The organism is Pseudomonas fluorescens (assembly GCF_000802965.1).
In the GTDB taxonomy this organism is placed as follows: Bacteria; Pseudomonadota; Gammaproteobacteria; order Pseudomonadales; family Pseudomonadaceae; genus Aquipseudomonas; species Aquipseudomonas fluorescens_A.
In genome coordinates, this window is record NZ_JSAK01000015.1 from 1 (window position 1) to 56,422 (window position 56,422).

At 59.6% G+C, this 56,422-nt stretch carries 53 protein-coding genes and 1 tRNA gene (1 of these 54 cut by a window edge); 37 read left to right on the plus strand and 17 right to left on the minus strand.

From position 1 onward, the window contains the following. Window positions 1-114: 114 nt before the first annotated feature. The gene (locus NL64_RS12505) at window positions 115-480 is read right to left on the minus strand and encodes a hypothetical protein (protein WP_034148385.1); all 366 of its coding nucleotides are present in this window, start codon (window positions 478-480) and stop codon (window positions 115-117) included. A gap of 226 nt (window positions 481-706) precedes the next feature. Between NL64_RS12505 and NL64_RS12510 the strand changes: the two genes are divergently transcribed. From NL64_RS12510 to NL64_RS12525, 4 genes are read left to right on the plus strand one after another with little or no spacing between them, the layout of a single operon-like run. Further along, the gene (locus NL64_RS12510) at window positions 707-1,594 is read left to right on the plus strand and encodes a TauD/TfdA dioxygenase family protein (RefSeq protein ID WP_034148386.1); all 888 of its coding nucleotides are present in this window, start codon (window positions 707-709) and stop codon (window positions 1,592-1,594) included. 17 nt (window positions 1,595-1,611) lie between these two features. Beyond that, the gene (locus NL64_RS12515; RefSeq protein ID WP_034148387.1) at window positions 1,612-2,637 is read left to right on the plus strand and encodes an ABC transporter substrate-binding protein; all 1,026 of its coding nucleotides are present in this window, start codon (window positions 1,612-1,614) and stop codon (window positions 2,635-2,637) included. A 5-nt stretch (window positions 2,638-2,642) separates the two neighbouring features. Further along, window positions 2,643-3,503: an ABC transporter ATP-binding protein gene (locus NL64_RS12520; RefSeq protein ID WP_034148388.1), complete on the plus strand. Its 861-nt coding sequence runs from the start codon at window positions 2,643-2,645 to the stop codon at window positions 3,501-3,503. Between the two features lie 22 nt (window positions 3,504-3,525). Then, window positions 3,526-4,392, plus strand: a complete 867-nt coding sequence (locus NL64_RS12525; RefSeq protein ID WP_034148389.1) for an ABC transporter permease — start codon at window positions 3,526-3,528, stop codon at window positions 4,390-4,392. Between the two features lie 30 nt (window positions 4,393-4,422). Here NL64_RS12525 and NL64_RS29580 read toward each other — a convergent pair whose 3' ends face one another. Further along, the gene (locus tag NL64_RS29580) at window positions 4,423-5,226 is read right to left on the minus strand and encodes an RHS repeat-associated core domain-containing protein (protein WP_080757958.1); all 804 of its coding nucleotides are present in this window, start codon (window positions 5,224-5,226) and stop codon (window positions 4,423-4,425) included. Window positions 5,227-5,474: 248 nt separating this feature from the next. Between NL64_RS29580 and NL64_RS12530 the strand changes: the two genes are divergently transcribed. The 4 genes from NL64_RS12530 (at window position 5,475) to NL64_RS12545 (ending at window position 10,779) form a co-directional block, all read left to right on the plus strand. Further along, window positions 5,475-6,395 carry a LysR family transcriptional regulator gene (locus NL64_RS12530; protein ID WP_034148390.1) on the plus strand — a complete coding sequence of 307 codons (921 nt, stop codon included), beginning with the start codon at window positions 5,475-5,477 and terminating at the stop codon, window positions 6,393-6,395. 189 nt (window positions 6,396-6,584) lie between these two features. After that, entirely contained in the window at window positions 6,585-8,120 is a 1,536-nt protein-coding gene (locus NL64_RS12535) for an MFS transporter (RefSeq protein ID WP_034148391.1), read from the plus strand. Between the two features lie 26 nt (window positions 8,121-8,146). Next, on the plus strand, window positions 8,147-9,214 hold the full coding sequence (locus NL64_RS12540) for an HlyD family secretion protein (RefSeq protein ID WP_034148392.1): 1,068 nt from the start codon (window positions 8,147-8,149) through the stop codon (window positions 9,212-9,214). Between the two features lie 143 nt (window positions 9,215-9,357). Continuing rightward, window positions 9,358-10,779 carry an efflux transporter outer membrane subunit gene (locus tag NL64_RS12545; RefSeq protein WP_437176915.1) on the plus strand — a complete coding sequence of 474 codons (1,422 nt, stop codon included), beginning with the start codon at window positions 9,358-9,360 and terminating at the stop codon, window positions 10,777-10,779. Between the two features lie 10 nt (window positions 10,780-10,789). Here the strand turns inward: NL64_RS12545 and NL64_RS12550 are convergent, their stop codons facing one another. Further along, window positions 10,790-11,548, minus strand: coding sequence for a slipin family protein (locus tag NL64_RS12550; RefSeq protein WP_034148394.1), 759 nt, complete (start codon window positions 11,546-11,548; stop codon window positions 10,790-10,792). A gap of 2 nt (window positions 11,549-11,550) precedes the next feature. After that, window positions 11,551-12,084, minus strand: a complete 534-nt coding sequence (locus tag NL64_RS12555; RefSeq protein ID WP_034148395.1) for an NfeD family protein — start codon at window positions 12,082-12,084, stop codon at window positions 11,551-11,553. 197 nt (window positions 12,085-12,281) lie between these two features. Between NL64_RS12555 and NL64_RS12560 the strand changes: the two genes are divergently transcribed. Both NL64_RS12560 and NL64_RS12565 read left to right on the plus strand, forming a co-directional pair. Beyond that, entirely contained in the window at window positions 12,282-12,743 is a 462-nt protein-coding gene (locus NL64_RS12560; protein WP_034148396.1) for an aminoacyl-tRNA deacylase, read from the plus strand. Between the two features lie 153 nt (window positions 12,744-12,896). Next, entirely contained in the window at window positions 12,897-13,142 is a 246-nt protein-coding gene (locus tag NL64_RS12565) for a DUF2789 domain-containing protein (RefSeq protein ID WP_034148397.1), read from the plus strand. A gap of 4 nt (window positions 13,143-13,146) precedes the next feature. Here the strand turns inward: NL64_RS12565 and NL64_RS12570 are convergent, their stop codons facing one another. Together NL64_RS12570 and NL64_RS12575 are read right to left on the minus strand one after the other, a co-directional pair. Beyond that, window positions 13,147-13,431, minus strand: coding sequence for a type II toxin-antitoxin system RelE/ParE family toxin (locus NL64_RS12570; protein WP_034148398.1), 285 nt, complete (start codon window positions 13,429-13,431; stop codon window positions 13,147-13,149). Then, the gene (locus NL64_RS12575; protein WP_034148399.1) at window positions 13,428-13,706 is read right to left on the minus strand and encodes a hypothetical protein; all 279 of its coding nucleotides are present in this window, start codon (window positions 13,704-13,706) and stop codon (window positions 13,428-13,430) included. Before NL64_RS12575 ends, NL64_RS12570 begins: the two co-directional genes overlap by 4 nt. A 196-nt stretch (window positions 13,707-13,902) precedes the next feature. Here NL64_RS12575 and NL64_RS12580 point away from each other — a divergent pair, with 196 nt between their 5' ends. From NL64_RS12580 to NL64_RS12620, 9 genes are all read left to right on the plus strand, one after another. Next, complete coding sequence (locus tag NL64_RS12580; RefSeq protein ID WP_034148400.1) at window positions 13,903-14,331, plus strand: MarR family winged helix-turn-helix transcriptional regulator; 429 nt, start codon at window positions 13,903-13,905, stop codon at window positions 14,329-14,331. Beyond that, window positions 14,328-16,400: an FUSC family protein gene (locus NL64_RS12585; protein ID WP_034148401.1), complete on the plus strand. Its 2,073-nt coding sequence runs from the start codon at window positions 14,328-14,330 to the stop codon at window positions 16,398-16,400. The genes NL64_RS12580 and NL64_RS12585 overlap by 4 nt, the downstream gene beginning before the upstream one ends. Beyond that, window positions 16,397-16,606: a DUF1656 domain-containing protein gene (locus NL64_RS12590; RefSeq protein ID WP_034148402.1), complete on the plus strand. Its 210-nt coding sequence runs from the start codon at window positions 16,397-16,399 to the stop codon at window positions 16,604-16,606. The genes NL64_RS12585 and NL64_RS12590 overlap by 4 nt, the downstream gene beginning before the upstream one ends. Continuing rightward, on the plus strand, window positions 16,603-17,490 hold the full coding sequence (locus tag NL64_RS12595; RefSeq protein ID WP_034148403.1) for an efflux RND transporter periplasmic adaptor subunit: 888 nt from the start codon (window positions 16,603-16,605) through the stop codon (window positions 17,488-17,490). The genes NL64_RS12590 and NL64_RS12595 overlap by 4 nt, the downstream gene beginning before the upstream one ends. Next, window positions 17,487-18,935, plus strand: a complete 1,449-nt coding sequence (locus NL64_RS12600; RefSeq protein WP_034148404.1) for an efflux transporter outer membrane subunit — start codon at window positions 17,487-17,489, stop codon at window positions 18,933-18,935. The genes NL64_RS12595 and NL64_RS12600 overlap by 4 nt, the downstream gene beginning before the upstream one ends. A 92-nt stretch (window positions 18,936-19,027) precedes the next feature. Next, the gene (locus NL64_RS12605; protein ID WP_034148405.1) at window positions 19,028-19,663 is read left to right on the plus strand and encodes a hypothetical protein; all 636 of its coding nucleotides are present in this window, start codon (window positions 19,028-19,030) and stop codon (window positions 19,661-19,663) included. Between the two features lie 284 nt (window positions 19,664-19,947). After that, window positions 19,948-21,453, plus strand: coding sequence for a YdgA family protein (locus tag NL64_RS12610; RefSeq protein ID WP_034148406.1), 1,506 nt, complete (start codon window positions 19,948-19,950; stop codon window positions 21,451-21,453). A gap of 196 nt (window positions 21,454-21,649) precedes the next feature. Next, a complete protein-coding gene (locus NL64_RS12615; protein WP_034148407.1) occupies window positions 21,650-22,213 on the plus strand; it encodes a YbhB/YbcL family Raf kinase inhibitor-like protein in 564 nt (187 codons plus the stop codon). 35 nt (window positions 22,214-22,248) lie between these two features. Next, window positions 22,249-22,515, plus strand: a complete 267-nt coding sequence (locus tag NL64_RS12620; RefSeq protein ID WP_034148408.1) for a hypothetical protein — start codon at window positions 22,249-22,251, stop codon at window positions 22,513-22,515. Window positions 22,516-22,596: 81 nt separating this feature from the next. Here NL64_RS12620 and NL64_RS12625 read toward each other — a convergent pair. After that, window positions 22,597-22,673: transfer RNA gene (locus NL64_RS12625), tRNA-Arg, on the minus strand. A 347-nt stretch (window positions 22,674-23,020) separates the two neighbouring features. Here NL64_RS12625 and gabD point away from each other — a divergent pair. From gabD to NL64_RS12640, 3 genes are all read left to right on the plus strand, one after another. Further along, the gene (gene gabD, locus NL64_RS12630) at window positions 23,021-24,463 is read left to right on the plus strand and encodes an NADP-dependent succinate-semialdehyde dehydrogenase (RefSeq protein WP_034148409.1); all 1,443 of its coding nucleotides are present in this window, start codon (window positions 23,021-23,023) and stop codon (window positions 24,461-24,463) included. Between the two features lie 184 nt (window positions 24,464-24,647). Next, the gene (gene gabT, locus NL64_RS12635; RefSeq protein ID WP_034148410.1) at window positions 24,648-25,925 is read left to right on the plus strand and encodes a 4-aminobutyrate--2-oxoglutarate transaminase; all 1,278 of its coding nucleotides are present in this window, start codon (window positions 24,648-24,650) and stop codon (window positions 25,923-25,925) included. Between the two features lie 137 nt (window positions 25,926-26,062). Continuing rightward, window positions 26,063-27,277 (plus strand): response regulator, encoded by a 1,215-nt coding sequence (locus NL64_RS12640; protein WP_034148411.1) that lies wholly within the window; start codon window positions 26,063-26,065, stop codon window positions 27,275-27,277. Window positions 27,278-27,383: 106 nt separating this feature from the next. Here NL64_RS12640 and NL64_RS12645 read toward each other — a convergent pair whose 3' ends face one another. Together NL64_RS12645 and desA are read right to left on the minus strand one after the other, a co-directional pair. After that, a complete protein-coding gene (locus NL64_RS12645) occupies window positions 27,384-28,373 on the minus strand; it encodes a GGDEF domain-containing protein (RefSeq protein ID WP_034148412.1) in 990 nt (329 codons plus the stop codon). A gap of 254 nt (window positions 28,374-28,627) precedes the next feature. Then, the gene (gene desA / locus NL64_RS12650; protein WP_034148413.1) at window positions 28,628-29,809 is read right to left on the minus strand and encodes a delta-9 fatty acid desaturase DesA; all 1,182 of its coding nucleotides are present in this window, start codon (window positions 29,807-29,809) and stop codon (window positions 28,628-28,630) included. A gap of 147 nt (window positions 29,810-29,956) precedes the next feature. Here desA and dibA point away from each other — a divergent pair, with 147 nt between their 5' ends. The 6 genes from dibA (at window position 29,957) to NL64_RS12680 (ending at window position 36,262) form a co-directional block, all read left to right on the plus strand. Beyond that, window positions 29,957-31,876: a phosphodiesterase DibA gene (dibA, locus tag NL64_RS12655; protein WP_034148414.1), complete on the plus strand. Its 1,920-nt coding sequence runs from the start codon at window positions 29,957-29,959 to the stop codon at window positions 31,874-31,876. Window positions 31,877-32,177: 301 nt separating this feature from the next. Further along, window positions 32,178-32,360, plus strand: coding sequence for a sulfur starvation response protein OscA (gene oscA, locus NL64_RS12660; protein ID WP_007941032.1), 183 nt, complete (start codon window positions 32,178-32,180; stop codon window positions 32,358-32,360). A gap of 124 nt (window positions 32,361-32,484) precedes the next feature. Further along, window positions 32,485-33,498 carry a sulfate ABC transporter substrate-binding protein gene (locus NL64_RS12665; protein WP_034148415.1) on the plus strand — a complete coding sequence of 338 codons (1,014 nt, stop codon included), beginning with the start codon at window positions 32,485-32,487 and terminating at the stop codon, window positions 33,496-33,498. A gap of 69 nt (window positions 33,499-33,567) precedes the next feature. Further along, window positions 33,568-34,386, plus strand: a complete 819-nt coding sequence (gene cysT, locus NL64_RS12670) for a sulfate ABC transporter permease subunit CysT (protein ID WP_034148416.1) — start codon at window positions 33,568-33,570, stop codon at window positions 34,384-34,386. 12 nt (window positions 34,387-34,398) lie between these two features. Continuing rightward, window positions 34,399-35,268, plus strand: a complete 870-nt coding sequence (gene cysW, locus NL64_RS12675; protein ID WP_034148417.1) for a sulfate ABC transporter permease subunit CysW — start codon at window positions 34,399-34,401, stop codon at window positions 35,266-35,268. A gap of 4 nt (window positions 35,269-35,272) precedes the next feature. Further along, on the plus strand, window positions 35,273-36,262 hold the full coding sequence (locus tag NL64_RS12680) for a sulfate/molybdate ABC transporter ATP-binding protein (RefSeq protein WP_034148418.1): 990 nt from the start codon (window positions 35,273-35,275) through the stop codon (window positions 36,260-36,262). Window positions 36,263-36,389: 127 nt separating this feature from the next. On the opposite strand, the gene NL64_RS12685 is transcribed toward NL64_RS12680, so the two are convergent. Beyond that, window positions 36,390-36,911 (minus strand): DUF962 domain-containing protein, encoded by a 522-nt coding sequence (locus NL64_RS12685; RefSeq protein ID WP_034148419.1) that lies wholly within the window; start codon window positions 36,909-36,911, stop codon window positions 36,390-36,392. Window positions 36,912-36,995: 84 nt separating this feature from the next. Between NL64_RS12685 and NL64_RS12690 the strand changes: the two genes are divergently transcribed. Next, window positions 36,996-37,682: a Crp/Fnr family transcriptional regulator gene (locus NL64_RS12690; protein WP_034148420.1), complete on the plus strand. Its 687-nt coding sequence runs from the start codon at window positions 36,996-36,998 to the stop codon at window positions 37,680-37,682. Between the two features lie 157 nt (window positions 37,683-37,839). Further along, the gene (locus tag NL64_RS12695; protein ID WP_034148421.1) at window positions 37,840-38,205 is read left to right on the plus strand and encodes a response regulator; all 366 of its coding nucleotides are present in this window, start codon (window positions 37,840-37,842) and stop codon (window positions 38,203-38,205) included. A 140-nt stretch (window positions 38,206-38,345) separates the two neighbouring features. On the opposite strand, the gene NL64_RS12700 is transcribed toward NL64_RS12695, so the two are convergent. Next, entirely contained in the window at window positions 38,346-39,350 is a 1,005-nt protein-coding gene (locus tag NL64_RS12700; protein ID WP_034148422.1) for an AraC family transcriptional regulator, read from the minus strand. Window positions 39,351-39,450: 100 nt separating this feature from the next. On the opposite strand from NL64_RS12700, the gene NL64_RS12705 reads away from it, so the two are divergent. Next, window positions 39,451-40,524 (plus strand): fatty acid desaturase, encoded by a 1,074-nt coding sequence (locus NL64_RS12705; protein ID WP_034148423.1) that lies wholly within the window; start codon window positions 39,451-39,453, stop codon window positions 40,522-40,524. A gap of 89 nt (window positions 40,525-40,613) precedes the next feature. Here NL64_RS12705 and NL64_RS12710 read toward each other — a convergent pair whose 3' ends face one another. The 3 genes from NL64_RS12710 to NL64_RS12720 are packed head-to-tail and all read right to left on the minus strand — an operon-like array spanning window position 40,614 to window position 44,649. Continuing rightward, window positions 40,614-42,224 (minus strand): arylsulfatase, encoded by a 1,611-nt coding sequence (locus NL64_RS12710; RefSeq protein ID WP_034148424.1) that lies wholly within the window; start codon window positions 42,222-42,224, stop codon window positions 40,614-40,616. 14 nt (window positions 42,225-42,238) lie between these two features. Then, window positions 42,239-43,054: an ABC transporter ATP-binding protein gene (locus NL64_RS12715; RefSeq protein WP_034148425.1), complete on the minus strand. Its 816-nt coding sequence runs from the start codon at window positions 43,052-43,054 to the stop codon at window positions 42,239-42,241. Next, window positions 43,051-44,649, minus strand: coding sequence for an ABC transporter permease (locus NL64_RS12720; protein WP_034148426.1), 1,599 nt, complete (start codon window positions 44,647-44,649; stop codon window positions 43,051-43,053). The genes NL64_RS12715 and NL64_RS12720 overlap by 4 nt, the downstream gene beginning before the upstream one ends. Before the next feature lie 359 nt (window positions 44,650-45,008). On the opposite strand from NL64_RS12720, the gene NL64_RS12725 reads away from it, so the two are divergent. Further along, entirely contained in the window at window positions 45,009-46,022 is a 1,014-nt protein-coding gene (locus NL64_RS12725; protein ID WP_034148427.1) for an ABC transporter substrate-binding protein, read from the plus strand. Between the two features lie 123 nt (window positions 46,023-46,145). On the opposite strand, the gene NL64_RS12730 is transcribed toward NL64_RS12725, so the two are convergent. Then, on the minus strand, window positions 46,146-47,066 hold the full coding sequence (locus tag NL64_RS12730; protein ID WP_034148428.1) for a LysR family transcriptional regulator: 921 nt from the start codon (window positions 47,064-47,066) through the stop codon (window positions 46,146-46,148). A 182-nt stretch (window positions 47,067-47,248) separates the two neighbouring features. Between NL64_RS12730 and NL64_RS12735 the strand changes: the two genes are divergently transcribed. After that, window positions 47,249-48,169: a TauD/TfdA dioxygenase family protein gene (locus NL64_RS12735; RefSeq protein ID WP_034148429.1), complete on the plus strand. Its 921-nt coding sequence runs from the start codon at window positions 47,249-47,251 to the stop codon at window positions 48,167-48,169. Between the two features lie 235 nt (window positions 48,170-48,404). Here NL64_RS12735 and NL64_RS12740 read toward each other — a convergent pair whose 3' ends face one another. Next, complete coding sequence (locus tag NL64_RS12740) at window positions 48,405-50,021, minus strand: alkaline phosphatase family protein (RefSeq protein WP_034148430.1); 1,617 nt, start codon at window positions 50,019-50,021, stop codon at window positions 48,405-48,407. A gap of 328 nt (window positions 50,022-50,349) precedes the next feature. Beyond that, window positions 50,350-51,294: a LysR family transcriptional regulator gene (locus tag NL64_RS12745; protein WP_034148431.1), complete on the minus strand. Its 945-nt coding sequence runs from the start codon at window positions 51,292-51,294 to the stop codon at window positions 50,350-50,352. Between the two features lie 166 nt (window positions 51,295-51,460). Here NL64_RS12745 and NL64_RS12750 point away from each other — a divergent pair, with 166 nt between their 5' ends. The 4 genes from NL64_RS12750 to NL64_RS12765 all read left to right on the plus strand — a co-directional run. Next, a complete protein-coding gene (locus NL64_RS12750; protein WP_034148432.1) occupies window positions 51,461-53,833 on the plus strand; it encodes a TonB-dependent receptor in 2,373 nt (790 codons plus the stop codon). Window positions 53,834-53,856: 23 nt separating this feature from the next. After that, the gene (locus NL64_RS12755) at window positions 53,857-55,197 is read left to right on the plus strand and encodes an aryl-sulfate sulfotransferase (protein ID WP_034148433.1); all 1,341 of its coding nucleotides are present in this window, start codon (window positions 53,857-53,859) and stop codon (window positions 55,195-55,197) included. A 273-nt stretch (window positions 55,198-55,470) separates the two neighbouring features. Further along, the gene (locus NL64_RS12760) at window positions 55,471-56,289 is read left to right on the plus strand and encodes an energy transducer TonB (protein WP_034148434.1); all 819 of its coding nucleotides are present in this window, start codon (window positions 55,471-55,473) and stop codon (window positions 56,287-56,289) included. A 44-nt stretch (window positions 56,290-56,333) separates the two neighbouring features. Then, window positions 56,334-56,422, plus strand: partial view of a MotA/TolQ/ExbB proton channel family protein gene (locus NL64_RS12765; RefSeq protein WP_034148435.1) — the start only. Its footprint extends 637 nt past the window's final position; 89 of the gene's 726 nt are visible here — the first part of the coding sequence; the start codon lies at window positions 56,334-56,336; the stop codon falls past the right edge of the window.

Below are 56,422 nucleotides of genomic sequence, written 5' to 3' on the forward strand. Positions count from 1 at the left end.
AGAATCTCCCACAGTTTGATCGGTGATGCCCACAGGATTTGTGTGCAACACAAAACCCTGTAGGAGCGAGCCTGCTCGCGATAGCGTCAGTTCAGACGCTGACGAGCGATAGGTTCAGATAAACCCTTCCTCATCATCATCAACCAAATGACTCAACCCACCCAACGCTTCCCGGGCCTGGCTGCGGTCCATGAGTTTGGCCTGCGCAGGCGCTGGCAGGTCGGTAACGCGAATCACGCCTTTGCTGATCAGCACTTCGATCAAGTCGTCGAGTACCCGGATCATCTCCAGGTCGCTCTGGCGCAGTTGCTTGAGCTGTTTGATTTGCTGCAGTTGCTTGTGGCTGGTGGCCACGACTTCATTGGCAAACCACTCCTGAAGATCAGGGTGGTCAGCCGGCAGCGTTTCCGTGGATTCGGCGTAAGCTTCGGCTTCCACGCGCATCAGTTGGCCGTCTGTGTCGCGTTGCACGTAGAACATAAACATCCCTCACAAGTGAACAGCGTCATGCTGTCAGCAGCATAGGTGAATTAAGCCATATGGTTATTCGCTAACGGTATTTAAATTCACGTTCTTATATCTATAAAGTTAATCCACTGCGTACCTGCCGACCAATCGGCGCGCCGCACGACACGAACCAACACGACATCCGTGAGTTTCTGATCGACGCGCGCGCCCTTGAGCGTGCCGTGCGTGGGAGTGAATTATGTCCGCAGCTTCAACATCGCCAAGCATCGCACCACAGTTTTTCGAAATCCGCCCGTTCAGCGGTGCGGTGGGTGCCGAAATCATCGGCCTCGATTTGTCTCGCCCGGTCAATGATCAGGATTTTGCGCGCATTCATCGTGCGCACCTGGATTATCACGTGGTGGTGTTCCGTGACCAACGCATTACCCCCGAACAGCAAATCGATTTCAGCCGCCGTTTTGGCGTGTTGCAGATCCATGTGCTCAAGCAGTTCCTGCTGACCGGGCACCCGGAAATTCTCATCGTTTCCAACATCATTGAAAACGGCCAATCCATCGGCCTCGGCGATGCCGGCAAGTTCTGGCATTCCGATCTCTCCTACAAAGAACTGCCAAGCCTGGGCTCGATGCTGCATGCCCAGGAACTGCCGTCCGAAGGCGGCGACACCTTGTTCGCCGACATGCACAAAGCCTGGGACAACCTGCCCGAGGCGCTGCGCAAAGCGGTCGAAGGTCGCTCGGCGGCGCACTCCTACACGGCGCGCTACAGCGAGACCAAATTCGAAGGCAACTGGCGCCCTACCCTGACGCCGGAACAACTGGCGCAAGTCGCCGAAGTCATTCACCCGGTGGTGCGTACCCACCCGGAAAACGGGCGCAAGGCGTTGTTCGTCAGCGAGGGTTTCACTACCCGCATCGTTGGCCTGCCGGAAGACGAGAGCAAGCAACTGCTCGAAGAACTCTACGCCCACAGCGTGTTGCCGCAAAACATCTACCGCCATCAGTGGCAGCCCCATGACCTGGTGTTCTGGGACAACCGTTCGCTGATCCACCTTGCCGCCGGATGCCCAAGCCATCTGCGCCGCAAGCTGTATCGCACCACCATCCAGGGCGACGCGCCTTTCTGATTTGTCGGAGATTGATCATGTCCAAACGTCTACCCTTTGCACCGCTGGCCGCGGCCATCGGCCTGGGTTTCAGCCTGATCGCCGGCAGCCTCGTGGCGCCGACTGCGGCCCATGCCGAAGGTGAAATCCGCATCGCCGAACAGTTCGGCATTGTTTACTTGCTGCTCAACGTGGTGCGCGATCAGAACCTGATCGAGAAGTACGGCAAGCAGGAAGGCATCGACATCAAGGTCGACTGGACCCAGCTGTCCGGTGGCGCCGCGGTCAACGATGCGTTGCTCTCCGGTTCCATCGACATTGCCGGTGCCGGCGTCGGCCCGCTGCTGACCATCTGGGACCGCACCCACGGCAAGCAAAACGTTAAAGCCGTGGCTTCGCTGGGCAACTTCCCGTACTACCTGGTGAGCAACAATCCGAAGGTCAAAACCATTGCTGACTTCACCGAGAAAGACCGCATCGCCGTGCCGGCGGTGGGTGTGTCGGTGCAGTCGCGTTTCCTGCAATACGCGGCCGCCAAGCAATGGGGTGACAAGGAATTCAATCGCCTCGACAAGTACACCATCGCCGTTCCGCACCCTGATGCCACGGCGGCGCTGATCGCTGGCGGCACCGAGTTGAGCGGGCACTTCTCCAACCCGCCGTTCCAGGATCAGGCGTTGGCCAATCCGAACGTGCACGTGGTGCTCAACACCTACGACCTGCTCGGCCCGAACTCACCGACGGTGCTGTTCGCTACAGAGAAATTCCGCAATGAAAACCCGAAAACCTACAAAGCCTTTGTCGACGCGTTGACCGAAGCCGCGCAATTCGCGCAGAACGATAAAGGCGCGGCGGCGGACACTTACATCCGCGTCACCAAGGCGAAAATCGACCGCGCCGAGTTGCTGAAAATCATCGACAACCCGCAGTTCGAATTCAGCGTCACGCCGAAAAATACCTACCCGCTGGCCGAGTTCCTCTACCGCGTGGGCGCGATCAAAAACAAACCGGATTCGTGGAAGGATTACTTCTTCCAGGACGCCAAGCCGCTGCAAGGGAGCTGATCGAAATGAATGCCCCTTTGCAAGGCCACACGGTCAGCAAACCGAACGCAAAAGCCCAGGCGCTGTTGTCGGTCGATAACGTCAGCCTCGAATACCGCACGCCACAACGTGTGGTTCGAGCGACCCACCAAGTCAGTTTCGAAATCGACCCGGCGGACCGCTTTGTCCTTCTCGGGCCATCCGGTTGTGGCAAGTCGACACTGCTCAAAGCGGCTGCCGGATTCATCCAGCCCGTCGAAGGCGAGATCCGTCTGCAAGGTCAGCGCGTCGATGCGCCGGGGCCGGACCGGATCGTCGTATTCCAGGAATTCGATCAACTGCCGCCGTGGAAAACCGTCAAACAGAACGTGATGTTTCCGCTGCTGGCGTCGAAAACCCTCAAGCGCAAAGAGGCAGAAGAACGAGCGCTGCACTACCTGGAGAAGGTCGGTCTGGCGGCGTTTGCCGATGCTTATCCGCATACCTTGTCGGGTGGCATGAAGGCGCGAGTCGCCATCGCCCGGGCGTTGGCCATGCAACCGAAAATCCTGTTGATGGACGAACCCTTTGCCGCACTCGATGCCCTGACCCGGCGCAAGATGCAGGAAGAATTGCTGCTGCTCTGGGAAGAGGTGCGCTTCACGCTGCTGTTTGTCACGCACTCCATCGAAGAGGCGTTGGTGGTGGGCAATCGCATCTTGCTGTTGTCGCCGCATCCGGGGCGGGTACGCGCGGAAGTCCACAGTCATCAATACGATTTGCACAGCCTCGGTGGCGTGGCATTCCAGGAGTCGGCGCGGCGCATCCATCGGTTGTTGTTCGATGAAGGCCAGTCGCCGGAAACCGAGCGCGAACTGGATTTCGCCGACATCCGCATCGCTTATTGAGCCAGTTTGAGAGGAGGGCCCGATGAGCCATTTATCATCCCCGCGTGAAGAATTCGAAACTGTTCTGCAACCGCTGACTAGCGTGCCGCTGGAACGCGAACTGCCACTGGGCCAGCGTTTGTGGCAACAGGGCTGGATTCGTAAAAGCCTGATCCTGATTTTGCTCGCCGTACTGTGGGAAGCCGCTTCGCGTTACACAAACAACGACCTGCTGCTGCCGAGCTTCATGCAAACCGCACATGCGCTGTACGACGGACTGCTCAGCGGCGAGTTGTTGGGCAAGGTGTGGATTTCCCTGGTGGTGTTGCTCAAGGGTTACCTGATCGGCATCGTCCTGGCTTTTGGCCTGACGACGCTGGCAGTGTCGACGCAATTCGGCCGCGATTTGCTCAGTACGCTGACCTCAATGTTCAACCCGCTGCCGGCCATTGCACTGTTGCCGCTGGCGTTGCTGTGGTTTGGGTTGGGGCAGAACAGCTTGATTTTTGTGCTGGTGCATTCGGTGCTTTGGGCTTTGGCGTTGAACACCTATGCGGGGTTTCTCGGCGTCTCCGAAACCCTGCGCATGGCCGGGCGTAACTACGGCCTCAAGGGCATGCGTTTTGTGTTGTTCATCCTGATACCGGCAGCGCTGCCGTCGATTCTTGCCGGCCTGAAAATCGGCTGGGCGTTTGCCTGGCGTACGTTGATTGCTGCTGAACTGGTGTTTGGTGCGACCAGTGGCAAGGGTGGGTTGGGGTGGTACATCTTTCAGAATCGCAATGAGTTGTATACGGATAAGGTGTTTGCCGGGTTGGCGGTGGTGATTTTGATTGGGTTGCTGGTGGAGAATCTGGTGTTTGATTCGTTGGAGAGAGTGACGGTGAAGCGGTGGGGGATGGTGCGGTGAGCGTGGCTCACCGCGCTTATGGAGCAGTATTCAGTTTGCATCACGAATGCGCGTTACGGGGTTGCCCGTATTGCCTGTGTATTCTGAAACGCGCCTGTCGACTGTAATTCCGGAAGTACCGTTGCCTCGAGGTAGTGAAGTTGGCCGAGTAGCTCTTGATGTGGTTGGATGTCGAGATATATACCGACTTTCGTATCCATTAACGTATCGGTTTGGAGCGAACACCCGATCAGCCCGTTGTAATTGTGAAATCGTGGGTGGTGGGGGTCCAAGTTCTCGCATAACCTTCTGATCAAATAGAAAATTGTCAGTAAAAACCTTCTTCGCGCTCAGAACCGCGCTCCGAGTAGCTCCCAATACCTGCGAGACACCGCTGCCGACGGTGGTCGCAGTCTTACTGACCATCTGAATGGCTACGTTGCCCACTCTGCCCGTCATTGACTGCACGAAACGAGAAAGCGCCCATACCGATCGCCCCGTCGGATCCGAATTCATCACCGGCTCCCCTTCACAATACATATACGCATTCAATCCCCCCTCACCAAACGGACTCAAACTGTCCGGGCTATGAAAACGCATCAACCGTGGGTTGTAAGTTCGATAACCGTTGCCCAGCAAATACCATCCAGGTTTCGCCTCGCGCATTTCACCGTTGAACCCCAGCCGCGTCATGACCTCACGCTTTGAGGATTGCTGGCCGTAGGGCGAGTACGCAAGTTGGTTGGGGTTGCTCGCGTCGATTTCCGCGAGAACCGAGTTTTTGAGATCTACTGCGAGCAGCATCGTGCGTCGCTGGCTCTGGTTCTCTGGGTAAACGGTTTTGGCTTGAGTCATTTGAGAGTACTTCGAAAGAATAGGGCCGAGAGGTTATTGGCCTTTATTTCTACTCGCCTCACCCAAGATTGAGAACTATCAGAACTGATAGTGCTTTCGGCTGTAGGAGCAAGCTTGCTCGCGATAAACGATTACTCGGACTTCCTGAGGGACCGCGTCATGGCCATCGCGAGCAAGCTTGCTCCTACAGGCGGGTTGGCTGTTAGGATTGCGTTTGAGTCAGTGACGAATAGATATGAGTGCTCGCTATGCAATTGCCTGACATGAATTTGTTAGTTGCCCTCGACGCCTTGCTCGACGAGGGCAGTGTGGTGGGTGCGGCGCGGCGGATGAACCTGAGCCCGGCGGCCATGAGCCGGACGTTGACGCGCATCCGCGAGGCCATTGGCGATCCGATTTTGGTGCGCGCCGGCCGAGGATTGGTGCCGACGCCCAAAGCACTTGAACTGCGCGAGCAGGTGAGGGAAGTGGTGGAGCAAGCCGCGCAGTTGTTCCACTCGGCCCGGGTGGTGGACCTGGGCAGTTTGCGGCGGCGTTTCAGCATTCGCGCCAACGATTTCTTCATCGGCATCTACGGCGGCAAGCTGTTCGACACCATGGAGCGCCAGGCGCCGCATTGTGAATTACGTTTCGTGCCGGAAGGCGATGGCGATGACGAAGCCTTGCGCGAGGGCCGCATCGATTTGAGCGTCAGCAACAATCGGCCGCTGATGCCGGAAGTGAAAGTGCAGAATCTGTTTTCTACCCAGTTTGTCGGCCTGGTGCGTGAGGATCATCCGTTGCTCGATGAAGAAATCACCGCTGAACGTTTTGCCGGGTTTTCCCATATCAGCATGTCTCGCCGCGGTATCGCCCGTGGGCCGATTGATACGGCGCTTAACGCCTTGGGACTGGAGCGGCGGGTGGCGGTGATTGCGCCGAGTTTCCATGCGGCGATGTTTGCCTTGCCCGATTCCGACCTGATCCTGCCGGTGCCCAAGGAAACGCTGTTGAGCGTACGTCGTTTGGGTTTGAAGTTGCGTTCGTTCACCCTGCCGATTCCGTTGCCGACCATCATGCTGACCCAGGCCTGGCATCCGCGATTCGACAATGATCCTGCACACCGCTGGCTGCGCGAAACGCTGAAAACGTGCTGTGACGAGACTTGGATGGCGGCGCAACCTGTTTGAAAATCAAAAGATCGCAGCCTTCGGCAGCTCCTACAGGTACATGCGAACCCCTGTAGGAGCTGCCGAAGGCTGCGATCTTTTGATCTTAATGCTGCGTTTGGCGCACTTATAACCTGCCGATAAGTAAATTTTCGTAATGGCTCGCGCTCCATAGAATGCTCCGATGTTCAAATTCCGGAGCTTGCAGCAATGACTTCCCTCACGGTCACGGCACCTGTCGCTGCGGCCAGCCCTACGGCCGCCGCACCACCGGTCTTCGGCCCGCGGATCATCATTGGCCTGGTGGGCGTGTTGCTGGCGGTGCTGGTCTCGGGCCTGAACGAGATGGTGACCAAAGTCGCCCTGGCCGATATCCGCGGTGCGTTGGCCATCGGCTATGACGAAGGCACCTGGCTGGTTGCCAGTTACACCGCGACTTCGGTGGCGGCCATGGCCTTCGCGCCGTGGTGCGCGGTGACATTCTCGTTGCGGCGTTTCACTCTCTGCGCCATCAGCGCTTTCACGCTGTTGGGCGTGTTGTGCCCGCTGGCGCCGAACTACGAAAGCCTGTTGCTCCTGCGCACGTTGCAAGGGCTCGCCGGCGGCGCGCTGCCACCGATGCTGATGACCGTCGCCCTGCGTTTTTTGCCGGCCAACGTGAAGCTGTATGGCCTGGCCGGTTATGCCCTGACGGCCACGTTCGGCCCGGGGCTGGGCACGCCGCTGGCCGGGCTCTGGACCGAGTATGTCGGCTGGCAGTGGACCTTCTGGCAAGTCGTCGCGCCGTGCCTGATTGCCATGCTCGCCGTGGCTTATGGAATCCCCCAGGACCCGCTACGGCTGGAGCGCTTCAAGCAATTCAACTGGCGCGGTTTGCTGCTGGGTTTTCCGGCGATCTGCATGCTGGTGGTCGGCATTCTGCAAGGCAATCGGCTGGACTGGTTCGAGTCGAGCCTGATCAGCGTTTTGTTGGTGGCCGGGTCGCTGTTGCTGGTGCTGTTTTTGATCAACGAATGGTCGCAGCCGATCCCGTTTTTCAAGATTCAGATGCTCGGCATCCGCAACCTTTCGTTCGCCCTGCTGACTCTGGCCGGGGTGCTGGTGGTGTTGCTGGCGGTGATCATTATTCCGTCCAGTTACCTGGCGCAGGTCCAGGGTTATCGCCCGGTGCAGACCGCGCCGATCACTCTGTTGGCAGCATTGCCGCAACTGATTGCGCTGCCGATGGTGGCGGCGCTGTGCAACCTGCGCTGGGTCGATTGTCGCTGGGTGCTGGGGATCGGCCTGAGCATGTTGGTGCTGTCCTGCATCGGTGGATCGCAATTGACGTCGGCGTGGATTCGCGACGATTTCTACGTCCTGCAACTGCTGCAAATCTTCGGTCAACCCATGGCGGTGCTGCCGCTGTTGATGCTCTCCACCGGCAGCATCTCCCCGATGGACGGCCCGTTTGCGTCGTCCTGGTTCAACACCGTGAAAGGCCTGGCGTCGGTGATCGCCACCGGCGTGCTGGAGACCTTGACCACGGCGCGGTTGCACTTTCATTCAACGATGTTGGTGGACCGCCTCGGTAACTCACCCTTGGTCGATTCCGACAGTGCAGGCCTCGCCCACCGGCTGCATGCGCAGGCCGTGGTGCTGACTGCGTCGGATCTCTATTTGTGCATGGCTGGCGTCGCTATGGCGCTGATCCTGCTGATTTTCTGGATGCCGACGCGGATCTATCCGCCGCGCGCACCGACTTGAATGCTCCACTGAAACTGAAGGTTTTTATGACGACTCAATCAAAGCAAAAAGTGGCCGTGGGCGTTGCCGTCGTGATCGCGGTGGGCGTGTTTATTTACCTGCTGGCACCCGACCTGTTTGGTCAGCGCACGCAACAGAACACCAATGACGCCTATGTTTCGGCGGACTACACGCTGGTGGTGCCGCGCGTTGCCGGGTTCATCAAGGAAGTGCTGGTCGAAGACAACCAACAGGTCAAGGCCGGGCAGTTGCTGGCGCTGATCGACGACCGCGATTTGCGCGCTGCCGCCGAAGCGGCTTCCGCCGAAACGCTGGTGGCCCAGGCGCAACTGCAAAACGCTCGGGCAACCCTTGAGCGGCAGGCTTCGGTGATTGCTCAGGCGCAGGCAAGCGTGGTGTCGGCGAAGGCTGAAATGGCCTTCGCCGAACATGAACTGAACCGCTACAACCACCTTGCCGGGGTCGGCGCCGGTACCGTGCAGAACGCTCAGCAGGCGCGCACGCGCATCGATCAGGCGGGTGCTCGGCTGGCCAATGTCACGGCAGTGCTGGCGGCTGAACGCAAGCAAGTGGACATCCTCACGGCGCAACGTGACGGTGCCGAAGGTGGCCTGAAACGAGCGCAGGCGAAGCTGGAAATCGCCAGTTACGAGCTGTCCTACACCCGCATCGTCGCGCCGCAGGATGGCATGGTCGGCGAGCGTGCGGTGCGGGTCGGGGCTTACGTCACGCCGGGCAGTAAATTGCTCGCCGTGGTGCCGTTGGCGCAGGCCTACGTGGTGGCCAATTTCCAGGAAACCCAATTGACGAATGTGCAGCCGGGGCAGGACGTGACGGTGCGCGTCGATACCTTTGGCGGTGCCGAGCTGAACGGGCGGGTTGAGAGCATTGCACCGGCCACCGGGGTGACGTTTGCCTCGGTAAAACCGGATAACGCCACCGGTAATTTCACCAAAGTTGTGCAGCGGATTCCGGTGAAGATTGTGTTGGAACCGGGTCAGCCATTGGCTGCGCGGTTGCGGGTGGGGATGTCGGTGGAGGCGAGGATTGATACCGCAAGCGCCGGCACTGAGCATGAGGTTGCGCAGCGATGAGTTTTTTCGGCAAACACCAACCCCTGTGGCGAGGGAGCTTGCTCCCGCTCGAGTGCGCAGCGCTCGCAAATTTTGGGACCGCTTCGCAGCCCAGCGGGAGCAAGCTCCCTCGCCACAAGGTCCGCGCCCGGTCAGCATTGGTCATGTTGAGTATGGTTGCGCTGAGCGCCTGCACTGTCGGCCCGGATTTTCAGAAACCACAGGCAGAGCAAATCGCCGAATGGTCGAAACCATCCCAGGCTGCCGCCAGCCAAGCCACCGACGAAACAATGAACGAGCGCTGGTGGGAGGTTTTCAACGATCCGAAACTCTCGGCCCTCACTCAGCGCGCCCTGACCGATAACCTCGACCTGAAGCTCGCCAGCAGTCGCTTGCAGCAAAGTCGCGCCGTACGCCAGGTGATCACCGCCGACCGCTATCCCAATACCGCTGCCACGGGGAGTTACGCCCGTAAACGCAACAGCGGCGAAGGCTTGATGGACCCGTCGGGGAATAATGGCAACTCCGCGTTCAACCTTTGGGATGCCGGTTTCTCCGCGTCCTGGGAGCTGGATTTCTGGGGCCGCGTGCGCCGTGAAACCGAAGCCGCTGATGCCACGCTGGAAGTCGCGGAAAACGACCGTCGCGGTGTGCTGTTGTCGGTGCTCGCTGAAACCGCCCAGGACTACATTCAACTGCGCGGTGTGCAAAACACCCGCGCCGTCACCGAGCAGAACCTCGACGTCGCCCGCCACAGCCTGAAGCTGTCGCAATTGCGCCTGGCTGACGGCGTCGCGACGGATCTGGATGTCGCCGAAGCCGCCGCGCAAGTCGCGGCCATCGAATCGCGCCTGCCAGCGCTGGAGCAGCGTCAGTCTCAACTGATCAACGCCTTGAGCCTGTTGATGGGCGAGCCGCCTCAAGCGCTGGCGGCCGAGTTATCCACCGACGCGCCGGTGCCGCAAACCCCGCGTCAGGTCGCCATCGGCCTGCCGTCGCAACTGGCCGAGCGCCGTCCGGACATCCGCGAAGCCGAAGCGCGCCTGCATGCCGCGACCGCGAGTATTGGCGTGGCCAAGGGCGATTTCTATCCGCGGATTACGCTGTCGGGCAACGTCGGTTCGCAAGCCATGCAGTTGAGCGATTTCGGCTCATGGGGCTCGCGTGCGTTCGGCATCGGCCCGCAATTCAGCCTGCCATTGTTCGACGGCGGTCGTTTGCGCGGCGTGCTGAATTTGCGGGAAGCCCAGCAACAGGAAGCGGCCATCGCCTACCAGCAAACCGTGCTGGGTGCATGGCATGAAATCGACGATCAACTGAGCGCCTACAACGCCAGCCAACTGCGCCGCGACAGCCTCGCCGAAGCGGTGCGGCAGAACCAGATCGCCTTGCAAACAGCACAGCAGCAATACGTTGAGGGCGTGGTGGATTTCGTCAACGTGCTCACCGTGCAAGGCGCGTTACTGGCGACTCAGGAGCAATGGGTCGAAAGTTCGACCGGCGTGTCGCTGGCGATGGTCGGCTTGTACAAGGCACTCGGCGGCGGCTGGCAGTCCGTGTATCCGTTGGCGGCGCAAACGGAGTAACCGTCCGCGTTCAAGGTTTTGACGACAGATCCGCCATGCCCTTGAGCAACTCGATCGGCAGCGGGAAGACAATGGTCGAGCTCTTGTCGCCGGCAATCGAGCTGAGCGTCTGCATGTAGCGCAACTGCATGGCGCCTGGTTGGCGGCCGAGCATTTCGGCGGCCTGCATGAGTTTTTCCGAGGCCTGCAATTCGCCTTCGGCGTGGATCACTTTGGCCCGGCGTTCGCGCTCCGCTTCGGCCTGTTTGGCGATGGCGCGGATCATCGATTCATTGAGGTCGACGTGCTTGATTTCGACGTTGGCCACCTTGATGCCCCAGGCGTCGGTCTGGGCGTCGAGCACTTGCTGGATGTCGATATTCAGCCGTTCGCGTTCGGCCAGCAATTCATCGAGTTCGTGCTTGCCCAGCACCGCGCGCAAGGTGGTTTGCGCCAGTTGGCTGGTGGCCATCAAAAAGTCTTCGACCTGGATGATCGCCTTCTGCGGGTCGAGGACGCGGAAGTACAGCACGGCATTGACCTTGACCGAAACGTTGTCGCGGGTGATCACGTCCTGGGGCGGAACATCGAGGACCACGGTGCGCAAGTCGACACGGACCATTTGCTGCACCACCGGAATCAACAGAATCAGACCGGGGCCTTTAACCTGCCAGAAGCGCCCGAGCTGGAACACCACCCCGCGCTCGTACTCACGCAGAATGCGGAACGTCGCTCCCGCCAACGCGATCAGCAGTAGCAGCAGCGCGACAAAACCCAGTTGCAAGCCCATGTTCATTCTCCAACCGGAACCGCGTCAGTCGCGGCGACTTCCAGCATCAAGCCCTTGCGTGCCACTACCCGGACGCGCTGACCGATCTGCAGGGGTTTGGCACTCGACACTTGCCAGCGTTCGCCCTGCAAATGCACCCAGCCGTGACAGGCATCGCCGATCTGCAATGACAACACAGGGGTCACACTGCCGAGCAATCCGGCATCGCCGCTGACCGTGTGGCGCGGTCGGGTTTTCAGGGCGCGGATCAGCAGGAAAATCAGCAGCAGCGCACTGATCAGGCCCAGGCCGATCATCAGCGGAACGGGCATTTCGGCATTGGTCAGGATTACGGCGCCAATCACGAACATCACGATCCCACCCAAGCCGATGACGCCGTAATTGGGCAGGGCGGCTTCGGCGATCAGGAATGCGATGCCGAAGGTGATCAGCCAGATGCCGATCGGGTCGGGCGTCGGCAGTCCAGCGGTGTCCGCGGCGAAGGCGGATCCGCTCAACGCCAGCAGCAACGCAATGGCACAACAGCGAGTGTTCACGTGACCCTCCGGGAGAGTCGCTGGGTGGTTCTGTATACAGTCTAGTTGAGTGGCGGGTTGTATGAATTTTGCTCAGTTGTCGACGTGTCCGATGGGCGGATTTCCCGCCGGATTGCCCCGGCGGGCCTAGACTTTCAGTACGTGAAAAAGCGTCAACCATTGTCCGCCAGAGGTTGTTGCGGACACCGAGGTGCATCATGCGTATGGCAAGAACCGTGCAAAGAAGCCTGGACCGGGCTCAATGCGAATATGACATCGTCACCCACCCACATTCGGCCAGCAGCCTCGAAACGGCGCGGGTCGCGGGCATTCCTGCCGAACGGGTGGCCAAATCGGTAATCCTTGACGACCACCATGGTCATTACCTGATGGCCGTGCTGCCTGCCAGCCGTCATCTGGACCTGAGCAAAGTCCGCACCAGTGGCGAATGGCAAGTTTCCCGGGAAAGCCACTTACCGCACCTGTTTGATGATTGCGAACGCGGCGCCGTGCCGGCGCTGGGTGAGGCCTATGGGCTCGACGTGGTCATCGACCCGCTGCTGACCCGGCAAAAAGACATCTACCTGGAAGCCGGCAATCACATCAACCTGGTGCACATGAACATGCCGGAATTTCTGAAAATGGTGCCGCATGCGCAGGTGCGGGAGTTGAGTTATTAGGTTTTGCGGTTCAGTGACATCGCCATCGCGGGCAAGCCCGCTACCTCAGGTTTTGTGGTGTATTTGCAGTTTTTGGCAACACACAAATCACTGTGTGGGCTTGCCCGCGATTGACCGCGAGCCGGTCGCCCATCCATTCCAAAGGAGTCAGACATGGAAAACCCAACCCACAGCCTCCCCTCCCTGTTCAAACAACTCGGCCTGCCCGACGACGCCGAGAACATCGATAAATTCATCGCCACCCACTCGCCGCTCAAACCGGAACTGCATCTGGCGGATGCGTTCTTCTGGAGCCCGAGCCAGGCCGATCTGCTGCGCACTGAAATTCTGGATGATGCCGATTGGGCAGAGGTGGTGGATCAGTTGGATGTGATGTTGAGGAAGGGGCGGGGGGTGTAGAAACTCAACTCTTCTCAGGCGGCCACTGCCGAGAGGTATGAACAACGGCCAGTATCCATAGTGAATCCGCCCACTTCTCATAAACAATGCGGTAGCTCTGGTGTGGGATCAGCTCGCGAGTGCCTGCGATGATTCCGGCAGGACCACTTTCCGGGTCGTTGGCAAGCCGGGATATCGCATCGCTGAAACGGCTGTCCATTTCGATGGCTGCTTTTGGATTGACGGCATGCAAATAATCCCAAATGTCTGCACGATCCTGTGCTGCTTCTTTCGTCCAGGTTATTTTCATTCTTGTAGGGTCGCCCGCCTGCGCCTGGCGGCGAATTCTGCTTCAACTTCATCGCTCGTCAGACCATCGCCGGTGTGCATCGAAGCGCGAGCGATGTCCACTTTGCGTTGCAGGAACGCATCGTACTCGCGGGACTCTCGTTGCGTTTGAACAAACTGGCGCATCATTTCCCGAACGATTTGCGAGGCAGGGCGATGAGCAGCTTCTGCCTCTGCCATGAACTGTTCGCGCAATTCAGACTCAAGTTTCATCGTAAAAACGGCTTGTTTTGACATGCCCTGCCTTCCCGGGGTTTGTGTAGAAAAAGTATATACGTTTTCAGTACTTCGCTGGCCCTTGGGGAAGTTGATACGGATTGACGGTCGATTTGTTTCAAAACTTGACGAAAAATCCCTCCCAATGCCATATTGATAGTTAGCAAACTAACAGTGTGTGTTTCCCCTCGTGCCGAATAATCTCGACGCTCTCCAGATGAACATCAGCAGCTCCATGGTGGTCGCCGCGCGGCATTGGCGGAAGATCTGCCAGACCACGCTGGTCAACTATGGAATTTCCGAAGCCTGTGCCGTCCCATTGTTGATGATCGGGCGTCTGGGCGAGGGTGTGCGGCAGGTGACGGTGGCGCAGGCGGCGGGGATGGAGAGCCCGTCCCTTGTGCGTTTGCTCGATCAGTTGTGCCATTCCGGGTATGTCTGCCGCACCGAAGACACCCAGGACCGCCGCGCCAAATGCCTGAGTCTGACCGACGCCGGTCGAACCCTGGTGCAAGCTGTCGAAGTCGAATTGGTGCGCTTGCGCAATGAAGTGCTCGAAGGCATCGACCAGCGTGATCTGGAAGCCACGCTGCGCGTATTGAAAGCCTTCGAATCGGCCAGCCATTTGCCGGTGATCAATCCTTGAACGGTTTTTTTTCCGGCATGCCCCCGGCACGGGACTGGTTCTACGGTGTGCGTACGTTCGCAGCCTCGATGATCGCGTTGTACATCGCCTTGCTCATGCAAATGCCGCGTCCATATTGGGCGATGGCCACGGTGTATATCGTCTCCAGCCCATTTGTCGGTCCTACCAGTTCCAAGGCGTTATACCGCGCAATCGGTACCTTTCTCGGGGCCGCCGCTGCGGTGATGTTCGTGCCGATGTTTGTGCAGAGCCCCTACATGCTGGTGTTGGTCATTGCGCTGTGGACCGGCACGTTGCTGTTCCTTTCCCTGCATCTGCGCACGGCCAACAACTATGCGTTGATGCTCGCCGGTTACACCTTGCCGCTGATTGCCCTGCCGGTAGTGGATAATCCGTTGGCGGTGTGGGACGTGGCCGAGGCACGCACCGAAGAAATTTTCCTTGGCATTGCGGTCGCGGCAGTCGTCGGCGCGATGTTCTGGCCCCGGCGGCTGGCGCCGGTGTTCAACGATTCGGTGAGCAAATGGTTTGCCGATGCCTCGACCTACAGCCTGCGCTTCCTCAGCCGCAACGTGCAGCCGGAAGAAGTCAGCGGGTTGCGCATGGCGATGGTGGCGAACTTCAACACCCTGGAACTGATGATCGGCCAGTTGCCACATGAAGGCGCGCGACCACAAACGGTGCGCAACACCAAGATGCTGCGCGGGCGGATGATCCACCTGTTGACCGTGATCGATGCCCTCGACGACGCGCTCTACGCCCTTGAGCGGCGCACGCCAGAGCTTGTGGACAAGTTCGCACCGCTGCTCAGTGCCGCCAGCGAATGGCTTGAGCATGAAGACGCCGACATTGACCGCTGGCAGGCGCTGAAAGATCAAATCGAAGCCCTGCAACCCAGTGCCCAGGCGCTGGAGGATCGCAAGCAATTGCTGTTTTCCAATGCCCTCTATCGCCTCGGGGAATGGATCGACTTGTGGCAGGACTGTCGCAGTCTGCAAGTCGCCATCCAGTGCGAAAGCCAGGACACCTGGCGCGCGGTGTATCGGCATTGGCGCCTGGGTCGGCTGTCGCCGTTTCTGGATCGCGGCTTGATGCTCTATTCGGCAGCGTCCACTGTCACCGCCATCATTGTCGCTTCGGTGCTGTGGATTTTGCTCGGCTGGACCGACGGTGGCGCTGCGGTGATTCTGGCGGCGGTGGCATGCAGTTTCTTCGCCTCGATGGACGACCCGGCGCCGCAGATCTACCGGTTCTTTTTCTGGACGGCGATGTCGGTGTTGTTCGCCAGCCTGTACCTGTTTCTGGTGCTGCCCAACCTGCATGATTTCCCGATGTTGGTGCTGGCGTTTGCTGTGCCGTTCATCTGCATCGGGACTTTGACGGTCAAGCCGCAGTTCTATCTGGGGATGCTCCTGACCCTGGTTAACACGTCGTCCTTCATCAGTATCCAGGGCGCCTACGACGCGGATTTCCTCAGCTTTGCCAACTCCAACCTGGCCGGCCCCGTCGGCTTGCTGTTTGCGTTTGTCTGGACCCTGATCGCCCGGCCATTCGGTGCCGAACTCGCGGCCAAGCGCCTGACCCGTTTCAGCTGGCGCGACATCGTCAGTCTCACCGAACCGGCGACCTTGGCCGACCACCGGCACCTAGGCGTGCAGATGCTCGACCGGCTGATGCAGCATTTGCCGCGCTTGGCCATGACCGGCCAGGACACCGGCATCGCCTTGCGGGAGGTTCGGGTGGCGCTGAATCTGCTGGACCTGCTCGCCTATGCGCCGCGTATCCACGGAGAGCCGAACGCACTGTTGCGCCAAGTAGTGGCCGAGGTCGGCGAATACTTCAAAACGTGCCTCAAGGCCGGCGAACGACTGCCGGCACCGAGCGCATTGCTGATGACTCTCGACCGCACGCGCCGTGCCTTGAGTGGCGCGGGCGACGACGAAACCCGCCTGCATTTGCTGCATGCGCTGAGCGGCTTGCGCCTGGCCCTGTTGCCCGGCGTCGAATTTGTTGGTTCCGCCGAGCTCGAAGAACCGCTTCCCCATGGCATCGATGGAGCGCCTTTATGATCGGTGATCTGGATATCAGCGGGGTGTTCCTGCCCACGCTGCTGGTGCTGATGGGCATTACGTACCTGTTGTTCCTGTTGGTGCACGGGGTGCTGACGCGCCTGCACTTTTACCGTCTGGTCTGGCACCGGGCATTGTTTAACGTGGCTCTCTACGCCTTGCTGCTTGGCGCCGTGGACTCACTCAGTCGATACCTGATGACATGAAAAAACCGTTTTTAACCCTCGGTCGTGTGGTCCTGACCCTGTTGATCGTGACCTTTGCGGTCGTCGTGGTCTGGCGCATGGTGCTGTATTACATGTTCGCACCCTGGACCCGCGACGGGCACATTCGTGCCGACATCGTGCAAATCGCGCCGGACGTGTCCGGGCTGATCCAGCAAGTTGAAGTGCGGGACAACCAGTTGGTGACGCGCGGCCAAGTGCTGTTCAGCATCGACCAGGACCGTTTCAAACTGGCCTTGCGCCAGGCGAAAGCAGCGGTCGCCGACCGCGAAGAAACCCTCGCCCAGGCCCAGCGCGAAGCCAAGCGCAATAAAGGCCTCGGCAATCTGGTGCCGGGCGAACAGCTGGAAGAAAGTCAGTCCAAGGTCGCTCGCGCCCAGGTTGCATTGATGGAAGCGCAAGTGGCGGTGGACAGTGCTCAGCTCAACCTCGACCGTTCGGTAATTCGCAGCCCGGTGGACGGCTACGTCAACGACCGCGCACCGCGAGCCAAGGAATTCGTCAGTGCCGGCCGGCCAGTGTTGTCCGTCGTCGACAGCAACTCCTTTCACATCGACGGCTACTTCGAAGAAACCAAACTGGACGGCATTCATGTCGGCCAGAGCGTCGACATCCGCGTAGTCGGCGACCGTGCGCGTTTGCGCGGCCACGTGGAAAGCATCGTCGCCGGTATCGAAGACCGCGACCGCACCAGCGGCAGCAACCTGTTACCCAACGTCAACCCGGCGTTCAGTTGGGTGCGGCTGGCGCAGCGGATTCCGGTGCGGATCGCTTTTGATGACGTGCCGGCGGATTTCCGCATGATCGCCGGGCGTACGGCCACGGTATCGATCATCGACGACCAGCAGCGGGAGCCGGCGCAATGAGCAAAGCCTCAGGTTTAGCCGTCGCCGGATTAGGCCTGTTGCTGTCGGCGTGTCAGGTGGTAGGGCCGGATTATCACTTGCCGGACGAGGCGGCCATCCATCGGGCAGACTTGCAAGGCGAGCTGGCGGTAGACGGCAAACCGGTGGTTTCGGCGCCGGTGCCTGCCGATTGGTGGCGTCTGTATCAAGACCCGCGACTCGACCAATTGGTCCAGCAAGCCATGGCGTCCAACACCGATTTGCGCGTGGCGGCGGCGAGCCTGCTGCGGGCGCGTGCGCAAGTTGATGAGGCCGAGGCGGCGGGCGGCTGGAGCGGCGGCGTGAAGATGGGCGCCCAGCGTTTGCAGGAATCCGGCGAAGCGTTCCTGCAGCCGGAAAAAGTGCCGGTGGCTAACATCGGTGATATCGGCATTTCCGCGTCGTACCAGTTCGACCTGTTCGGCACGCTGCAGCGTGGCATCGAAGCGGCCAAGGCCAATGCCGATGCGACCCAGGCCGCCGCCGATACCGCCCGCATCACCTTGGTGGCGGATGTGGTTCGGGCTTACACCCAAGTGTGCGCGGCCAACGAAGAACGGGAAATCGCCCAGCATTCCCTCGACCTGCAAGAACAGAGCACGACACTGATCCAGCGTTTGCGCGACGCCGGACGTGGCGACGAAACCCAGGTCACCCGCTCGCAAACCCAATTCAAATCCCTGCGCGCCGACATGCCGCGCTATGAAGCGGCGCGTCAGGCTGGATTGTTCCGCTTGTCGATGCTGCTGGCCAAACCGCTGGATCAATTGCCGCCCGGCACCGCGACGTGCGCCGAGTTGCCGAAAATCGCGCAATTGGTGCCGGTTGGCGATGGTGCCGCGTTACTCAAGCGACGTCCCGACGTGCGGCAAGCCGAGCGTCGATTGGCCGCCGCGACCGCCGGCATCGGCGTTGCCACGGGCGAGCTGTACCCGAACATCAGCATCGGCGCGACCATCGGCACCGTCGGTATCCTGGATAATCTCGGCGAACCGTCGACCAATCGCTGGGGGTTTGGGCCATCGCTGAGCTGGACCGTGCCGTCCAACGGCACCCGCGCACGCATCCGCGAAGCTGAAGCCACGACCCAAGGCGTGTTGGCGCATTTCGACGGCGTTGTGCTCAACGCCATCCGCGAAACCCAGACCAGCCTGGCTCAGTACTCGGCACTGCTACAACGCCGTGACGCTCTGGCGGATGCCGAGCAGTCGGCGAAACTGGCGGCGGACCAGACTCACCGATTCTTCCAGGCCGGTCGCGCGTCGTTCCTGGCGGACCTGCAAGCGACTCGCACCTACACCGACGTCACGGCGCAACTGGCCAGCGCGAACACGCAAGTTGCCATGGGCCAGATCAATTTGTTCCTCGCGTTGGGCGGTGGCTGGGAAAGCGGACGAACGCAAGCATCGAACTCCGGCAAACCCTGAGGCCGTTGCTATGCTTTGAAGTGTTGCAGGGGCGTTCGCGAAAAGTGCCCTTGCTTCGCACAAGGCTCGCGCAGGTCATGGGGAAACCAATAATGAAAAACCCTTATGCTCTCGGCTTCTGGTGCGCCGTCGTGGCGTTAGTGCTGCTTTCGGCGACCTACTTCTACGGCATCATGCTGGCCCACCAGATCGACAAGGCTCTGGTGTTCCTCGACAGCGCCACCGCGCTGATTGCCGTGATGTCTATCGCGGTGGTGGCCTGGGCGTCCGTCCAGACCCAGCGAATCAAAAAAAGACAACTCGAACAAGGCAAAACCCTGGTGCTGATCTGGGACACCAAGGTCGCGCTGCGTCGTGTCGAAACGGTGTTCGATCGCTATTTCTGGGGCAGTTACTGGCAGCCGGGGCGCACGTTCCAGGAAGTCATGGGCGAACTCACCGGCACGCCGCTGGAAAAGAGTCTCGAAACCTTGAAGAAACAATGCCTGGAGCTGGACAAGCAAGTGGCTGACGACGGTCGACACTGGCTCAACAACGCCCGGGAGCTGGCGGACGTCGCCACGGCCATGGCCCGCGAGCGCTATCAACTGGACTTCTGCGACCCGCGTGGGGAAGTGACGGGCGGGGCGGTGATCAATCGGGATTTTGAAGTGCTGGTGTACACCTGGACGGCGCGGCTCAAGACCTTTGATCATCAGCTGGATGAGATTGAGGTTCAGTATTCCTGAATCTGTGTTGATGACACTGACGCCATCGCTGGCAAGCCAGCTCCTACAGGTTTCACACAATTCCCGTAGGAGCTGGCTTGCCAGCGATAGCAATCGAATCAACACCGCAATGGTCGCGTCTTGCAGCAACGTCCCATAAACACTCTTTCACCGTTAATCATTGGGCCGCCCACCGTGCCTGATGCTAATCTGCACCCCACTTTCAGCGCAGTCGTGACCGCAACCCGTCATGGGTTCAGGGAAGACGACCACACCTTCAACTACGGACATTGATCGGGTCATTCATGAATAAATCAGCAGGCGTGCTCCTGGGAATTGTTGTCGCTATCGGTGCAATCAGCGTCGGCGGTGCCTGGTACACCGGCACCAAAATCGAAGGCGTGCTGAACAGCTCCCTGGCTGACGCCAACCAGCAGTTGCAGGCCGCGTTGGTCGGGCACAAAGGCACCGCGTCGCTGGAACTGGTGTCGCTGGAGCGCCACGTATTTAGCAGCACGGCGCACTATCGTCTGAAGGGCGAAGGTGAAATGTTTGGCGAGTCGCCGATCGAGTTGCTGTTTGTCGACAACGTCGAACACGGCCCGTTGCCGTTTTCACGCCTGATGTCGCTGAAGTGGTTGCCGGTCATGGCCACCAGTCACTACGAACTGGAAAAAACGCCGCTCACGGAAAAATGGTTCGCCGCCACCAAGGACGCCTCGCCGCTCAAAGGCGTGGTCAATATCGGCTACGACAATTCCACCAACGGCAATCTCGAATTGCTGCCACTGGAAGCGGCCCTGGACGACAAATCCAGCGTGAAATTCTCCGGCCTGAAGGTCGACGTCGCGGCCAGTGCCCAGGCGCAGAAGGTCAAGGCCGATGGCTACATGGACAGCCTGAAGCTGACCACTGTTTCTGAAGATCAGGCGCCGGTGCAGGTCGAATTCAGCGGCCTCACGCTGGCCAGCAATCTGAGCAAAAGCACCTACGGCTTTTACACCGGTGAAAACACGGTCGAGCTGAAGAACAGCAAAACCACCTTCGGCCCGAAACAGTCAGTGCTGGGCTTGAAGAGTTTCGAGATGAAAAACCACACCGAGGAATCGGGCACCAGCGCTTCCGGGCGTGCCGATTACAAAATTGGCGAAGTGTCCTTGAACGGCAAGCCTGTCGGCTCGGCACAAATGGCCATGAGCCTGAAGAACCTCGACATTCCTTCGACGATGGCGCTGATGCAGATTTACCAGACCAAGTTGCAGCCTTACGAACAGGCCGCCGCCGAAGCTGCCGAAGCGAACCTGCCAGTACCAGAGCTGAACCTGACCGAAGCGGAAGAAGCGCAGCTAAAAACCAATCTGGAGCAACTGCTCGCCGCCGGCCCGCAAGTGGCTCTGGAGAACCTGTCGTTCACCACCACCCATGGCGAAAGCCGCGCCAACCTGGTGCTGAACCTGACCAAGCCACAAACGATCGACTTGCCCGCAGACCAATTGGTGCGACAACTGATCGCTTTGCTGGACATCAATCTGCAAGTATCCAAGCCAATGCTGGTTGACGTGTTCACCGTGCAGTCGCAAATCGACGGTCAGACCGACGCCAAACTGATCGCCGATCAAGCCACCGCCACCGCCGACATGTTCGGCAGCATGGCCGTCGGTACGCAGCTGGCGAAACTGGACGGTAATAACATCGTCAGCAAACTGCATTACGCCAACAACCAGGTGGAATTCAACGGGCAGAAGATGACCGTCGAAGAGTTCGTCGGGTTCGTGATGAGCAAGTTTGGCGGGGTTGGCGAGGTTCAGTAAGCGCGCTGCAATTCCCCTGTAGTAGCTGCCGCAGGCTGCGATCTTTTGATCTTGAAAAATCAAAAGCTTGCAGCCTGTGGCAGCTCCTACATGTTTGTGAAACCGAATTGTTCATCCAAATCCCACTGCCACCGCGCAAACGGTCCGGCTATAGTTTGCACGCCGACGACGGCCCCACCCGCACAAGGTATCCGGCATGACCCGATTGACCTCTCTCAACCCTTGGCTCGCGGCCGTAGCCGTCGCCCTTTGCGTGCAATTTCCGGCGCAGGCGGCCCAGGAGCGTTTCACCCTCAATATCCCGGGTGTATCGGATGACCGACTGTTCACCTCCGCCGCCGCCAGCGATGCCGCCGGTTGCGGCGGGCACAATGTCTCACCGGCGCTGAACTGGAACGCCGGCCCTGCGGGCACGCTCAGCTACGCCATCGTCATGCACGACCCGGACGGCCAGAAAGGTCAGGGTGTCGATCATTGGGTGCATTACGGCATCAAGGCCGCCACTCACCAGATTGCGGCCGGTGTCGGCGCCAAATCCGCGCTGGAAGGCATGGGTGGTACGAACAGCAAAGGCACCACAGGTTACGTCGGCCCGTGCCCGCCAGTGGGCGACAGTGCGCACCATTACATCATTCAGATCTACGCCCTGGACCTGGCGCCGGATGCCTTGCCTGCCGGCCTGACCCGCGCGCAGTTACTGGAGAAAATCAAAGGCCATGTGTTGAAAAACAGCAGTGTGGTGCGGCGATATCACCGCTGAAGGTTTTTCAGAACGTTTGAGCCGAATTCGGCGATTTGGCATTCAAGCCCGAAAACGCGCACTATCGGGCCATAGCCGATGCGTTGGAGGATGCCGTGGCAAAAAAAATCGACCGCATCGCCCAAATGCTCAACTGCCCGCAAAAGGGTGAGGAACTGCGACGAGCGATTACTGAGAGTCGAAAGGATTTTCTGCTGAATCAGCCGGAAGAAGCGGCTGTCGAAGACGACGACCTTGAAGAGGAGCTCTTTGAGGATGACGAGGATGATGAATACGACGAGTTTGACTGGACGACCGAGTGAAAAAACCGCTTAGGCGGTTTTTTTGTGCCCAACAAAAAAGCCCCAGACCCAAAGGGCCTGAGGCTTTCTCGTTTCTATACATGGTGCACCAGGCGGGATTCGAACCCACGACCCCTGCCTTCGGAGGGCAGTACTCTATCCAGCTGAGCTACTGGTGCAGCGGGCGCCATGATACTCATATGCACTGCGGGCGTCCATGCTGCTGAATCGCCTCGGTTTTTCCAAAGCGTAACTTGCGTTTGATACGTTGATCAGAAAAATGCAGCAAAAAAGACGTTTTCGTTCTTTTTTTCGAACGCCCTATTGTCCTTTACCCCCTTTGATCCTAGGATTCGTTTGAGATTTCAAACGCTCTTGTCTGGGTGCTGAACCGCACGAGTTCATTCCGTGCGCTATTTATGTGCTTCAGCCCGGTGAATGATTTCCCTGACGGCAGCCTACCGAGGCGCCTTTCTACAATCATAATTTGCTCCGCGCGTGCGCGGTGCTGTTAAGGAAAGCCGACATGCAGCTTAAAGACACCCAGTTGTTCCGCCAACAAGCCTTCATCGATGGCGCTTGGGTAGATGCGGACAATGGTCAGACGATCAAGGTCAACAACCCGGCAACGGGCGAAATTCTGGGCACCGTGCCGAAAATGGGCGCTGCCGAAACCCGTCGTGCCATCGAAGCTGCTGACAAAGCGCTGCCAGCCTGGCGTGCACTCACCGCCAAAGATCGTGCGAACAAGCTGCGTCGTTGGTTCGAGCTGATCATCGAAAACCAGGACGATCTGGCTCGCCTGATGACCATGGAACAAGGCAAGCCATTGGCCGAGGCCAAGGGCGAAATCGTTTACGCCGCTTCGTTCATCGAGTGGTTCGCTGAAGAAGCCAAGCGCATTTACGGTGATGTGATTCCGGGCCACCAGCCAGACAAGCGCCTGATCGTGATCAAGCAGCCAATCGGCGTGACCGCTGCCATCACCCCGTGGAACTTCCCGGCCGCGATGATCACCCGTAAAGCCGGCCCGGCCCTGGCCGCCGGTTGCACCATGGTGCTCAAGCCTGCTTCGCAAACCCCATACTCCGCGTTCGCCCTGGCTGAACTGGCCCAGCGCGCCGGCATTCCGGCTGGCGTGTTCAGCGTTGTTTCCGGCAGCGCCGGCGACATCGGCAGCGAGCTGACCAGCAACCCGATCGTGCGCAAACTGTCCTTCACCGGTTCGACTGAAATCGGTCGTCAACTGATGTCGGAATGCGCCAAGGACATCAAGAAAGTGTCCCTGGAACTGGGCGGCAACGCGCCGTTCATCGTGTTCGACGACGCGGACCTGGATAAGGCCGTCGAAGGCGCGATCATTTCCAAATACCGCAACAACGGCCAGACCTGCGTCTGCGCCAACCGCCTGTACATTCAGGATTCGGTCTACGACGCGTTCGCCGAGAAGCTGAAAGTGGCCGTGGCCAAGCTGAAGATCGGCAACGGTCTGGAAGACGGCACCACCACTGGCCCGCTGATCGACGAAAAAGCCGTGGCCAAGGTGCAAGAGCACATCGCTGACGCCGTTTCCAAAGGCGCCACCGTGCTGTCCGGCGGCAAGTCCATCGAAGGCAACTTCTTCGAGCCGACCATCCTGACCAACGTGCCTAACAACGCTGCCGTGGCCAAGGAAGAAACCTTCGGTCCATTGGCGCCGCTGTTCCGCTTCAAAGACGAAGCCGATGTGATCGCGATGTCCAACGACACCGAGTTCGGTCTGGCCTCGTACTTCTACGCTCGCGATCTGGGCCGTGTGTTCCGTGTGGCTGAAGCCCTGGAATACGGTATGGTCGGCGTCAACACCGGGCTGATCTCCAACGAAGTCGCGCCGTTCGGCGGCATCAAGGCCTCGGGCCTGGGCCGTGAAGGCTCCAAGTACGGCATCGAAGATTACCTGGAAATCAAATACCTCTGCCTGGGCATCTAAGCTCACAGGGCATTGCTTCAAACGCAAAGGGCACGAGAGCGCTGTCCCTTTGCGTTGTTTCAAACCGGAATTTTCTCTGTGGCCGGGAACGCTGCGGCAGTCGATCATCGCATGCTGCCGTCGTTACTTCCCCGCCGCTTAATCCTTGAACCACGCCGACCGATGAGCGGCGAATGAGGACTTTATGAGCAAGACTAACGCTGATTTGATGGCCCGCCGTACCAATGCAGTTCCACGTGGTGTTGGCCAGATTCACCCGATCTTCGCCGAGTCCGCGAAAAACGCGACCGTGACCGACGTTGAAGGTCGTGAGTTCATCGACTTCGCCGGCGGCATCGCTGTGCTGAACACCGGCCACGTGCACCCGAAAATCATCGCCGCCGTGACCGAGCAGCTGAACAAGCTGACCCACACTTGCTTCCAGGTTCTGGCTTACGAACCGTATGTAGAAGTGTGCGAAAAAATCAACGCCAAGGTCCCAGGTGATTTCGCCAAGAAAACCCTGCTGGTGACCACCGGTTCCGAAGCCGTAGAAAACGCCGTGAAAATCGCCCGTGCCGCCACTGGCCGTGCCGGCGTGATCGCCTTCACCGGCGCTTACCACGGTCGCACCATGATGACCCTGGGCCTGACCGGTAAAGTCGTGCCTTACTCGGCCGGCATGGGCCTGATGCCTGGCGGCGTGTTCCGCGCGCTGTACCCGAACGAACTGCACGGTGTGAGCATCGACGATTCGATCGCCAGCATTGAGCGCATTTTCAAGAACGACGCCGAGCCGCGTGACATCGCTGCCATCATCATCGAGCCGGTTCAGGGCGAAGGTGGGTTCTACGTCGCTCCGAAAGAATTCATGAAGCGTCTGCGTGCCCTGTGCGACCAGCACGGCATCCTGCTGATCGCTGACGAAGTACAGACCGGCGCTGGCCGTACCGGTACCTTCTTCGCGATGGAACAGATGGGCGTTGCTGCCGACCTGACCACCTTCGCCAAATCCATCGCTGGCGGCTTCCCGCTGGCCGGTGTGTGCGGCAAGGCCGAATACATGGACGCCATCGCTCCAGGCGGCCTGGGCGGCACTTACGCCGGTAGCCCGATCGCTTGCGCCGCGGCCCTGGCCGTAATGGAAGTGTTCGAAGAAGAGCACCTGCTGGACCGCTGCAAGGCAGTCGGCGAGCGTCTGGTGACCGGTCTGAAAGCCATCCAGGCCAAGTACCCGGTAATCGGTGAAGTGCGTGCCTTGGGCGCGATGATCGCGGTCGAGCTGTTCGAAGACGGCGACAGCCACAAGCCGAACGCTGCAGCCGTGGCGTCCGTTGTGGCCAAGGCTCGCGACAAGGGTCTGATCCTGCTGTCCTGCGGCACCTACGGCAACGTTCTGCGCGTCCTGGTACCGCTGACCTCGCCGGACGAGCAACTGGACAAAGGTCTGGCGATCATCGAAGAGTGCTTCTCCGAGCTCTGATCACCGAGTGTGACCTGATCGACAAAAAACCCGCTGCGGCGGGTTTTTTCATGCCCCGCGAAACACATCCGGCGCAATTGCGCTGTATCGAAGGGCCAGCATTCGCTAAGGTTCAGGCATTGCCAGGGAGAGCTGTAATGACTGTCGTAAATTTACCCGCCATTCCAAGAGTGCTGATCGCCGAGGCCGATCCCTGGTCCCGCGATTTGCTCAAGGAAGTGTTGTTGAACGTCCGCTGCGACGCGCGGTTGGATTTGTGTGCCGACGGCCAACAGGCGCTCGAACTGCTGGCCGCCAATCCGTACGACCTGGTGATCGTCGACTGGGAATTACCCGGTGTCGATGGCCTGAATGTGTTGCGCAATGTGCGTCAGCGCAAACGCAATCCGCCGTTGCCCTTCATTCTGATGAGCAGCCGTAGCGACAGCGCCAGCGTACGCGAAGCCTTGCCTCTGGCGCCTGCCGCGTATCTGACCAAACCCCTGAACATGGAAAGCCTGACTCATCGCTTGCAGGGCTTATTGCTCGATGCCGGTGAAGAGGTGTCGTGCGAAATACCGGCGCTGGCGCCAGGCATGACCTTGTCGATATTCCTTGAGCGTCGTCGCGAGCTGGCCGAAGGCGCACCGCTGATGACTGACGTGCAGTTGGCAGTCAAGCGCAGTCTTCATCCAGAGGGCCTGGATTTGACGGTGCTGGAAGATGAAATCCGTACCGATCCACAAGTCACCGCCGTGCTGATCGCCGCTGCCAACAGCGCAGCCCAGCACCATGGTACGGCAGTACAAACCCTGGCCCAGGCGCTGCATCGATTGGGCACTGGGCAGAGCATGAACCTGATTCTCGGGCTGGCCCTCAAGCGCAGTGCACGGCTCAGCGACCCGTTCCTGTCGGACTATGCGGAGCGTTATTGGGACTTGTCGCTGCACACGGCGGAATACGCGCGGACGCTGGCACGCTTGCTCGATCTGGATCAGGCGCGATGCTACTGCGCCGGCATGCTCCATCGACTTGGTGACTTGGCGTTGCTGCGCTGCTTGCAGGAGTGGAAGCAGGCCGGTGGTGAGCTGGATGAGCAAGAAACGGTCGGCGAGGCACTGGCTGAATTCAGCGCGGCCTACGGTTCGGCCTTGCGCACCCGTTGGCGGCTGCCGCTGGAGCTGCGCGAGCTGATTGCGGCGGTCTATCAGCTCGGTGGTGGGGTTTACTCCCGGGAAGCGTTGGTGATGAACATGGCGGGACAACTGGCGCGGTTGACCGAGCATGAGGGCATCGAGGAATTGGCCAAGAGCCGAACGGCGCGGTTGCTCAAGATCGGCTTGCCGGAGTTGATGCGGATGCGCAAGAAGTAAGCCTGAACTGTGTAGGAGCTGGCTTGCCAGCGATGGCGTTGAATCTGGCTGACCGAGTCGTCTGGAATCGCTGGAAAGCCAGCTCCAGGAGGTTTGTGTTGGACGGTCAGGCGGTGACAATCCGGTTCTTGCCCTCGCGCTTTGCCTGATACATCGCTGAGTCCGCGCGGGCGAACAGGCTGTCGACGTTTTCATCCTCGTCAGTGAGGCTGGTCAGTCCCTGGCTGACGGTAATACCAAATGTCTGGCCGTCATGGCTGAATCTCAAGCGCTGGATCTCCCGTTGCACGCGCTCGGCCACTTGCAGGGCAAGGTCCGGCGTGCAGCCCGGGAATACCGCGGCGAATTCCTCACCGCCAATGCGCCCAAACAGATCGCCTCGACGTAGCGCAGCGCGTCCGCCGTCGGCGATGCGTTGCAGCACGTTGTCGCCTTCCTGGTGGCCGTAGGTGTCGTTTATCACTTTGAAGTCATCGATATCGATCATCAGGAACGACAACGGCGTGCCTTGTTGCCGCGCCAGTTCAAACTCGCGGTGGGCGCCTTCGAAGAAGTGCCGGCGGTTGCTGCTCTGGGTCAGGGCGTCGGTGGTGGCCAGACGTTGCAGCTCGGTTTCCATCTGTTTTTTGTCAGTGATGTCTTCAGCGATGCCAACAATGATCACGGGCTGCCCCGGTTCGGCCTGTCGGTTGATGAAGCATTTGTCGCTGAGCCAGCGCACTTGGCCATCGGCGGCAATGATGCGGTACTCGCGATCTTCCACGGCGCCTTTTTCCAGTACGTCTGCCAGACTGCGCTCGGCATATTCCAGGTCGTCGGGGTAAATGGCGTCGCGCCACTGGTTGTAGTCGGCTAGTAGCAGATCAGCTGGCCGGCCGAAAATCCGTTCATAGGCCGGGCTGACGTAGAGCACCTGGCGGGTTTCCCAGTTGAAAGCCCAAAGCACCGCGTTAACGCTCACCAAAAGGGTGCTGAACAGCTGTTCACGCTCGCTCAGGCGCGCCACTTCACCTTGGGCGTGCATCAACGCCAGTAGGGTTTGCGCGGCTTCGGGCCACGGCGGAAGGGATGAGTCTTGATGGTTTTGATTGACCATTTGCACAAATCTCAAAGGGCGTGCGCCGCTTCGGATTCGTAAGCGGCTACAACGAAGCCCGCCTGGAGGGCGAAGTGTCTTTGAGAGGGAGGATTTGGTGCGAAGTTCCCGCTAATTGTGGCTAGGGAGATTGCTCCTGCCGGGCGGTATTGGCGACGCGTTTTGTCGGTTAAAAACGCGTCGTCAGGTTTTGCGACTGCTGCGCAGCCGAGCGGGAGCAAGCTCCCTCGCCACACGGCAACCCTTCGACCGAGTCAGGCAGTCGGGCGCAGGGAGTAGGTTTTGAGCTGATCGGCGAAGTCGCGCAAGGATTGAATCCCGCTCGCTTCGGCTTCGTGTACCCAATCCTTGATGGCCGCCAGCATATCGTGACCATTTGAGCTGGTCTTGACCCAGATCTGCTGCAAGGCCAGGCGTTTTTCGTAAATTACCTTCAGCGCCTGGCTGTGCTCGAGCATGTTCTGGATGCGCACATGGTGTTTGTCGTCCAGCAGGCTGGTTTCCCGGGACAGCAAACGCTTGGCGCGGCGGAACTGGTGACGGACCGAGTGATCGACCTTGTCCAGCTCTTGCTTGACCAGCGGGCCGATCACCAATTTGCGGTACTGGGCCATGATCTGGAAGCGGTTGTTGAGGATCGCCATGGCGGTGTCCATGTCCAGGCTGCCTTTGCCCTCGACACGGTGGGCAATCGGCGCGACCCGCTGCACCTTGGCCAGGCGCAGAAAGCTGAACACTTGAATCCATGCCCAGCCCATATCGAATTCCCACTTCTTCACCGACAATTTTGCCGAATTAGGATAGGTGTGATGGTTGTTATGCAGTTCTTCGCCGCCGATCAGGATGCCCCAAGGCACCAGATTGGTCGCCGCATCGCGGCATTCGAAGTTGCGGTAGCCAATGGCATGGCCCAGGCCATTGACCACGCCGGCGGCCCAGACCGGGATCCACATCATCTGGATGGCCCAGATGGTGATGCCGATGGTGCCGAACAGCAGCAGGTCGATGACGCCCATGATCGCCACGCCGAGCAACGGGAAGCGGGTGTAGAGATTGCGCTCGATCCAGTCTTCCGGGCAGTTCTTGCCATAGATGCGCAGGGTCTCGGGGTTTTCCGCTTCGGCGCGGTACAGCTCGGCACCTTTGCGCAGAACGGTGGACAAGCCTTTGATGACCGGGCTGTGCGGGTCATCGACGGTTTCGCATTTGGCGTGATGCTTGCGGTGGATAGCGGTCCACTCGCGAGTGTTCTGTGCCGTGGTCAGCCACAGCCAGAAACGGAAAAAATGCTTCAGGCCAGCATTCAGCTCAAGCGAGCGATGGGCCGAGTAACGGTGCAGATAGACCGTGACGCCGACGATTGTCACGTGGGTCATCAGCAGGGTGACTGCCACCAGTGACCAGGGCGACAAGCCGAGAAAACCTTCGTACCACATAGGCTATAGGGCCCTCGATAAAGAAAAAAACAGCCGTTGCATTATCACTAAGCCCACAGATAAAACCAGTCGCCCTTTCAGATAAGAGTCGCTGGATGTGTCATTAACCTATAATCCCGTCTTTTTTGTAGGGATATGGACAGCCTTATGTCTGCCAGCTATCGCGATGCCGTGCGTGCAGCGCTGCTTTACCTGTTGCTTGCTGTGGTCTGGCTACAGCTCAGTGACTATTTATTGAACAGTTTCTTCGATGACTCGGCCGAGCTAATGCGCTGGCAACTGATCAACGGTTATGCCTGGGTGGTGCTAAGCGCCGGGTTGATCTTCATTGCCCGTGCGAGGTTGTTTCGGTGCCTTGGTGTCGGTGCCAGATTGCGCGAGCGCAGCGAAGATCGTGAGCGTTTGCGTCAGGCCGCCGCCGTGTTCGATTGCACTCGCGAAGGGGTATTGGTCACCAATCACGCAGGATTGATCGTTCATGTCAATCGCGCCTTCATGGAGATCACCGGTTATCAACGTGAAGAGGTGCTGGGTCAGCGGCCCAATCTGTTCAAGTCCGGCCATCACCCGCCGGTGTTTTACCAAGACATGTTTGCCACCCTCGATAGCACCGGTGAGTGGAGCGGGGAAATCTGGAATCGACGCAAAAGCGGCGAAATCTACCCGCAATGGCAGACCATCCGCATCATTCACGACGACCGGGGGCGGCGCAGCCATTACGTGGCGGTGTTTTCCGACATCAGCGCGATCAAGAATTCCGAACACGAATTGATGCGCCTGGCGCACCACGATCCTCTTACCGACTTGCCCAACCGTTTGCTGTTCACCGATCGCGCCGAACAGGCGCTGGCATCGGCGCAGGTCCACAAGCGCGGCTGTGCGTTGCTGATGATCGATCTGGATCACTTCAAGATGATCAACGACAGCCTCGGGCACACCCTGGGTGACCAATTGCTCAAGGCGGTAGCGCAGCGCCTGAATGCCATGTTCGGACCCGGCATCACGCTGGCGCGATTGGGTGGCGACGAATTCGCGGTGCTGGCCGAAAGTTGCCCGCAGCCGGGTCAGGCTGCGGTGCTGGCTCAACGAATCATCGAGGGTTTGAAGGAGCCATTCCCGATCGATGAACATCAATTGTTTATCAACACCAGCATCGGCATCAGCCTGTTCCCCAGCGATGCCCTCAGCGCCGAACAATTGTTGCGCAATGCTGACTCGGCGCTGTTCAAGGCCAAGAGCACTGGCCGCAACGATTATGCGCTCTATACCGAAGAATTGACTGCCCATGCCCAGCAACGGGTGGAAATTGCATTCGAATTGCGTCGGGCGCTGGATTTGCAGCAGTTGCGGGTTTTCTACCAGCCAGTGCACGACCTTCTGAGTAGTCGAGTGATTGGTGTCGAGGCGCTGGTGCGATGGGCGCATCCGCAACGCGGTGTGGTGTCGCCGGCAGAATTCATTCCCGTGGCCGAACGAACCGGATTGATCGCCGAAATCGACGCCTGGGTGATGCGTCAGGCCTGTCAGCAGATGTGCGAGTGGCAACAGGCTGGCGAGAAGTTGTCGTTTGTTGCGGTGAATGTGTCATCGCGCCTGTTCGCCCGTCGTGAGTTGTACCAGCAAGTCGCCCAGGTGTTGCGTGAGACCGGGTTGGATCCGGCTTGTCTGGAGCTGGAAGTCACCGAGAGCGCGGTGATGGAAGATCCGGAAGTCGCGCTGGAGCAAATGCATCGACTGCGCGAATTGGGTGTGCGGCTGGCCATCGATGATTTCGGCACGGGGTATTCGTCACTGCTGCGGCTCAAGCGATTGCCGGTGCAGAAGCTCAAGATCGATCAGGGCTTTGTCGCCGGTTTGCCGTGGGATGAGGACGACGCGGCGATTGTACGGGTGATCATTGCGCTGGCCAAAAGCATGGGGATGCAGGTGCATGCCGAAGGGATCGAGCAGGTCGAGCAAGCGGCGTTTTTGCTGGAGCAAAGCTGTGATCTCGGCCAGGGATACTGGTTTGGGCGGCCAGTGCCGCCTGGGCAGTTGGACTGGATGCATGCGCCGGTGATTGCTTGAACGCGTAATCTGCTTCTTATTTGTGGCGAGGGAGCTTGCTCCCGCTCGCCTGCGCAGCAGGCGTAAAGATGGGGGCCGCTGCGCGACCCAGCGGGAGCAAGCTCCCTCGCCACAGGAATGCGTGTGTTTCAGAAATGCAGGAAAATCCTCCCAAACCCTTGTCCCGCCAAATAATGTCTTCTGGTTATATAAACATTCTTAAATAGTCTTTTTAAGAATATCTGCGCCTCTCTACTATTGGTCTCACGCCGCAAGCAGTGCCGCCACTGCCAGGCAACCTCTCAGTCGAAGGAGCAGCACCATGAGCGCATCTCTACGTAGCGTTGACGGCCAGGACGAAGCAACCATCCTGCGTGAAATCCAGAGCGCCCTGCGCGACCTGCGTTTTGGCGCAGTGGAAATCACCGTCCACAACGCCCAGGTCGTTCAGATCGAACGCAAAGAAAAATTCCGCTTGCAGAACCCGGGCAACAAACCGAGCTGAAGCGAAAGATCAAAAGATCGCAGCCTTCGGCAGCTCCTACAGAGAGCGATCCATGAACCGACACCGCGATTCCAGAAATCCATAAGAACTAGCCAACACAATTAGAATTCCAGGAGCTTTCACCATGTCGTCGATTCGCCATTTCGCTTTGGCCGCCCTGGCCAGCGCCCTTTTTGCTGGTTCCGCGGTTGCCAAGGATTACGAACTGCTCAACGTGTCGTACGACCCGACCCGTGAGCTGTATCAGGACTACAACGCTGAGTTCGTGAAGTACTGGCAGAAGGATCATGCCGGCGACAACGTGAAGATCCAGCAGTCCCACGGTGGTTCGGGCAAGCAGGGCCGCGCGGTCATCGACGGTCTGCGCGCCGACGTGGTGACCCTGGCCCTGGCCGGTGACATCGACGAAATCGCCAAGCTGGGCAAGACCCTGCCGGCCGACTGGCAGAAGCGTCTGCCGGAAGCGAGCACGCCGTACACCTCGACCATCGTGTTCCTGGTGCGCAAGGGCAACCCTAAAGGCATCAAGGACTGGGGCGATCTGGTCAAGAACGACGTTTCGGTGATCACGCCGAACCCGAAAACCTCCGGCGGTGCGCGCTGGAACTTCCTCGCCGCCTGGGCCTACGGCCTGAAAGCCAACGGTGGTGACGAAGCCAAGGCCAAGGAATACGTACAGACCCTGTTCAAGCACGTGCCAGTTCTGGACACCGGTGCTCGCGGTTCGACCATCACCTTCGTCAACAACGGTCAGGGCGACGTGTTGCTGGCCTGGGAAAACGAAGCCTTTCTGGCCCTGAAAGAAGATGGCGGCGCCGACAAGTTCGAAATCGTCGTGCCTTCGCTGTCGATCCTCGCCGAGCCGCCAGTGGCCGTAGTCGACAAGAATGCCGAGAAAAAAGGCAACGAGCAGATCGCCGAAGCCTACCTCAAGCACCTGTACAGCCCGGCCGGCCAGGAAATCGCGGCGAAAAACTTCTATCGTCCACGTGACAAGGATGTGGCCACCAAATACGCCCAGCAGTTCCCGAAACTGGATCTGGTGACGATCGATAAAGACTTCGGCGGCTGGAAAACCGCGCAGCCGAAATTCTTCAACGACGGCGGCGTGTTCGACCAGATTTACCAGGCGCAGTAATCTTAAATAGCTATCAAGGAGCCCCGGATTTATCTTCGGGGCTTTGCGCATTCTCAACCAAGGACTTTTATGTCGCGTCGTATCTCCCCCGTCATACCCGGCTTCGGGCTGACGCTGGGTTACACCTTGGTGTACCTCAGCCTGATTGTGCTCATACCACTGGCGGCGATGTTCGTGCATGCCGCTCAACTCACCTGGGATCAGTTCTGGGCAATCATCTCGGCGCCACGGGTGCTGGCGGCGTTGAAGCTGAGCTTCGGCACCGCGCTCTATGCCGCGATCATCAACGGCATCATCGGCACGCTGCTGGCCTGGGTGCTGGTGCGCTATACCTTCCCTGGACGAAAAATCATCGATGCGATGATCGACTTGCCGTTCGCATTGCCCACCGCCGTGGCCGGTATTGCCCTGACCGCGTTGTACACCCCGACCGGTCTGGTCGGTCAATTTGCAGCGGATTTGGGATTCAAGATCGCCTACACCCCGCTCGGCATCACCCTTGCCCTGACTTTTGTGACACTTCCATTCGTAGTACGTACCGTACAGCCAGTATTGGCTGATATTCCGCGTGAAGTCGAAGAAGCCGCAGCGTGCCTGGGTGCGAAACCGTTGCAGGTTTTCCGCCATATCCTGGTGCCGGCATTGCTGCCCGCCTGGCTGACCGGCTTCGCCCTGGCCTTTGCCCGCGGGGTCGGCGAGTACGGTTCGGTGATTTTCATCGCCGGCAACATGCCGATGAAAACCGAGATCCTGCCGCTGCTGATCATGGTCAAGCTCGACCAGTACGATTACACCGGCGCTACCTCCATCGGTGTACTGATGCTGGTGGTTTCTTTCATTCTGTTGCTGCTGATCAACTTGCTGCAGCGGCGCATCGAAACCCCATAAGGAGGCGCGAACATGTCCCAATCGTCTATTGCTGCCGCTTCCTCGAACGCTGCCCGTCGTGGCAGTGCGACTTCGCGACGCATACTGATCGGCCTGTGCTGGCTGGTATTCACGCTGTTCCTGGTATTACCGCTTTTCATCGTGGTGTCCCAGGGCCTGAAAAATGGTCTCGGTGCGTTCTTCACCGCGATCTTCGAACCGGATGCGTTGTCCGCACTGAAGCTCACGGTCATTGCCGTACTGATTTCAGTACCGCTGAACGTGGTGTTCGGCGTCAGCGCCGCATGGTGTGTGAGCAAATACTCGTTCCGCGGCAAGAGCATGCTGGTGACGCTGATCGACCTGCCGTTCTCGGTATCGCCGGTGATCGCCGGTCTGGTCTACGTGCTGATGTTTGGCGCCCAAGGCCTGTTCGGGCCGTGGTTGCAGGACCACGACATTCAGATCGTCTTCGCCTTGCCGGGCATTGTGCTGGCGACGATTTTCGTCACCGTGCCGTTCGTGGCGCGTGAGCTGATCCCGTTGATGCAGGAGCAGGGCACCCAGGAAGAAGAGGCCGCGCGTTTGCTCGGGGCCAATGGCTGGCAGATGTTCTGGCACGTTACCGTACCTAACATCAAATGGGGCCTGATCTACGGCGTGGTGCTGTGTACCGCGCGGGCCATGGGTGAATTCGGTGCGGTGTCGGTGGTTTCCGGGCACATTCGCGGGGTGACCAACACCTTGCCGTTGCACGTCGAGATCCTCTACAACGAATACAACCACGTGGCCGCGTTCGCCGTGGCGAGCCTGTTGCTGATCATGGCGCTCTTCATCCTGCTGCTGAAGCAGTGGAGCGAAAACCGTATTAACCGCCTGCGCGCCAGCGCCGCGGAGGAATGAATTCATGTCGATCGAAGTGCGTAACGTCAGCAAGAATTTCAATGCGTTCAAGGCGCTGGACAACATCAGCCTGGACATTCAAAGCGGCGAACTCGTGGCGCTGCTTGGCCCGTCCGGCTGCGGCAAGACCACGCTGCTGCGGATCATTGCCGGTCTGGAAACCCCGGATCAGGGCAATATCGTGTTCCACGGCGAAGACGTCTCCGGCCACGACGTGCGTGATCGCAACGTCGGTTTCGTGTTCCAGCACTACGCCTTGTTCCGCCACATGACGGTGTTCGACAACGTCGCGTTCGGCCTGCGCATGAAGCCGAAAAACCAGCGCCCGAGCGAAAGCCAGATCGCAACCAAGGTTCACGAACTGCTGAACATGGTGCAACTGGATTGGCTGTCGGATCGATACCCGGAACAACTTTCAGGCGGTCAGCGTCAGCGTATTGCCTTGGCCCGTGCGTTGGCGGTGGAGCCCAAAGTGCTGCTGCTCGACGAACCGTTCGGCGCCCTCGACGCCAAGGTCCGTAAAGAACTGCGCCGCTGGCTGGCGCGCCTGCACGAAGACATCAACCTGACCTCGGTATTCGTGACCCACGACCAGGAAGAAGCGATGGAAGTTGCCGACCGTATCGTTGTGATGAACAAGGGTGTGATCGAGCAGATCGGCTCGCCGGGCGACGTCTACGAAAATCCGGCCAGCGATTTCGTTTATCACTTCCTGGGAGATTCGAACCGTCTGCACCTGGGCGAAGACAAGCACGTGTTGTTCCGTCCGCACGAAGTGTCGCTGTCGCGGCATGAACTGGATGATCACCATGCGGCCGAGGTCCGGGATATCCGTCCGCTGGGCGCGACGACGCGGGTGACGCTGAAGGTTGAAGGGCAGAGCGATCTGATCGAGGCCGAAGTGGTGAAGGATCACGACAGCCTGATCGGGTTGGCGAAGGGCGAGACGCTGTTCTTCAAGCCGAAGGTCTGGCAGAAAGTCGCGAACATTTAAGATCAAAAGATCGCAGCCTTCGGTGATCGACACAAATCCCTGTAGGAGCTGGCTTGCTAGCGATGAACGATAACGCGGTGTGTCATACGCACCGTTATCGCCAGCAAGCCGGCTCCTACAGATCCGGTCAAGCCGCCGCTTTTTTTGGATTAACCCGCACACCCCCCGCCCGCGCCTCGATCTGCTCCTTCAACTCATTCCGCATCCCCAGCAAAAACGCCAGCTCAACCACCACAAACAACGGCCCGACAATCAACCCCGTCACATCATCGACGAACGCCGGTTTACGCCCCTCGTAGTGGTGCCCGACAAACTGAATCGCCCAGCCAATCACAAACATCGCCACGCCGCTGCTCAACCACACCAGCGTGCTTTGCTGCGCCAACACTTGTCCCGCCCAAACGCACAGGCCTAGCAACACGGTCATCAGCACCCCAAGACGTAATTCCAGGCGCAGGTAAAACCACGCGGAGGCCAGCGCTACCAGCATCGCCGGTGAAAGCCAGCCTCCGGCCCATTGCGGACGCGACAGCAGCACTGCAACCGCCACCACAATCAGCGGAATGCCAACGAAGTGCGTGGCGATGTTGCGCGGGTCACGGTGGTAGGCGGCGTATTGACTCAGATGGTCAACGAGGCTTTTTTTCATTGTTATTCCTCCTGTAGGGTGAACGATCATGCCTCGGGGCCACTTCTTGCTCTGTCAGCCAGGCGACAATCTCTAGGAGTTTTCATGGATATGCAGGTCTGGCGTCCACGCCTGTTGCGCGGTCAGTGGTTCAGCCATTTGCCTGTTTCCCTACAGGATAGTCTGCTGGACGCCGCAAAGGTGCGGCGGTTGTCGGCGGGGCAGCGCTTGTTCCAGCGTGGCGATCAGCCCTGTGGCCTGTACGCGGTGCTCGAAGGCGCGGTGCGTATCGGCGCCGTGAACGAGCAAGGCAAAGAGGCGTTATTGAGCCTGGTGGAGGCGCCGCATTGGTTCGGCGAAATCTGCCTGTTCGATGGCCAGCCGCGCACCCACGATGCGTATGGAATGGGCCCGTGCACGCTGCTGCACATCCCGCAAACCGCGCTGCTGGCGTTGCTGGATGCACAGCCGGTGTATTGGCGGCAATTGGCGCTGCTGATGAGTCAGAAACTGCGCCTGACCTTCATCAATCTCGAACAGCTGAGCCTGATGCCGGCCCCGATACGGCTGGCGCATCGCTTGCTGATGATCGCCGAAGGCTACGGCGAACTCGACGAACCGCGCCGCGTTCTGCAACTGCCGCAGGAGCAGCTTGCTTCAATGCTGTCGCTGTCACGCCAGACCACCAATCAGATCCTCAAGGATTTGCAGGGGCAGGGAATTTTGAAGTTGGGGTATGGCGAGATTGAGATTCTGGATGTGCAGCGGTTAAGAGCGTTGATTGTGGTTTGAGCCGAAACCTGTAGGAGCCGGCTTGCTGGCGATCAATCCTCAAAGGCGCGGAGATTGCGAGGCCGTCATCGCTGGCCAGCCAGCTCCTACAGGGGAATAAAGGTGGGCTTTACCCGAGAAGACGCCTAGCCTGTGATGACGTTAATCGAGGTGTGCCATGCGTGTGTTGCTTGTGGAAGACGAACCCGAACTCGCCAAACTTCTGGCCAATGGCCTGAGCGAGGCGAGTTTTGCGGTGGATGTAGCGGTCAACGGAATGGACGGCAGACGCTTTATCGAGGAAGGCGCATACGAGTTGATCATCCTCGACGTCATGCTGCCGGGGCTTAATGGTTGGCAGTTGCAGCAACAGATCCGCAAACTCGGTGAGACGCCGGTGCTGTTTCTCACCACCACCGACGGCATCGAAGATCGCCTGCGCGGGTTGGAGTTGCATGAGGATGACTACCTGCTCAAGCCATTTGCCGTGAGTGACCTGGTGAAGCGGGTGCGCAAGTTGTTGCGGCGCGGTCAGGGTCGCTGAATCCTGTGGTGTTTGAACAATCGCTATCGCTGGCAAGCCAGCTCCCACAGTGATTGGTGTGAATCACAATTGCATGGTCAACCGAAAAACCTGTGGGAGCTGGCTTGCCAGCGATGAGGCCGGTACGTCCCGCGAAGAACTCAGCGCAACCCATCCCTAAACTGCCCCGGCGTCATCCCCGTCCAGCGCTTGAACGCGCGGCTGAAGCTGCTGGTATCGGCAAACCCCAGTAAATAACTGATCTCACTCAATGAGCATTGCGGATCACGCAGGTGCAATAGCGCCAGGTTTTCGCGGCTTTCGTTGAGCAGCGTATCGAACCGACAACCCTCATCCGCCAAGTGCCGTTGCAGGCTGCGCAGGCTCAGGTGCAGGGCCTTGGCGATGTGTTCGGCGCTGGGTTCGCCTTCGGGCAGTTGCTCTTCAATGGCATCGCGGACCTTGCGCTCCCACGTCAGCGGCTTGAGTTGCGCAAGGGTGCGTCTGAGCACGGTTTCGTTGTGCTCGGCCAGTTCCGGGTTGGCGTCATCCAGGTGACTGTCGAAGTCGACAAGGGCGAATTCCAGCCGGTCTTCGTCGGCGCCGAAGTGCACTGGCGAGCGAAAGACTTTATGCCATTGATGCGCGTCTGCCGGCTCCGGGCGCCGCAGGTACGTCGCCAGTGGCGCGTAGTCCCGGCCCAGGCGATTGCGACAGGTGCGCACGTAAATCGCCATGAACGCATCGATGGCTTCAAAGGCCGGGGCCGGGTTGCCGCAGGGGATTTTCAGGCAAAAAAGGTAGCGATCCTCGGTGCGGGTCAGCTCCAGTTCCAGGGCATCGCTGACCACCTGGTGATAGCGCACGATGCGTTCGAACACTTCACGCAGGCTGCCGCTGGCCACCAGCGCATAACCCAACGCGTGGAAGGTGGTCGGGCTGACGAAACGTGACACGCGCAAACCAATTGCCGGGTCGCCGCTGACCTGTACCGCCAATTCCCACAGGCGCGTGGTGCCGGACAATGGATAGCGCGCGTTCGGGTCTTCCATCAACTGTGGATCGAGTCCCGCTTGCTGGCACAGGCTGGTGCTGTCGAAGCCCAGGGCATCGAGTTGCTTGCGCAATGCGCGGGTCCAGCTGGCGAGGGAGGTCGGTTCAGTCATGCTGATTGGCGCTTCCGGTCAACAGGTTGGCGTTCTCGGCTACCGCTTTGGGTAGGTGAAGCAGGCAGGATGCGAACATCAATAACCAGAGGATGGAAGCATGCAAGGTACTTCTGCAAGTCCCCAGCGACTGAATGCCGCTCAGCGATCAGCCCATATTCGCGAAGTGGTGTTGGCCAAGGGCGTCGAACTGCGCCAGCGCTACCCGATTCTGACGCATCAGGACGCCTTGGGCGCGGGCATTCTGGCCTTCGCGCTGGTTGGCATGATCGGTTCGGCGGCGCTCTACATTGAAGGCCATATGGCCTGGTGGGTGTGCTTGCTGCTCAACGCTTTTTTCGCTTCGTTGACCCACGAACTTGAGCACGATTTGATTCATAGCATGTACTTCCGCAAGCAGCGGGTGCCGCACAACCTGATGATGGGCCTGGTCTGGCTGGCGCGGCCGAGCACCATCAATCCGTGGATCCGCCGTCATCTGCACCTCAATCACCACAAGGTGTCCGGCTCCGAAACCGACATGGAAGAACGCGCCATCACCAACGGCGAGCCTTGGGGTTTCGCGCGCTTGCTGATGATTGGCGACAACATCATGTCGGCGTTTATTCGCATGCTGCGGGCCAAGACCTGGGCGCACAAGTTCAGCATCATCAAGCGCACCCTGAAGGTCTATGCGCCGCTGGCGCTGATGCATTGGGGCGCGTGGTACGTGTTTCTCGGCTTCCATGCCGCGAACGGCATAGCTTATCTGCTGGGCGCGCCGATCGAATGGTCGGCGACCACGTTGTCGGTGATGCACGTGATTGATATCGCGGCAGTGGTGATCATCGGCCCGAACGTACTGCGCACGTTCTGCCTGCACTTCATCAGCTCGAACATGCACTACTACGGCGACATCGAGCCGGGGAACGTGATGCAGCAGTGCCAAGTGCTGAACGCCTGGTGGCTGTGGCCGTTGCAGGCGTTCTGCTTCAACTTTGGCAGCAGCCACGGGATTCATCATTTTGTGGTGAAGGAACCGTTTTACATTCGCCAGTTGACCGTGCCGGTGGCGCATAAGGTGATGCGGGAGATGGGGGTGCGGTTCAATGATTTGGGGACGTTTGGGCGGGCGAATCGGTTTGTGAGTAAAGAGGAAGTTCGGGGTGAAAACGTAGAGGGTGTGCGGGTCTGAGGGCCCCATCGCTGGCAAGCCAGCTCCCACAAGGACCGCGACAACCTGTGGGAGCTGGCTTGCCAGCGATAGCGATCTTTCAGGCAACATCAATCCGGCTGAAACGGCGACTCACTCAAAATCACCCCGGTCTCATCCACATACTTCTGCCAATGCTCGATCAGCAAATTGAGTTTCTCCGGCCGGCTCAGCGCCAGATCATGAATCTCCCCCGGATCGCTGCCCAAATCATAAAGCTGCCAGGTCGCCGGCCCCACCGGCCCCGGGATGTAGACCGCTTTCCATTGCCCCTGACGAATCGCCCGGCGACCAAACAATTCCCAACCGGTCACGGTGTGCTCGTCATGCACCTGTGCCGTTTCGCCGGACAAAAACCCTAGCCACGACTTTCCACGCAGTTCCGCTACTGGCTTGCCGCGCCACTGTTTGCCCGGGTGACGCACCCCGGCCAGATCGAGAATGGTCGGCGTGACGTCCATCACCGTGCCAAACCCGTGGCTGATCTGCCCCTTGAGCGGCAGTTGCGGGTAATGCACCAGCGCGGGCACGCGAATGCCGCCCTCGGTGGTGAACGCCTTGAACAGCCGCGAGGGCGCGGTCGCCACTTGCGCCCAGTTCGGCCCATACCAGACGTAGGAGTTGGCGCGACCGATGTTGTCCAGGCTGTTGTCGTAATGCTGATTGAGGTAGGTCAGCAGTTCCGGACCGAACTTCGGAAAGGCTTCCAGCAGCGCGCCTTCGGCACCGTTATCGGACATGAACAGGATGAAGGTGTTGTCCAGTTGCCCCTGTTTGCGCAGGTAATCGACGACGCGACCGATGTTCCAGTCCATGCGCTCGACCATCGCCGCATACACCTCCATCGCCCGCGCGGAAATCTGCCGTTGTTCGTCGTTCAACGCGTCCCATTGAGCGTTGAGCTGGATCAGTGGATGCGGTTCCACATCCGCCTCGATCAGCCCCAACGCCTTGAGCTTTTCCAGGCGTTCCAGACGCAGCACTTCGGGACCTGCGTCATAGCGGCCACGGTATTTTTCAACCACGTCAGCAGGCGCTTGCAACGGCCAGTGTGGCGCGGAAAACGGCAGGTAAGCGAAGAACGGCCGGGTCTGGTCGCGCTCCTTGAAGTATTGCAGCAGCTTGTCGCCGAAGGCATCGGAGGAATAGAAATCCTTCGGCAGTTCGTCGATGAATTGATCGTCTTCGATGTACAGCGCTGGGGTGGATTTGAGCAGGCCCGGTGTGTGTTCGTCGTAGGTCGGTTCGAAACCATAGTGGTTGGCGGCACCCGGCAACAGCGAGAACGAACGTTCGAAACCCCGGGCATGGGGCGCCAGTTCGGCGGTCAGGCCCAGGTGCCATTTGCCGCTCATCAAGGTCTGATAACCGGCTTCGCGCAACAGCTCGGGCAAGGCGACGACCCGGTCGTTCAGATGCCCCTCGTAACCGGGTTTGCCGATCAGCTCCGGGGTCAGCGCTTCGGCCATGGTGCCGATGCCGGCGATGTGATGATCGGTACCCGTCAGCAGCATCGAACGGGTCGGCGAGCAGGTCGGCGCGGTGTGGAAATCGGTCAGGCGCAGGCCGTTGTTGGCGAGGGCGTCGAGGTTGGGCGTACTGATTTCGCCGCCGAATGCGCCGAGATCGGAAAAGCCCAGGTCATCGGCCAGGATCACCAGAAAGTTGGGACGTTGCGGCATCAAGAATCTCCTGTTCAGCAGGCAATGAAGGACAGCGGCAAATCACGCACCTGCACCGGCACCGGCGGTTGGTAGTGGTCGTCGCTGGTGAGTTCGTGCAGCAGCTCTTCGCGCAGTTGATGGAAGTCGAAACTGCTGCGCTGGCGCGGATGGGGCAGGGCGATGTCGACCACTTTTTTGATGCGTCCGGGACGCGGCTCCATCACCACCACGCGGTCGGCGAGAAAGATCGCTTCCTCGACATCGTGGGTGACCAGAATCGTGGTGATTTTTGCCCGCGCGCGAATCGCCAGCAGTTCGTCCTGCATCTGCTGGCGGGTCAGGGCATCAAGGGCGCCGAAGGGTTCGTCCAGCAGCAGAATCCGTGGGCTGGCCACCAGGCCACGAGCTATTGCCACCCGTTGCGCCATGCCGCCGGAGAGCTGGTGCGGATAGGCGCGGGTGAAGTCGCGCAGGCCCACCAGGTCGATGAAGGCACTGATGCGTTTGTGCTTTTCATCAGCGCTCAAGGGCTCGTTGACCAGGCCCAGGCCGATGTTGTCGGCCACCGTCAGCCACGGGAACAAACGGTGTTCCTGAAAGACGATGCCGCGTTCGCCGCCGATGCCGCTGACGGCTTTGCCATCGACGCTGATCTGCCCGCGAAATTGCGTATCGAGGCCCACCAGCAAGCGCAGCAACGTGGATTTGCCACAGCCGCTGGAACCGACGATGGCGACGAATTCACCCTCGGCGATGTCCAGGTTGAATTCGCGAATGGCCTCCAGCTCAAAGCCGTCGACGTCGAAGGATTTGCCTACATGGTTGAAGCTGACGATGGGTGCGTTCATGCGTGTCTCCAGCGGGTAGCGCGGATTTCCAGGCGTTGGCCAATGAGGTTGAGCAGGGCGCCAGTGAGGCCGACCAGCAACATGCCGGCCATGATCAAGTCCATGCGCAGCAGTTGTTGGGCGCCGATCATCTGGCTGCCAATGCCGCCGTTGGACGGCATGAAATATTCGGCGCCGATGGTGCCGAGCCAGGCATAGATCAGGCTCAACCTGAGCCCGGCGAAAATCCCAGGTGCGGCCCCCGGCAATACCAATCGGCGGAGACGTTGCCGCAGATTAAGGCGCAACACTTGGGCGGCCTCATTCAGTTGCGGCGAGAGGTTGGCGACGCTGCGTTGGGTCGCGATGAACAGCGGAAAAAAAGCAGCGAGACCAACGAACACCCACTTGGCCAGTTCGCCCAGGCCGAACCATGCGGTGAGCAGCGGCACCCAGGCGAAAATCGCGATCTGACGCAGCGCGGCGAGGGTCGGGCCGAGTACCCGTTCGCTTGTGCGCGACAATCCCAGCAACAGGCCCAAGGCAAAACCGAGACCACCGCCGAGCAACAGCCCGCCCAAGGTGCGACCCAGGCTCAAGGTCATGCCGCTGATTAATGTACCGTCGAGCAAACCGTCCCACGTGGTTTCCAGCACCGACAACGGGCTGACCAGAATGTTGGCGTCGACCCATTGCTGATTCGTCGCCAGTTGCCATAACAACAGCAACACCAACGGCAGCAACCAGGGCTGCAGGCGCTGCCAGCCTTGATACTTCGGGCCTCTGCGGATTTCGGCTGTGGCGGGATGTGGCCAGTGCACCAGTTTTCTGTCCAGCAGGCCGATGCCGCGATCCATGGCCACGCCGATCAGCCCGATCACGACGATGCAGACGAACACGATGTCGAGCATGAACAGCTGTCGCGCCCAGACCATCAGGTAGCCGATGCCTTCGCTGGAGGCGAGCAGTTCGACGGCGAGCAATGAGGTCCAGCCTGCGGCCAGCGCCAGGCGTACGCCGGCCATGAAGGCTGGTAGTGCGGCGGGCAGGACGAGGCGACGGATCAGCAGGCGTGGCGGCAGGCGCAGCACCGCAGCCGCTTCACGCAGCTTGGGTTGTGCATCGCGTACGCCGACCAACGTGTGCAGAGTCACCGGCACCACGATGGCCTTGATCAGCACCACCAGTTTCAATACTTCGCCGATGCCGAAAAACACCATGAACAACGGAATCCACGCCAGCGTCGGGATTTGCGACAACCCGGCGAATGTCGGGAACACCAAGCGTTCGAGTGTGCGGCTGAAACCCAGCGCGGCACCCAATATCGCACCTGCCGTGATCCCGGCGAGCAGGCCCCAGAACAGGCGTTGCAGGCTGATCCACAAATGGCTCCATAACTCGCCTTGGGACAGTTCAACGGCGCTGTTCCAGACCAGCGACGGCGCCGGCAGGATTTGTTCACTCATCCACTGATTGCGGCTTGCCAGCCACCACAGGGCTAACAGGCTGAGTGGCAGTAGCCAGGGCAAAAGTTGCTGGCTCAGTGTTGGCCAGAGCCGCCGACCGTTGAGCGATGGGGCGGCCAGCGGCAGGCTGAGCAGGGAAACACGGGCCATGGGCGACCTCCGTTGTCGGGTTTTCGCGATTCGAGAATCAAGATCAAAAGATCGCAGCCTGCGGCAGCTCCTACAGAGGCTGCGATCTCGGCGATATCAAGAACACCAAAACGGTTATATGAAAATACAAATCGATGCTATTGAGAGATAAGCGAGACCATTTAAGGCTCCCAGCCCATGCGCATCCAATGCATTCGAAGAATATTTTCGATGCTGTCTATGCATATCGCTCCGCGAAGCCTGTATTTGCTCGCTTAGTTCTAAAAGATATAAAAATGTGAATTTATAGTATTTAAGTACAGGTACAGATTCAGCCTACTTTCTGCTCCTCAATGCCGTCGCCACCAGGAGCCGCACCCATGAACATCCCCTTCAAACGTGTCATCAGCCTGTTCGCCGTGCCGGCCCTGGCAGGCTTGCTGGCGTTCACCGCCCAGGCTGCCGAACTCAAGGAAATCCGTATCGCCGTGCCCGACCTCAGTGCCGGCACACAACACAGCGCGGGCGGCGTGGTGGATGTGCTGCGCGACCAGCAAATCTTCGAAAAGGCCTTCGCCGATCAGGGCATCAAGATTCAATGGAATTTCTTCAAGGGAGCGGGGCCTGTGATCAATGAAGCCTTCGCCAACGGCCAGGTCGATCTGGCGTACCTCGGCGACCTGGCAGCGATCATTGGCAAGTCCAATGGTCTCGATACGCGCGTGCTGAGTGCCTCTGCACGTGGGGTGAAGCATTACCTCGGCGTGGTGCCGGGCTCGGGGATCAAGACCCTGCAAGACCTCAAAGGCAAACGCGTGGCGATCTTTCGCGGTACTGCCACTCAGTTGTCGTTCGATGCGGCGCTGGCTAGCCAGGGTTTGAGCGAGAAGGATCTGAAGATCATCAACCTGGATTTCAACGGTGCGGTCGCGGCACTCGCCGCCAAGCAGATCGATGCGTCCTGGGGCGGTTCCAATTTGACCGCGTTGCAAGCCAAAGGCCTGGCCGAGTTGCCGTTGAACACCAAGGACCTGGGCGGCGCGGGCAGTGTTCAGGCGGTATTGTTGGGTAATGGCAAGTTTGTCGACGAGCACCCGGAGGTGGTGGCGAAACTGCTCAAGGCTCAGCAGCAGGCGGTGCAATGGCTGACCGAGGACAGCAACAAGGACGCCTACATCCAGTTGGTGTCGGGGCTGGCGAGTTATCCGTCGGTGATCCTGACCGAGGATTTGAAGGACCAGAAACTGAGCGAGGTTTTCCCGTCGACCCTGGATCCGGTGTTCCTCGGTAAATTGCAGGATGCGGTGGACCTGGCTTCGCAGCAGAAGCTGATTCGCAAGCCGTTCAAAGTGAGTGATTGGGTGGCGCCTGAGTTGGCTGCTGCCAAGCTCTGAATCGTCGGTGTTTGAGCGGACGCCATCGCTGGCAAGCCAGCTCCCACAGGTTTTTTCTGGTGTTCACAAAATCTGTGTTCACTGGAGACCCCTGTGGGAGCTGGCTTGCCAGCGATGAGGCCATCAAACCGCGACAGCGATCTCCTTTTTGTCCACCGCCACCAACATCTCAATCATTGCCCTCGCCGCCGGTGACAACCGAAACCCGGTGCGACTGACGATTCCGCAGCGTGCATTCATGCTCTCGATGTTTTGCGGCAGATTGCGCCAGTGCAGCAGCACCAGCGAACCCTGGGCGATGTCTTCGACAAACGCTTCTTCCGTCCCCACGCCAATCGCGTTCGATTGCAGCACGATTTTCACCAGCGCCGGATAATGCTCCGTCTCGATGGTTGGGGAAAAATCCATGCGCCCACTCAGATTCGCCAGCAGCTTGCGAATGCCCGGCGGGATCAGTGTGGTGGCCAGCGGGTAATCGAACATGTCGTTGGTCGACAGGCTTTCCTTGGCCAGCAGCGGATGTCCGGGGCGGCAGAAAAACACCCCGCGCTTGGGCGTCAGGGCTTGGGTCTGGAAGTTCGGGTCGGCTTCGAAATGACGGATGTCGGCGATGAAGAATTCGATCTCTTCCCGGCTCAGGGCGCGGCTGAGTTTTTCCCAGTTATCCACTTCGAAACAGGTGCGCACTTTCGGGTGCGCATTGATGAACTGCGCCACCGCATCCGGCACCAGTTTTACCGCCGGGGCGGGTCCGCAACCGAAACGCAACTCACCGGCGTCGAGTTTGGTCATCTGCGTCACTTCGGCGCTGAGCAGTGCCGCGCCTTGCACCAGGCTGCGCGCATGCTGCAGCACCACCAGGCCTTCGGGCGTAGGGCGCAATTCCTTGTTGCCACGGTCCACCAGCACGCAGCCGAACTCTTGCTCCAGCCCTTGGATACTGCGGCTGAACGCCGGTTGAGTGATACCCATGGCGTCCGCCGCACGGACGAAACTGCGGTGTTCGTTGAGGGCGATGAAGTAGCGTAACTGGCGAAGATCCATATGCTTTCCCGGCATCCTAAAAATAGCTCGAAGGCATTTGCGACGAGGGTTGGTTGAGGTTTTAAATGCAAGCTCTTATTCCGTCAACGAAGCATGTGATTATCTATTAGACCTAAAGTGAATATAGATAGAGCGTTGTTTCGCTGCCGCCAACCGTCAGCAGTCCGATCGAGGGTCTACCCATGAGCAATGCCGCTTTAGCTGTAAAACCTGCTGTTCACGCGCTTGAAATCCATCCGGTGGCGGGTCGGATCGGAGCCGAGATCCGTGGCGTGAAACTCTCCGGTGAACTGGACGCCAGCACCGTCGAGGCGATTCAGCAGGCGCTGGTGCAATACAAAGTGATCTTCTTCCGTGAGCAGGCCCACCTCGACGATCAGAGCCAGGAAGCCTTCGCTCACCTGCTCGGCGAACCCGTGGCGCACCCGACCGTGCCGGTGCGTGACGGCACCCGTTTCCTGCTTGAACTGGACGGTGCCCAAGGCCAGCGCGCCAACTCCTGGCACACCGACGTGACTTTCGTCGACGCTTACCCGAAAGCCTCGATCCTGCGCTCGGTGGTTGCCCCGGCGTTCGGTGGCGACACCGTGTGGGCCAATACTGCTACGGCTTACAACGAACTGGCGCCGGAGCTGCGCGAACTGGCCGACAAACTCGTGGCAGTGCACAGCAACGAGTACGACTACGCGGGTGGCAAGCCGGACGTTTCTGAGGAGAAGCTGGAGCGCTACCGCAAGATCTTCACCTCGACCATTTACGAAACCGAGCATCCAGTGGTGCGCGTACACCCGATCAGCGGTGAGAAAAGCTTGCTGCTGGGTCATTTCGTCAAGCGCATCAAGGGCTATTCCCAGGCCGACTCGGCGCACCTGTTCGGCCTGTTGCAAAGCCACGTCATCCGCCAGGAAAACACCGTGCGCTGGCGCTGGAAGGCCGGTGACGTGGCGATCTGGGACAACCGCTCCACCCAGCATTACGCGGTGGATGACTACGGCACCCAGGACCGAGTAGTGCGCCGCGTGACGCTCAAGGGTGAAGTGGCGATCGGGGTTTCCGGGCAGCGCAGTCTGACGGTGAAAGGGCCGGATATCGGCGGCATTTGATCGCACGCCATCGCCAGCAAGCCGGCTCCTACAGGAGGCGGTGTTGATCACAATGGATGTGAACAGCACCAACCCTTGTAGGAGCCGGCTTGCTGGCGATGCTTTTACTGCGGATGTCGGCGGCGATTGATCGTACGCCATCGCTGGCAAGCCAGCTCCCACAGGATTCCGAGTCGTTCACATCCATTGTGTTCAACACCATTTACTGTGGGAGCTGGCTTGCCAGCGATGCTTTTCACCACACGCCGATCTGCACCATTTTCTCGGTTTCCGGTTCACCATAGCGAAACCGTTGCCCACGCAAATCAATCTCCTGATGACTGATAGTGGTCCTGCGCTTCAACCCACGCACCCACTCAAACAAATACCCCGCATGCTCTTCCCGAACGGCGGCATACGCCGGGTCTGCACCCAGATCCCGCAACTCCTGCGGATCATTCAGCAGGTCAAACAACTGCGGCCGAAAGCCGTCGTACGTCAGGTATTTCCAGCGCTCGCTGCGGACCATGGTCATGCGGCAACGGTCAATCGGCTGTTGCAGCCGCTCCCGCGCCGGTGCTTGAAACGCATAGTCGTATTCGCTGATCGCAAAGCGGCGCCAGTCGGTGTTTGTGCCGTGCAGAAGCGGAATCAGCGAGCGTCCTTCAAGTCGATGTTCGGCACTTGGCAACCCCAACGCCTCAAGGAACGTCGGCAGTGCGTCAATGGTTTCCACCAGTCGCTCATCCACCGAACCACGCGTTGTATCCGCCGTCGGGCGCGGGTCGCGGACGATCAGTGGCACGCCTACCGCAGGCTCCAGCAGAAACTCTTTTTCCCCGAGGTAGTGGTCACCAAGGAAGTCGCCGTGGTCGCTGGTGAACACGATCAGGGTGTCATCCCAACGACCGCTGCTCTGAAGAAAATCGAACAGCCGCCCGAGCTGGTCATCGACCTGTTTGATCAGGCCCATGTACGTCGGGATCACATTCAAACGCACTTCATCCCTGGAGAAATTCAGGCTCTCCTCGTGCTGTCGAAACGCGTGGTACACCGGATGATCACTGGCCTCACCCTCGGCTGGACGCACCGGCTCGATCACGTGTTGCGCGCCATACAGCGCGTGATACGGCGCCGGAGCGATGTAGGGCCAGTGGGGCTTGATGTACGACAGGTGCAAACACCACGGCCGCTCACCCTGCTCGGCGATGAAGTCGAGGGCGCGGTCGGTGGTGTAGACGGTTTCCGAATGCTGCTCCGGAATGCGCGCCGGCAGATGGGCATTGCGCATTTTCCAGCCGCTGAGGATTTCGCCTTTATCGCCTTCGCCAGCGTTGGCCCAGTCGTGCCACGGATTGCGCCCGGCATAACCGAGGTCGCGCAGGTAGTGGGTGTAAGGCGCGGATTCGCGTTTGTCATCGAACAACGGGTCGTCGGGAAAGATGCCGTCATGCCGAAAAAACGGCTCGAATCCGACTTCGTTCAGCTCCGAAGCCTGTTCGCCAAGCGGGTCGATGGCCAGCCGTTGCAAAGCATCGAGATTAGGCGTGGCGTGGGTCTTGCCCACCAGCGCGGTGCGGATGCCGTGGGGGCGCAAATAATCACCGATGGTCAGTTCTTCCAGCGGTAACGGCACGGCGTTCCACGCGACTTGATGGCTGCTGACGTAGCGCCCGGTATAGGCCGACATCCGCGACGGTCCGCAGATCGTGCCCTGGGTGTAAGCACGGCTGAAACGCACGCCGGCAGCGGCCAGACGATCGATGTTCGGCGTGTGCAAATGCGGGTGGCCGTAGCACGACAGGTAATCGCGGCGCAGTTGATCGCACATGATGTACAGCACGTTGCGCACGGGGTTTGGGGTGTTGGGCATGGGGTTCACCGATCAAAAGACAGGCGAGGTTTTTCGCTGGTGGGGCGGGGTTGAGGCAAGTGCGTTTGGGGAATGGTTTTTATGCACGGGGTGCATCGTTGTCTGGGCCGACGCCATCGCTGGCAGGCCAGCTCCCACAGTTTTTTGTGTTGATCACAGATTATGGGTTCACACCGATCCACTGTAGGAGCTGGCTTGTCAGCGATGGCGGTAGATCAGACAGCAAAATTTTCCAGCGAACACACCTCAAACAGATTCGATGGTGCTCACAAATTATGTGCCCACCACAGAACCTTGTGGGAGCTGGCTTGCCAGCGATGAGGCCAGCTCAGACGGCAAAATTCTCCAGCGAACACACCTCTTCATCCAGCGCATCCACCTCCTTGATCTGCGCAATCATCGCCTCGGCCAACGGTGACAATCGATACCCCGCGCGGCTGACAATCCCGTAGCGGGTGTACAACTCCTCCAGGTCATCGGCCAGCCCATCGATCTTCAAACGCACCAGTTCACCCTTGGCGTTATGCAGCGCATCGGAGTATTCGCCGACGATGCCGATCGCGTCCGAACGCATCACCACGCCAAGCAGGCTGTAGCTGCTTTCACATTCCACGTTGGGCGTGAAATCCGGCCGTCCGCTGAGATCGACGATGACTTTGCGCAGGTTCGGCGGGCGGATGGTGACGGCCATCGGATAGCTCATCAACTCGGCGGCACTGACGCTTTCACGACCCGCCAACGGATGCCCGGCGCGGCAGCAGAAGTGCCATTTGCGTGGGCGCAGGCGCTGGGTCAGGTAGTCCGGATCGGCTTCGAACTGACGCGTGTCGGCGACGAAAAATTCGAACTCTTCGCTCAGCAGGCGCTTGCTCAGGCTTTGCCAGTCATCCACCTGAAATTGCACCCGCGCCTTGGGGTAGCGGCCAATGAAACAGCCGATGGCCCTGGGGATCAATCCTGCCGCCGGCGCCGGGCCGCAGCCGAAGCGCAACTCGCCGGCCTCCAGGCCATTGAACTGGCTGATCTCGTTGGCCATCTGCTGCGCGCCGCTGACCAGCCGTCGCGCGTGTTCGAGCAACACCAGGCCCTGTTTGGTCGGCGCCAGATCCTTGCGCCCGCGATCCACCAACTGACAACCTACGCTGTGCTCCAGCGCCTGAATGCTGCGACTGAACGCCGACTGCGACAGGTTCACGGCCGTGGCACCCGCGACGAAGCTGCGCTGATCGGCGAGGGCGATGAAGTGGCGGAGCTGGCGCAAGTCGATATGCATTTTTCACATCAAAAATATCGGGGAAATGCATTGGCTATGCATTAGGTCGTTTCCTTATAAAGGCAATCTCTTATGCAGTAAATCTTTGTAAAAACATAAATAAATAACTTTAAAGAATATGCACTGCTGAAAAGTCGCTGTGTGTTTTTTGCCCAGGAGCCGCCTCATGAGTCCGTTGAACCTTGCGTCACCCCTCACACCCCGACGGCTCAAGCGCCTGCCTCTGGCCCTGATGCTGGCCGGGTGCGCCAGTTGGACCCAAGGCTACGCGGCCGAGACGGCCACCCCGGAAGAGGCACCGGCAAAAACCGCATCGGGCCAGGCAAAGACTGACGGCGCGCAGCTGGAAACCGTGACCGTAACCACCCGCCGTCGCGAGGAAAGTTCGCAGGAAGTACCGACCCCGATGAGCGTGGTCAGCGGTCAGGCGCTGGAAACCCAGCGGGTTTATCGCATCCAGGATCTGCAGCAACTGGTACCCAGCGTCAACGTCGCCTACATGCATGCGCGCCAGTCCAGCGTGTCGATCCGTGGCCTGGGCAACAACCCGGCTAGCGATGGCCTGGAGGGCAGCGTCGGGCTGTACATCGACAACGTCTACCTCGGCCGGCCGGGCATGGCGGTGTTCGACTTGATGGACATCGAGCAGCTCGAAGTGCTGCGCGGTCCGCAAGGCACGTTGTTCGGCAAAAACACCACGGCTGGCGTGATCAATATCAGCACGCGGGCGCCGACGTTCACCCCGGAGCGCAGCATCGAAACCTCGGTGGGCGAGGACGGTTACTTCCAGACCAAGGGCACCCTTTCCGGCCCGTTGAATGACGAACTCGCCGGTCGTTTCTCCGCTTATCGCACCCGCAGTGACGGTGACATCAAGAACGAATACGACGGCCATGACTTGAACGGCGGCTCGCGCGATGGCTTCCGTGCGCAGTTGCTGTTCAAGCCGAATGAAACGTTCAACTTGCGCTGGATCGGCGACTACAACGAAGAGGATTCCAGCGCCGGCACCCGCGTGTTGTACGACACCGGGCCGACCATCAATGGCGTCAACCTCTACCAGTCCCGGGCTGCGGCGGCGGGGGCCACGCTGGTCGATGGCACGCACCGAAAGGTCAATCTGAACGACGAACAACACGTCACCGTGCACCAGGGCGGTACGTCGGTCGAGGCCAATTGGACGCTGCCGAGTGACTTCACCCTGACCTCGATCAGCTCCTACCGCTGGTGGAATTTCACCCCGCGGAACGACGACGGCTTGAACGTCTCGTCAACGTACAACGCCGGGGTCTCGGTGGAAGACAAACAGTACTCGCAGGAATTTCGCCTGGCCTCGCCTACAGGCGGGTTCTTCGACTACGTGCTCGGCGCCTACTACTTCGGCAACGACCTGGACAACAAGTCCTTCGCTTATTACGGCCCGCAAGCCGACATTTGGAGCGGCACGCCAGCGGGCGCATTGGCCAACGTGAACAGTGTCGGCAAAGGCCACATTAAAACCGACAGCTTCGCCCTGTTTGCCCAAGGCACCTGGCACCTCACCGAACGGCTGGACTTCACCGCTGGTATACGCGGCACCTACGAAGAGAAAAACGCCTGGGTCAACCGCAATGCGCCAGAGGGTGGTGTGGCGGTGACCGGCGCGGCCGCTACGGCCAGACGCGGGCGCGCCGGGGCTTACGACTCCGGTGATTTGAATCAGTACAGCTCCAGCCCTTCGGGTCTGCTGAACCTCAGCTACCACTTCAATGAGAATCTGCTCGGCTACGCCACCCTGTCCCACGGCGAGAAATCCGGCGGCGTGAACCTCGCCGTCGGCACCGCCCCGGTCGCCGGCGCCGACTCGCTGCTGATCGGCACCGAGCGCGCCAACAACGCTGAACTCGGTTTCAAAAGCACACTCTGGGATCGTCGCCTGCAGCTTAACGCCAACGTGTTCTGGACCCAGGTCAACGGCTATCAAACCAACGCCTACGACGACGTCAACCGCGTGCAATACCTGACCAACGCCGGTTCCGTGCGTTCGCGTGGCGTTGAGTTCGAAAGCACGCTGATCCCGTTGCGTGGCCTGACGCTGAACTTCAACGGCTCGTACAACGACGTCAGCTACCTCTCCTACAAAGATGCGCCATGTCCGCCGGAAGTCAGCCTGGCGCCGGGCGCTCCAGCCTCTTGCGACCTCACCGGCCACCAGGTGGTTGGCGCTTCGAAATGGATCGGCAACGCCAACGGCGAATACAAATGGAACCTGAGTAACGGTCTCGAAGAGTACGTCACCGGCAGCTACGCCTTCCGTTCGAAAGCCGTAGGCACGGTGGAGGACTCCGACTACGGCCAGATCCCGAGCTACGCCGTGGTCAACCTGTCCACCGGCCTGCGCGGCGACTTCAAACAGGGGCAGTGGGACGTCTCGCTGTGGCTGAAAAACGCCTTCGATAAAACCTACTACACGACGCTCTGGACCGCCGCCAACGGTGGCTACGAAGGCTTGCTCGGCACGCCACGGACCCTGGGCGTGACCGGTCGCTACGACTTCTGATCAGACATTCAAGGAGCACCATTATGTTGAGCATCAAAGCGGCTTTGCCGGTGTTGTTCGGCGCGGTAATCAGCGCCGGGGCCTTCGCGGCGCCCAGTGTTTATCCCACCGGCGTCACTCGATACGACCCGGCCAAGGCCTTTAACCAGTACGTGATTTTCAGCGGCGCCGACAAGCAGACCCATCTGATCGACATGAACGGCAACGAAGTGAAATCCTGGCCCCAGGCGGGTTTCCCTTCGGCGATCATCGACCCGAAACTGGTGGGTGGCGAGCGCGGTCATGTGTTGCTGCAACTCGGCGACAAGGACCCCGGCAAGCTCGGTTCGGCCGGCAATGGCCTGGGCAATCAGAGCATCGGCGAGCTGGACTGGAACGGCAAAGTGGTCTGGCAGTGGGGCGACAAGGCACCCGGCGGTGCAGCGCAGCAACACCATGATCAGCGTCGTTTGAGCAACGGCAACACCGTGGTGCTGGCGAACAAGGTGCACAAGGTTGCCGGGTTCAAAGTCCCCGAAGTCATCGACGACGCCATCTACGAAGTCAGCCCCAAGGGCGAAGTGAAATGGCAGTGGCTGGCGTCCGAGCACCTCGATGAATTCGGCTTCACGGCCGAGCAACTGAAACTGGTATACGCCAGCAACGACCCGGACTACCTGCACATCAACAACCTCAGCCTCGTGGGGCCGAACAAGTGGTTCGACGCGGGCGACAAACGCTTCAGCCCGGACAACCTGCTGATCGATTCGCGCAACGCCAACTTCATCGCAATCATCGACAAGCACAGCGGCAAAGTGGTCTGGCGCCTCGGCCCGAACCTGCCGCTGATCAACCCGAAAACCGCGCAAAAACTGCCGCGTCCGGTGGATCAGTTCGTCGGTCAGCATGACGCTCACATCATTCCCGCCGGCCTGCCGGGTGCGGGCAATTTGCTGGTGTTCGATAACCAGGGTTCGGCGGGTTATCCGTCCGTCACGTTGGGGCTGATTTCCGGCTCGCGGGTTTTGGAAATCGACCCGCTGAAAAACGAAATCGTCTGGCAGTACAGCGCCGCCAATTCGAAGCAACCAGGGTGGGCGTTTTACAGCTCGTTCATCAGCAGCGCCCGGCGTTTGCCGAACGGCAATACGTTGATCGATGAAGGCATGAACGGGCGGTTTTTCCAGGTGACGGCCAGCGGTGAAAACGTCTGGGAATACCTCAGCCCTTATCTGGGCAAAGCGCCGGGCAGCGACGCCGTCAGCAACTGGGTCTACCGCGCGCTGCCAGTGAGTTACGACTGGGTTCCGAAGGATACGCCGCGCTCGGAAACGGCGGTGATCGCGCCGGCAGTTGGCGTGCAGCAGACCAACGCCAGTCGCTGATGACGCCGCCGGTGCGCCGAAAACCATGCTCTGCGGGAATATTTTCAATGCCTTAAAAGCATGTGTTTTCGCTCACTTGGCCGGAGCCCTTACGGGCCAAGGCCTGCAGCGAATCGAATGTTTCGATTATTCGTTATTGATCTAAACATAACGTTAAAGATTACTTTAAGAGATAAGCGTCTAGCTCAATGATTAACCCATCGATACGTCGTTCGGGGGATGTCGGGTTCGGCGTATCGGGTCATTCGCAAAGAGACCGCAGGGAGTAAATCAATGGGCAATGTCCAGACCGCTGCCAGCGCACACGAGGTGCTTTGGCGCCAGGCGCCAGGTGGCGAGTTGGTCGACCTCGGGCGGGCACACCGCGTGCCCTTGGGCCAGCTGCGCTTGCAGCGTGTGCCCAAGGGCATCCTGAGCCGACGCGAAACGATCCTGCTCGGTGTGCTGGCGTTGCTGGTGCACGGCGCGGTGATCTACTGGGTCAATCAGCAGCCGACCAAAGCCTTGCCGATCGTGCCGCCGGAAATTCCGCCGATGACCATCGAGTTTTCGCGTCCGGCGCCGCCCGTGGTCGAACCACCGCCACCGGTACCGCCGCCTCCACCACCGCCGGTGGTCGAGCCGCCGCCGCCCGTGGTGGACGAATTGGCAGCAAAACCGGCGCCGCCAAAACCGATTCCCAAGCCAAAGCCGATCGTTAAACAAGTGCCAAAACCAGCGCCAAAAGCAGTCGAGCAACCGCCCGCACCGCCACAACCGGCAGCGCCTGTCGCAGCTCCGGCGCCACCTGCACCACCGGCGCCCGCGCCAGTGACGCCGGCTTCGGCCAACGCCGCGTACCTGAAAAACCCGGCGCCGGAATACCCGTCGCTGGCCCAGCGTCGCGGTTGGGAAGGCACGGTATTGCTGCGCGTGCATGTACTCGCCAACGGCAAGCCCGGCGAGATCCAGATTCAGAAAAGCAGTGGCCGCGAGGCGCTCGATGAGGCGGCATTAAGTGCTGTGAAACGCTGGAGTTTCGTGCCCGCCAAGCAGGGCGATGTCGCCCAGGACGGCTGGGTCAGCGTGCCCATCGATTTCAAGATTCATTAAACCGAAACCTAATTCGCGCGAAACGTTTACACGAGGAATTCACCATGACGTTATTGGCATCTCCACTCGAATCCATCGAAAGCGCGGTGATCTGGCTGCTGGTGGTTTTTTCTGTCGCCACTTGGGGCCTGGC

Excerpts from the sequence above, each read along its gene's own strand:
- cysW (WP_034148417.1), top strand. The coding sequence starts at position 34,399 with ATGTCCCAATCGTCTATTGCTGCCGCTTCCTCGAACGCTGCCCGTCGT.
- NL64_RS12610 (WP_034148406.1), top strand. The coding sequence starts at position 19,948 with ATGAATAAATCAGCAGGCGTGCTCCTGGGAATTGTTGTCGCTATCGGT.
- NL64_RS12590 (WP_034148402.1), top strand. The coding sequence starts at position 16,397 with ATGATCGGTGATCTGGATATCAGCGGGGTGTTCCTGCCCACGCTGCTG.
- NL64_RS12540 (WP_034148392.1), top strand. The coding sequence starts at position 8,147 with ATGACGACTCAATCAAAGCAAAAAGTGGCCGTGGGCGTTGCCGTCGTG.
- NL64_RS12720 (WP_034148426.1), bottom strand. The coding sequence starts at position 44,649 with ATGGCCCGTGTTTCCCTGCTCAGCCTGCCGCTGGCCGCCCCATCGCTC.
- NL64_RS12740 (WP_034148430.1), bottom strand. The coding sequence starts at position 50,021 with ATGCCCAACACCCCAAACCCCGTGCGCAACGTGCTGTACATCATGTGC.
- NL64_RS12565 (WP_034148397.1), top strand. The coding sequence starts at position 12,897 with ATGGAAAACCCAACCCACAGCCTCCCCTCCCTGTTCAAACAACTCGGC.
- NL64_RS12665 (WP_034148415.1), top strand. The coding sequence starts at position 32,485 with ATGTCGTCGATTCGCCATTTCGCTTTGGCCGCCCTGGCCAGCGCCCTT.
- NL64_RS12545 (WP_437176915.1), top strand. The coding sequence starts at position 9,358 with ATGTTGAGTATGGTTGCGCTGAGCGCCTGCACTGTCGGCCCGGATTTT.
- NL64_RS12710 (WP_034148424.1), bottom strand. The coding sequence starts at position 42,224 with ATGCCGCAACGTCCCAACTTTCTGGTGATCCTGGCCGATGACCTGGGC.
- NL64_RS12580 (WP_034148400.1), top strand. The coding sequence starts at position 13,903 with ATGAACATCAGCAGCTCCATGGTGGTCGCCGCGCGGCATTGGCGGAAG.
- NL64_RS12760 (WP_034148434.1), top strand. The coding sequence starts at position 55,471 with ATGGGCAATGTCCAGACCGCTGCCAGCGCACACGAGGTGCTTTGGCGC.
- NL64_RS12745 (WP_034148431.1), bottom strand. The coding sequence starts at position 51,294 with ATGCATATCGACTTGCGCCAGCTCCGCCACTTCATCGCCCTCGCCGAT.
- NL64_RS12525 (WP_034148389.1), top strand. The coding sequence starts at position 3,526 with ATGAGCCATTTATCATCCCCGCGTGAAGAATTCGAAACTGTTCTGCAA.
- NL64_RS12575 (WP_034148399.1), bottom strand. The coding sequence starts at position 13,706 with ATGTCAAAACAAGCCGTTTTTACGATGAAACTTGAGTCTGAATTGCGC.
- desA (WP_034148413.1), bottom strand. The coding sequence starts at position 29,809 with ATGTGGTACGAAGGTTTTCTCGGCTTGTCGCCCTGGTCACTGGTGGCA.
- gabD (WP_034148409.1), top strand. The coding sequence starts at position 23,021 with ATGCAGCTTAAAGACACCCAGTTGTTCCGCCAACAAGCCTTCATCGAT.
- NL64_RS12570 (WP_034148398.1), bottom strand. The coding sequence starts at position 13,431 with ATGAAAATAACCTGGACGAAAGAAGCAGCACAGGATCGTGCAGACATT.
- NL64_RS12715 (WP_034148425.1), bottom strand. The coding sequence starts at position 43,054 with ATGAACGCACCCATCGTCAGCTTCAACCATGTAGGCAAATCCTTCGAC.
- NL64_RS29580 (WP_080757958.1), bottom strand. The coding sequence starts at position 5,226 with ATGACTCAAGCCAAAACCGTTTACCCAGAGAACCAGAGCCAGCGACGC.
- NL64_RS12530 (WP_034148390.1), top strand. The coding sequence starts at position 5,475 with ATGCAATTGCCTGACATGAATTTGTTAGTTGCCCTCGACGCCTTGCTC.
- NL64_RS12690 (WP_034148420.1), top strand. The coding sequence starts at position 36,996 with ATGGATATGCAGGTCTGGCGTCCACGCCTGTTGCGCGGTCAGTGGTTC.
- NL64_RS12735 (WP_034148429.1), top strand. The coding sequence starts at position 47,249 with ATGAGCAATGCCGCTTTAGCTGTAAAACCTGCTGTTCACGCGCTTGAA.
- NL64_RS12755 (WP_034148433.1), top strand. The coding sequence starts at position 53,857 with ATGTTGAGCATCAAAGCGGCTTTGCCGGTGTTGTTCGGCGCGGTAATC.
- NL64_RS12695 (WP_034148421.1), top strand. The coding sequence starts at position 37,840 with ATGCGTGTGTTGCTTGTGGAAGACGAACCCGAACTCGCCAAACTTCTG.
- NL64_RS12510 (WP_034148386.1), top strand. The coding sequence starts at position 707 with ATGTCCGCAGCTTCAACATCGCCAAGCATCGCACCACAGTTTTTCGAA.
- NL64_RS12560 (WP_034148396.1), top strand. The coding sequence starts at position 12,282 with ATGCGTATGGCAAGAACCGTGCAAAGAAGCCTGGACCGGGCTCAATGC.
- NL64_RS12680 (WP_034148418.1), top strand. The coding sequence starts at position 35,273 with ATGTCGATCGAAGTGCGTAACGTCAGCAAGAATTTCAATGCGTTCAAG.
- NL64_RS12615 (WP_034148407.1), top strand. The coding sequence starts at position 21,650 with ATGACCCGATTGACCTCTCTCAACCCTTGGCTCGCGGCCGTAGCCGTC.
- NL64_RS12605 (WP_034148405.1), top strand. The coding sequence starts at position 19,028 with ATGAAAAACCCTTATGCTCTCGGCTTCTGGTGCGCCGTCGTGGCGTTA.
- NL64_RS12725 (WP_034148427.1), top strand. The coding sequence starts at position 45,009 with ATGAACATCCCCTTCAAACGTGTCATCAGCCTGTTCGCCGTGCCGGCC.
- NL64_RS12705 (WP_034148423.1), top strand. The coding sequence starts at position 39,451 with ATGCAAGGTACTTCTGCAAGTCCCCAGCGACTGAATGCCGCTCAGCGA.
- NL64_RS12685 (WP_034148419.1), bottom strand. The coding sequence starts at position 36,911 with ATGAAAAAAAGCCTCGTTGACCATCTGAGTCAATACGCCGCCTACCAC.
- NL64_RS12550 (WP_034148394.1), bottom strand. The coding sequence starts at position 11,548 with ATGGGCTTGCAACTGGGTTTTGTCGCGCTGCTGCTACTGCTGATCGCG.
- NL64_RS12535 (WP_034148391.1), top strand. The coding sequence starts at position 6,585 with ATGACTTCCCTCACGGTCACGGCACCTGTCGCTGCGGCCAGCCCTACG.
- cysT (WP_034148416.1), top strand. The coding sequence starts at position 33,568 with ATGTCGCGTCGTATCTCCCCCGTCATACCCGGCTTCGGGCTGACGCTG.
- NL64_RS12515 (WP_034148387.1), top strand. The coding sequence starts at position 1,612 with ATGTCCAAACGTCTACCCTTTGCACCGCTGGCCGCGGCCATCGGCCTG.
- gabT (WP_034148410.1), top strand. The coding sequence starts at position 24,648 with ATGAGCAAGACTAACGCTGATTTGATGGCCCGCCGTACCAATGCAGTT.
- NL64_RS12520 (WP_034148388.1), top strand. The coding sequence starts at position 2,643 with ATGAATGCCCCTTTGCAAGGCCACACGGTCAGCAAACCGAACGCAAAA.
- oscA (WP_007941032.1), top strand. The coding sequence starts at position 32,178 with ATGAGCGCATCTCTACGTAGCGTTGACGGCCAGGACGAAGCAACCATC.
- dibA (WP_034148414.1), top strand. The coding sequence starts at position 29,957 with ATGTCTGCCAGCTATCGCGATGCCGTGCGTGCAGCGCTGCTTTACCTG.
- NL64_RS12600 (WP_034148404.1), top strand. The coding sequence starts at position 17,487 with ATGAGCAAAGCCTCAGGTTTAGCCGTCGCCGGATTAGGCCTGTTGCTG.
- NL64_RS12750 (WP_034148432.1), top strand. The coding sequence starts at position 51,461 with ATGAGTCCGTTGAACCTTGCGTCACCCCTCACACCCCGACGGCTCAAG.
- NL64_RS12595 (WP_034148403.1), top strand. The coding sequence starts at position 16,603 with ATGAAAAAACCGTTTTTAACCCTCGGTCGTGTGGTCCTGACCCTGTTG.
- NL64_RS12730 (WP_034148428.1), bottom strand. The coding sequence starts at position 47,066 with ATGGATCTTCGCCAGTTACGCTACTTCATCGCCCTCAACGAACACCGC.
- NL64_RS12505 (WP_034148385.1), bottom strand. The coding sequence starts at position 480 with ATGTTCTACGTGCAACGCGACACAGACGGCCAACTGATGCGCGTGGAA.
- NL64_RS12700 (WP_034148422.1), bottom strand. The coding sequence starts at position 39,350 with ATGACTGAACCGACCTCCCTCGCCAGCTGGACCCGCGCATTGCGCAAG.
- NL64_RS12640 (WP_034148411.1), top strand. The coding sequence starts at position 26,063 with ATGACTGTCGTAAATTTACCCGCCATTCCAAGAGTGCTGATCGCCGAG.
- NL64_RS12645 (WP_034148412.1), bottom strand. The coding sequence starts at position 28,373 with ATGGTCAATCAAAACCATCAAGACTCATCCCTTCCGCCGTGGCCCGAA.